The sequence below is a fragment of the Kaistia dalseonensis genome, from assembly GCF_030814715.1.
Classification (GTDB): domain Bacteria; phylum Pseudomonadota; class Alphaproteobacteria; order Rhizobiales; family Kaistiaceae; genus Kaistia; species Kaistia dalseonensis.
The window spans coordinates 1-55,041 of record NZ_JAUSVO010000003.1 but is presented as its reverse complement, the minus strand read 5'-3'; the positions used below and the strand labels follow the sequence as shown (position 1 = coordinate 55,041).

Below are 55,041 nucleotides of genomic sequence, written 5' to 3'. Positions count from 1 at the left end.
GCCGCCGGCCATCGTCGCCATACGCGTTCGGCGATGGCGCGCGACCTGTGGGCGGGGCGCATGCCGGCGAAGGGGTGCATGGCGCCGCTGCCGGTCGGGAGATGGCCGGTCGGCCGTCCCGTCCATCTTCCAATGCCCGGCGGATGACCGCCGCATCTATTCAGCGGCGACGGGGGTCGGCTCTTTTTCGCGCCTGGAGAGGCCCTGCGAGAAGATCGCGACGCCGAGGCCGACCAGTGCCAGCAGGCTGCCGAGCAGCGGGAGCTGGTCGAAGGTCATGCCGAGCGTGATCGCCGCGCCGCCGGCCCAGGCGCCGGTGGCATTGCCGAGATTGAAGGCGCCCTGATTGAGCGTGGAGGCGAGGTTGGGCGCCTCCGACGCGCATTCGATCACGCGCATCTGCAGCGGCGGCACGAGCGCGAACAGCAGCAAGCCCCAGACGAAGATCGTGAGGCAGGCGCCGATCAGCGAGTGGCTCGACAGCGTGAACTGCGCCAGCACGAAGGTCAGCAGCGTCAGCGCGCCGATGATCGTCGCCATCTGGTTCCAGTCGGCGAGGCGGCCGCCGACCAGATTGCCGATCGTGATGCCGAGGCCGAACAGCAGCAGGATCCAGGTGACGCCATGGGGCGAGACGCCGGTGATCGTCTGCAGGATCGGCGCGATATAGGTGAAGACCGAGAACATGCTCGCCGAGGCCGCGACGCTGATGAGCATGGCGAGCCAGACCTGCTTCTTCCGGAACACGCGGAATTCGCTGACGATGCTGACGGGCGCCATGACGCCCCGGGCGCGCGGAACCCAGGCGAGGATGGCAGCGACGGAGACGAGGCCGATGGCGACGACGACCCAGAAGGTCGACCGCCAGCCGAACGCTTGCCCCAGCGCGGTTCCGGCCGGGACGCCGAGGATGTTGGCGAGCGTCAACCCTGCGAACATCATGGAGAGCGCGCGGGCGCGCTGGTCGCGCGGCACGAGGTCGGCGGCGACGACGGCGCCAATGCCAAAGAAGGCGCCATGCCCGAGCGCCGTGACGATGCGGGCAGCCATCAGGAACCCGTAATTCGGCGCGATGGCGCAGAAGAGATTGCCGATGACGAAGAGGGCGGCGAGGCCGACGAGGGTTGTCTTGCGCGGCAGCTTGGCGGTGGCGATCGCGATGATCGGCCCGCCAACGACCACGCCCAGCGCATAGCCGGTGATCAGCAGGCCGGCGCTCGGGATCGACACGCCGAGATCGCGTGCCACATCCGGCAACAGGCCCATGATGACGAATTCGGTGGTCCCAATGCCGAAGGAGGCAATGGTCAGCGCAAAGAGTGCGATCGGCATGGATGGCGTCCGGGAATGAAGCGGCGAACCGCTATCATTAGTTAGACGTCAGCCTTATGAATTTTGCAATGCAGCATCCGTAGGATTTGCACTGTGCGATGCGAGAAAACCAGGCGCGCCGCGTGCCGCGCCTGAACCAGCGATCAGTTGATCGAGGTGAAGATGCGGTTCCAGCGCACCGTCCACGGCCAACGCCAGAATTCCCAGATCCGGGCGTCCTGATCGACCGAGAAGAAGATCACCTGCGCCTTGCCCTCGACGTTCTCGTAAGGCACGAAGCCCATCGAGTTCATGTCGCGGCTGTCGGCGGAATTGTCGCGATTGTCGCCCATCATGAACAGATGGCCCGGGGGCACTTCATATTTCGGCGTATTGTCGAAGCTGCCGCGATCACCCTCGATCTCGATGATCTGGTGCACGACGCCGTCCGGCAGCGTCTCTTCGTAGCGCGGCGCCTCGATCGTGTTGCCGAAGAAATCGCGCGTCTGGTAGGGGGCGATTTCCTTCCGCTCGACCAGCTTGTCGTTGATGTAGAGCCGGCCTTCGCTCACCTGCACCGTGTCGCCGGGCAGGCCGATCACGCGCTTGATGAAATCGGTCGAATTGTCCTTCGGGCCCTTGAAGACGACGATATCGCCCTGCTTGGGCATCGTGCCCCAGATGCGGCCTGAAAACGGCGCCGCGCCGAAGGGGAAGGAGTAGCGCGAATAGCCGTAGGAATATTTGGAGACGAACAGATAGTCGCCGATTTCGAGCGTCGGGATCAGGGAGCCCGATGGAATCTCGAAGGGCTGGAACAGGAATGTCCGCACGATCAGCGCGATGATCAGCGCCTCGGCGAAGACGCGGATCGTGCCGCCAAGCCCTTCCTTGGAAGGTTCCTTCTTGGCGGTTGTCTTGTCGATTTCGGACATTCAGGCAAATTCCGGCCTATTGGGGTGAACGTCATTTAGGGGAAGCGCAGGGGAACGGCAACCGGAGTCCGCGAGGCCGCGCGCATCGGCCGCTTGCGGGGCCGCGCGGAACCGCATTTGAACGGCTATCATGCCGTCGATTCGGCTCTGGAACGGGCCACGAGGCGAAACGTTGAAGCAGACCGGCGCCTTCTTGCAGCGCCTCGATGGGCGGTTGCGCCGGTGACGATCAGGGCTCTGTGCCCAAGGAGGTTGATGATGCGTATGTCCAGGCTGCTTGCCGGCGCGTTGATGGCTGCGGGCCTGTTCGCACCGCTCGCCGCCGCGCAGGCCCAGGACGCCTTCACGACCGGCAATGTGAATATCCGCACTGGCCCGGGCACCAATTATCCCAAGCTCGGCACGCTGCCGGCCGGTGTCGGCGTAGATATTCTCGGCTGCACGGGCGGCTGGTGCCAGGTGACGCAGGGCGGTCCGCCCGGCTGGGTTTCCGACAATTATCTCGAGGGCATGCGCGGCCCGCCGCCAGTCTATCGCGGCCCGCCCGTGATCGTGCCGCCGCCAGTCATCATCGAGCCCGGCTATCCGCCGCCCTATTACGGCCCCGGCTATCGGCCGCCGCCCTATTATGGGCCCGGTTACCGACCGCCTCCGCCGCCGCCTTATTACGGCCCAGGCAACCGGCCACCGCCACCACCCTATTACGGCCCGGGCAACCGACCGCCGCCACCGCCCGGCTATGGCGGGCCCGGCTATCGCCCGCCGCCTCCGGGTTATGGACGGCCCGGCAACGGACCACCGCCGCCCCAGCAGGGCGGACAGCGCCCGCCGCCAAACCAGGGCCAGGGTGGCAACCAGCCGCCGCCGAACCGGCCGCCGCCACCGCCGAACAACGGGCAGCAGCAGGTTCAGCCGCCACCGCCGGGCTTCCCGCCCGGGCCGGGCCAGCAGACGCGCCCGCCGCCGCCGCCCGGCCTGCCGCAGTCGCCGCAGCAGGAATGCACCTTCACGCATCCCTGCCTCTGAGGCCCAAGGATCAGCGTGCGCCGCTCACATAGACCGGCGCACCCTCATAGTCGCGCTTGCCGAGCGCGACGCCCGCATGGCGCAGGATCGCGTAGATCATTGCGACGTGGAAATAGAAGTTCGGCAGCGCGTAGTGCAGCAGGAAGGGCAGGCCCTCGAAACTCCGCGTTCTGCCACCCATCGCAAGGACGACCGGCCGCTCTTCCGAGCCGTCGATCTCATCCGGCCGCAGCGCGCGGAGATAGTCGAGGCTACGCTGGAGCCGCGCTCCAAGAGCCGCGAAGCTCTCCTCCGCCGCGCTGAACTGCCCCTCATCACCCCGATTGAAGACAGCGAAATCCAGCGCCTCGGCCGATGGCAACGGCCGTCCGGCCAGCCTTGCGGCGCTGCCGCGCGCCCCGTCCGTGATGATGTGGACCTGCAGCACCAGCGGCAGCATGTCGGGCGCGAGCCTCAGACGGAGCAGCCCCGCCGGGTCCAGTCCTTTTTCGACCGCAAACGCCTCGGCCTTGCCGAGGATGGCGGAACTGTTCTCGAGCATCGAAATAAAGACCGGCACCGAAGCGCCGTACATCGAAAGCGTCATCGCATGGGCTCGCCTGTTGGGCCGGTTTGCCGCCATCCCGATTGATGCCGGTGGACGGTCTGTCTTCGCAGGGTGGATAATAGAGGTTGTCGCTCAATGCCATATAGGGTGGAGCAGCAGGGCGATACCATTCGGGCAGGCGCCGCAAGCGAGGTGATCCATGGAACTCGGCATCTATACGTTCGGCGACGCCATTGCGGATCCCGTCACCGGCGCCGGCATCAGCCCGCAGCAGCGCATCAGCAATTTGCTGGAGGAAATCGAGCTCGCCGACCAACTCGGCCTCGACGTCTTCGGGCTCGGCGAACATCACCGTCCCGACTATGTGATCTCGGCGCCGGCCGTGCTGCTGGCCGCCGCAGCCGCCCGCACGCGCACCATTCGCCTGACGAGCGCGGTCACGGTGCTGAGCTCGGATGACCCGGTGCGCGTGTTCCAGCAATTCTCGACACTGGACCTGATTTCCAAGGGCCGCGCCGAAATCATGGCCGGGCGGGGTTCGTTCATCGAGTCCTTCCCGCTCTTCGGCTACGACCTCGCCGACTATGACGATCTCTTCGCGGAGAAGCTCGATCTTTTGCTGGCGCTGCGCGAGAGCGAGCGCGTGACATGGGAAGGCAAGCTGCGCGCCGCCATCCATGATCGCGGCGTCTATCCGCGTCCCGTGCAGGACCCGCTGCCGATCTGGATCGCGGTCGGCGGCACGCCGCAATCCGTGGCACGTGCCGGCGTCATGGGCCTGCCGCTCGCCATCGCGATCATCGGCGGCAATCCCGCCCATTTCCAGCCGCTGGTCGATCTCTATCACCGCGCGGCGCGGGAAGGGGGCACCGATCCTTCCACTCTACGTGTCGGCATCAATTCGCATGGCTTCATCGCCGAGAATTCGCAGGATGCGGCCGATATCGCCTTCCCGCCCTTTGCCGACCAGATGAGCCGCATCGGCCGCGAGCGCGGCTGGCCGCCGACGACGCGCGGGCAGTTCGAGGCGCAGCGCCGGTTGAATGGCGCGCTGTTCGTCGGCAGTCCGGCGGAAGTGACCGAGAAGATCCTCTACCAGCACGAGCTCTTCAACCATGACCGCTTCATGATCCAGTTCTCGGTCGGCACGCTGCCGCACGACAAGATGATGAAGTCGATCGAGCTTTACGGCACCAAGGTCGCCCCGGCGGTCCGCAAGGCCGTCGCCGCCAAGGCCGAGCCGGCGCAGAGCGCCATCGGCTAAGGCGCCTCGCACACGAGGGAGCCAAGGCGCAGCTGACCGCGCCGGGCACGGCAGGAGCCTGCCCGGTCGCCCACCGCGATTCGTCGGAGGGTTCCGTTAAGGCGTGGCGGTGACCCTGCGGCATGCCGCCACGGGAGCCTTTCCGGCGCCGGCTGGCCCGCGGGGGCGGGAAAAAAACTCCAACCCCCTCGGCATTGAAAAACCTCGCATTTCCGGGACTTCTCAACAGGGCTCATTGCGCGAATTAACGCTTCATTAACCACGCGGCCGCACAAATTGCTTAACAGAAGGCAAACAGCGACCGTGGCGAACAAAGCTCAACAAACCCGCGCAGCGATCCGTTTCAGAGGCCGGTCCTTCCTCGCGACCGTCCTTGCTCCCGAACTGCCGCTCGACGAATGGCTCGCCGAGCTCGACAAGCTAGCTGGCCGCTCGCAGGGCTATTTCGCGAGCCGGCCCGTCATTCTCGACGTCACTGGCCTCGCCATCACCAAGCGTGATTTCACGGACCTGATCGAGACGCTGTTCAAGCGCGAGATCAAGGTGATGGGGGTCGAGGGCGCCGATCCGTCCTGGCTCGGTTTCGGCATGCCGCCTTCGGTTTCGGGCGGCAAGCAGACGGAAATTCTGCACAAGCCTTCCGCCGAGCCACCCAAACAGCAGGGCTTCGTCGAACGGACGATCCCCTCGCTGCTGATCGAGCAACCGGTGCGTTCCGGCCAGTCGATCATCTTCCCGCAGGGCGATGTCACCGTGCTCGGCTCCGTCGCATCGGGCGCAGAGATCATCGCGGGGAACTCCGTCCACATCTACGGGACGCTGCGCGGGCGCGCTATCGCTGGCTCCACCGGCAATGCCGCGGCGCGGATCTTCTGCCAGAAGTTCGAGGCCGAGCTGATTGCGATCGACGGGCTCTACCAGACCGCGGACGAAATCGACCCGTCCTTCCGGGGGCGCGCGGTCCAGGCCTGGCTCGCAAACGACAAGATGAACATGGCGGCGCTGGCCTGAGCCAGCAAGGAGAGAGAAATGTCTCAGGTACTCGTGGTGACATCGGGCAAGGGCGGGGTCGGCAAGACCACGTCGACAGCTGCGATCGGCGCGGCGCTCGCTATGAACGGCAACAAGGTCGCTGTCGTCGATTTCGACGTCGGCCTGCGCAATCTGGATCTCGTCATGGGGGCCGAGCGGCGCGTCGTCTATGACCTGATCAATGTGGTCCAGGGCGAGGCGAAGCTGCAGCAGGCGCTGATCCGCGACAAGCGGCTCGACACGCTCTTCCTGCTGCCGGCCTCGCAGACCCGCGACAAGGATGCGCTGACGTCGGAGGGCGTTGCCCGCGTGATGGACGAATTGCGCGAGCATTTCGACTGGATCGTCTGCGATTCACCCGCCGGCATCGAACGCGGCGCTATGCTCGCCATGCGTCATGCGGATGTCGCTGTCGTGGTGACGAACCCCGAGGTTTCCTCGGTGCGCGATTCCGACCGGATCATCGGCATGCTCGACGCGAAGACGGCCAAGGCCGAGCGCGGCGAATATATGGAGAAGCACCTGCTGCTGACCCGCTATGACGCGGCGCGCGCCGAGCGCGGGCAGATGCTCAAGGTCGACGACGTCCTCGAAATCCTCTCGATCCCGCTGCTCGGCATCATTCCCGAGAGCGAGGCCGTGCTGAACGCCTCGAATGTCGGCTGCCCGGTCACCCTCGTCGATGGCGACAGTGCACCGGCCAAGGCCTATATCGACGCCGCCCGGCGCCTCGAAGGCGAGGAGATCCCGATGGTCGTGCCGATGGAACGTCGCGGCCTGATGAGCAAGCTGTTCGGCCGGAGGGCGGCATGACCATCTTCAACTTCTTCAAGCCACAGCGCTCCGCGCCCGTCGCGCGCGACCGGCTGCAGATCCTGCTGCAGCATGAGCGTGTCTCCGCAGGGGCGAGCGACCTGATCGGCGTGCTGCGCGAGGAGATCCTCGCGGTGATCGCGCGCCATGTCGACATCCCCAAGGACAATGTCCAGGTGAAGATGCAGCGCGGCGACGCGGTCTCGACGCTCGAAGTCGAGATCGAACTGCCGAACCCGATCCGCCGCCGGCAGACCGACACAAAGACGGCCGCGGCCTGAGGCCCGGCCTTTCGCGCTGACGATGAAGCGCTCCGTCCAGCCCTCTCTCCCGCAAAGCGGGGGAGAGATGGAGAGGGGGCGCTTCTTCTGTCGAAAAACGCCGTGGCCGACGGCTGCTCATGGCATGGCTCGGGGAGGAGAAGGTAGGTCCTCAGGCCCCGCCGCTTTCGATGACCCTCAGGATCTCGACCGAGAGCGACAGCACTTCGAGCGCCGCCTTGCTCTTCGGGGCGGCTTCCAGCACCGTGCCGCCAATACCCATCGATGTCGCAAAGGCGACGCGGTTACCGATCTGGGTTTGCGCCACCGTCGCGCCCAGCTTCTCGATCGCCTGCAGCATCTGGTCCGTCGTGCCGGCGCGGGCGAGCGCGCGGTTGATGACGAGAAGCGCGTCGCGCTCGCTCTTGGCGATCAGTTCCAGTGTCGCCGTCGTCGCCCAGAGGTCGACCGGCGTCGGCTGGACCGGCACGACCACCAGATCGGCGGCCTCGATCGCGTGCCGCGTTTCGAGATCGGAGCGGGGCGGCGTGTCGACCACGACGATCGCATGGTCGCGCGCGAGGCTGCGCGCTTCCCGCTTGGCGCCCCAGCCGCTCGCGGTTCGGAACTGGAGGTCTATGTCCTCTTCGCCCAGCCGCTGCTCGCGTCGCTCGAACCACTGGCCGAGACTGCCCTGCGGGTCCACGTCGAGCACGGCGACGGGCAGGCCTTTGGCGAGCGCGACGGCAAGATGAGCCGTCAGCGTCGTCTTGCCCGAACCGCCCTTCTGCTGCGAGACAACAAGCACTTTTCCGGCCATGAAAGCTCTTTACCTCGCCCTGATCGCGCCCTAGGGCGAGACAATGCATCATCCCGCCATGGCATCAAGACAATTGCGAGGAAAGGGTTGCTCGCTGGCAGCGTATCGGTCTAGCCGGCCACGGGCCGCGAGACCCTACGCGCCCATGAAAGCATCCTCGGAATCGTCGAGCGTCGCGGCATCGCTGCCGAGCGTACGGCCTATGCTTTCCCAGATCTGGCGCAGGCGCATCACATGCAGATCATCCATGATGACGCGCACCATATGCTTGATGGTCGCATCGTCATCATCCATTTCGAAGATGTCGTAGATCTGGCTCCTCTTGTCGTTCTGGATCTCGAAGGCCGCATAGTGGCGCGTGCCGGCTGGCTGTGCGTTCGGCCAGACATAATAGCCCGCTATGGGTCGGCCTCCCGTGGCCGCCGGCAGGATTGCCGGGTCACGGGCGAGCTTGAACCGATATTTGGTGGCGGTCGAGGCCTGCTGGATCGCCCAGCGCGTATATTCCTCGGCGGTCTTCTTGGCGCCGGAGGCCGGATTGTTCATGTCCGGGAAGGGCGATCCACTCAGGATCTCGATGTCGCGCATCGTGTTGGTGGTCATGAGCAGGATGCCGGCGATGATCTTGCGCAGTTGCGTGGTCGACTTGATGCTCAGCACCGCGCGTTCGAGATCGAAGACCGTGCGGATGTTGAACTGCCGCAGCATCAGGAAGCGCTCCGGCCCGACGACCGTGCAGAGCTGCGCCTGCCCGACCCAGTCTATGGTCTGGTAGATGCCATAGGGCGTCTCGACATAGAGCAGGATCGGGTTGGCGACGGCGAGGTTCTGCACCTCCTGCACGCCGGCCTCGCTCAGGCGGAAGCGGGTGAAGAAATCGACGCCATCGATCACGTCGAGCGGTATCGACTTGGTGGCGCGGGCAAACCGGCCATCGGTCAGTTTCAGGAAATTCAGCAGGCCGGCCGGAAAGACGAGCCGATTCTCGGCTTGCTCTTCGGTCGGCTGCTCGGTCTTGGTCTGCTTGATGGGCGCTTCCATGGCGCTGAGGATCGAGGACAGGACGAATTGCAGGCCGGCATCCGGCACGAAGCCGACGGCGAAGATGAAGGGATAGAACGCGCCCGACAGGCGCCCGCCGCAAATGTCGTTGCCGAAGATGGCCAGCAGCACGTTCCAGACGATAATGCCGGCGACGAAGGCGCCGACGACGTGGAGCAGCGCGCGAAAGAAGGTCGTCGGGCCGAGATCGAACAGGCTGACAGCGCGCACGAGCATCGTCAGAACGGAGACATAGGCGCCGAGAAAGGCCAGCGACAGGATCGTCGGATCGAAACGGCAGGGCTCTGTCTGCGTGGCGCCGGGCGTCGCCATCGTCTTGTCGAACAGGTCGAGAAATGGCGTCGGGGCGAGCGCGAGCGACCAGCCGACCGTGATCGCCGCCATGAAGGGCAGGGCGTAGAACAGCGTCCGACGATTGACGGGCATGCTGTAGCAGCGGATGCGGTTGACCAGATATTCGATTTCGCTGGAGCCATCGTCCTCGCGATCGAGCTTCTTCAGCCGATCGAAGTCATTCGGCTTCAGCACCTCGTCGAGATCGGTCACATATTTGGTGACGACGAACTCCAGCGAGGATGAATAGCGAATATCGCGGCGGCGTAGCCAGTCATCGTCAGACGTCGTGCCGTCGTCCTTGGCGGACCCTGCATCGGTGCGCGTATCCTCGGCAAACGGCCGCGGTGCGAAGTTCTGCGAGAAGCCATGGATGCGCTTGAAGCGGTTGAGCCGCGTGCTGTGGTTCACCAGTATGGTGAAGAACACCGTCGCAAAGCCGATCAGCAACGGTATCCAGGCGCCGAGAACGCCGTTGGTGCTCAGCAGCCATATCGATGCTTCGCACAGCGACTGGCCAAGGCCATCCGCCGTGCAGACCGTCACGAGCCCATCATCCATGATCGCCCCCGCATTGCGGCAGGCCGCTGCCTGGCCGCGCGGATCAGAATGCGCGAGTCAAGCGATCATTACAACTTATACGGATATTGCATTGTCGATATAATTAAAGGTTGCAAAACCGGCCTACACGTAGCGTGGGATCGGGCCGTCCTGCGGGGTCGTGTTGTCGCCGAGGTCGAGGAAGACCTCGTCGATGTAGCACCAGCCCCAGCCCTCGGGCGGGTCGTAGCCTTCGATGATCGGGTGGCCGGTCGCCTGGAAATGGCGCGTCGCGTGGCGGTTCGGAGATTGGTCGCAGCAGCCGACATGGCCGCAACTGCGGCAGAGGCGCAGATGCACCCACATGCTGCCGGTCTTCAGGCATTCCTCGCAACCGCGCGCGCTGGGCTTGACGACGCGGATGCTGGCCGTGTGCGAACATTCATCGCTCATGCGGATATCCTTTCAGGCGCGGGTTGTCCGGGGGCAGGGGCCACGGGGTGGGCGGCGAGATAGGCATGGATGGCGGCGACGACCTGCGCGCCCTCGCCAACGGCGGCCGCAACGCGCTTCACCGATCCGGAGCGCACGTCGCCGACGGCGAACACGCCCCGCCGGCTGGTCTCGAGCGGGAAGCGATCGATGCCGGCATTGTCGGCTCCGGTCAGCACGAAGCCCTTCTTGTCGAGCGCCACGCGGCAATCGGCGAGCCAGGCGGTGTTCGGATCGGCGCCGATGAAGAGAAACACATGGCGGATCGGCCGCGTGGTCACCACGCCGATGCTCCGGTTGGTCCAGCTCACGGCTTCGAGGATGCCGGCCTCGCCGTCCAGCGCCGTGATCTCGCTCTCCGTGACGAGTTCGACATTGGGCAGCGACGCGATCCGGTCGATCAGATAGCGCGACATGCTGGCTTCCAGGCTCGGCCCGCGGATCAGCAACCAGACCTTTTTGGCCTGGCCGGCGAGAAACACCGTGGCTTGTCCGGCCGAATTGCCGCCGCCGACGAGCACGACCTCCTGTTCGCTGCAGAGCTTCCGCTCGAGCGGCGAGGCCCAGTAATGGATGCTCGAGAGCTCGAAGCTCTCGATGTTCGGAATATCAGGGCGGCGATAGCGGGCGCCGCTGGCGACCACCACGGTGCGCGCATTCGCGTGCTCGTCTGGCCCGAGCGTCAGGCGGAAGCGCGCTTCGCCGTTGACCGGGGCATCTTCCAGGCAGGTGACTTCATCGGGGATGGCGAGATCGGCACCGAATTTCTGCGCCTGATTATAGGCGCGCGCCATCAGCGCCATGCCGGTGATGCCGGTGGGAAAGCCGAGATAGTTCTCGATCCGCGCCGAGGCGCCTGCCTGGCCGCCAAAGGCGCGCGTGTCGAGCACCAGCACCGACAGGCCCTCCGATGCCGCATACACGGCGGTGGCGAGGCCGGCCGGGCCGGCGCCAATCACGGCGACGTCATAGAGATGATCGGGATCAATCGGGCCGACGAGGCCGATGCAGCGAGCGAGTTCGGTCTCCGAAGGGTTGCGCAGGATCTGACCGGCGGGGCAGATGACGATCGGCATCTCCTCCTGGCTCAGATGGAAGCGTTCGATGATGGCCTGCGCGGCCGGATCGGCCACGGGATCGAGCCGCTGATAGGGCTGTCCGTTGCGCCGCAGGAAATTCTGCAGCCGGAGGACATCGCCGAGATCGGAACCGCCGACGATGACAGCGCCCGCTCCGGACTCGATCAGTCCGACACGGCGCAGGATCAGCGCGCGCATGATCCGCTCGCCGAGTTCCGCCTCGGCGATCATCAAGGCGCGCAGCTTGTCGGAGGGGATCACCAACGCCTCGACCTCGCCCCTGGCATAGGCGTCGACGAGGGCGGGACGCTCGGACAATTGGCCGAGCTCGGCAACGAAGCTACCAGGCCCCTGATTTGCGACCAGTTGCTCGGTGTCGGCCGCATCGCGCCGCGACACCTCGACATGGCCCGCCAGGATGACGAACATGCCACGCGCCACCGCGCCAGCCGCGATCATGTGCGCGCCGTCGGGATAGGTCACCGGCGTGCCAAATCGCGTCAGCCGCGCGATCTCGGCCGCCTCGAGTGTCGGAAACATCTGGTCGCGCCGGTTCTCAACACTCGAAGCCATGCCCGCTCTCCTTCACCGCTGCGTCGACCACCCTCTGGTTTCGATCTTGTCCGAAATGCCGGACAATTGGGATCATACGTTGGTTGCGATGATGTGGAAGATCAGTAATGGGGCGGCGGCGGTTCGGGTGCGTTCGGCTCGCGCGCATGCAGTGCAGCTTCCTTGACCTCTTCGGTCAACTTGGCGAGTTGGCGGCGCAGGAGATCGATATCCTTCCACTGCGCCGTCACGGCCGCGTTCAGGTCCTCGATCGTCTGGTCCTGATAGGCGAGCCGCGTCTCGAGCTGGATGATGCGGGCGGTGAGGATCGGGCTGTCCATCGGTTCGCTCCTTGCGCATGACGGCCATGCCGGCCACGCCCGTTGCGTAGGCGGCGCAGGCCCCAGAGGCAAGAGGGCGGGTTCGGCAAGGGCGGCGGAGCGGCGTCGACGCCGCCGCTCACGCGCTCATGCGGCGAGACGGATCGCCAGCTCCGTTTCCCAATCCTTCGGATCGGGCACGGTCACAGGGTCGGTGACATAGATTTCGAGCCGGCAGCCGAAGCGATCGCCCGATGGCGTCGTCTCGACATCCCAGCGCAGGCCCCTCTCCTTCGCCCAGCCGATCAGCACGGCATTGGCGTCATAGAGGCCGTCATAAGGTCCGCGATAGGTCACGGTTGCGAAACGGCCGGCGGGGAGCATGCCGCTCCTGACCGTCTCGTCCGCGGCGAGGAGGGCGGTCGTCGGAAAGCCGACTTCGATCTCCAGCCGGTCGGGCATGCGGATGAAATCATATTTGAAGAAGATCGGTCCGGCAGGATCGATGCCGCGCATGGCGGCATGTTCCATCAGCGCATCGATCGTCTTCGGCGCCAGGGTCGAGAGATCGTCCATCGTCGTCGTGACGGCGATGGCGAGATAGGGTTGGGCCGAGCGCTCGACGATCTCGGGCAAGGTCAGCATGGGCGTGCTCCGAGCGACATCATGGTGCCTTGGCGCCATCGAGCAGGCCGGGATAGGCGGAAATTTCCGCCTGGATCTCGCCGGGGAAGTCGTCGAACTCCTGGACCTGGCGGATCTCGATCACCTCATTGTCGCCGGCCGGGCAGCGCTTGGCCCAGTCGATCGCTTCCTGGCGCGAGTTGACGCGGATCATCCAGTAGCCGCCGAGCACTTCCTTCGCCTCCGCAAAGGGGCCATCGGTGACGATCGGCTTGCCGCCTTCGAAGGAGACCCGCGCGCCCATGGATGGCGGATGCAATCCATCGAGCGCGACCAGCACGCCGGCCTCCTTCAGCGCGTCGTTATATTTCATCATCGCGGCCACAGCCTCGACATCCGGCATGGTGCCGGGCGCGGCGTCCTCATAGCCCTTGGGGATCATCAGCATCATGAAACGCATGGTCTTCTCCTCATGAAGTCGGCGGCGCACGGCAATTGGAGCGTGCCGGCGAATGGCCACGAGATTAAGACGGGCGAAGCTCTCCCGAGCCGACATCTCGTCGAAGAATTCCGATCAGTTCCTGATATGCGCCCTATGGCGCCGTTTCGATCCCCATGGCGCGGCAGGCTTTGGCCAGGTCGCGGTCGAGTGTCGCCAGGGGTAGCCCGCTGCGAAGGGCGAGTTCCAGATAGGCGGCATCGTAGATCGTCAGGCGCTGCAATCGGGCAATAGCGAACGTCTCGCGCCATGTCCGGTCGCGATCGATATCGTCAATGACGATAGGCATCTGGCCGAGAAGGCGTAGACACTGCGCGGCTTCGCCGGCTCCGATACGGTTTCGGCGCTCCGCATGCAGCAAGACGTTGGCGATCTCCCATTGCCAGAGCGAAGGCACCAAGGCGCCCTCGCGCCGCACCACCGCCGCCAACGCATCCGTCGCCGGGGTGACCTCGTCCATGAAGCACCATGTTAGCGCGATCGAGCTATCGATGACGAACGCCGTCAACGCCGACCCTCATCGCGCAGTTCCTTCCATGACAGCCCGCCCAGCGTCTGTCCCTTCCGGAGCTCCACCAATTCGTTCCAGGCCGCTTCAATGCGCTCACGATCAGGCTGCTGCGCTCCAATGAGCCGGGCGATCGGCTTGCCATGCTTGGTGATAAGGACTTCCTCGCCAGCCGCGACGCGGTCGAGCAGAGATGACAGATGCGTCTTGGCCTCGAAGGCACCGACCGTAATCATGGCACCACTTTCTGGTTGGTTGTTTCAACTAGTTTATAGCTCAGACCAAAACTTTCAAGCATCCGACCCTTCAAATCCGGCCTGAGTCGTTCTACTTTCGTACCCATGGCCAGACCTCCTAAAAACACCGGCTTCGGCGAATCTCCGCAGGCTTCGTTCGAAGGCGCACCCACCGGCGAACCGCTGTCAGGCAACATTGCCGACTGGATGGACGAGATCGCGCGCGCAGCCGATGCAGAGCCGATCGCGCCGAAGCCGAAACGCGCGCCGCGCGCGCGGCCCGAGCGCATGCAGCTCGTCGACCTGCCGGTCGACGCGGAGAAGAAGGCCAAGGGTGCCAGGCAGGACAAGGGCGGCAAGGCGGCCTCGACCACCCACAAATCCGGGCGCGGGACCTCCATCGGCATTGCCGGCTCGGCCCGTGAGCGCGCCGCGAGCGGACTGATGCCTGTCTCGGGCCTGGATATCGGGCTGGAGGAGGCCGAGGCGATCGCCGGATCGAGCCTCGCCTCGTCCTCCGTGACGGCGACGGTCGCGGCGCTGAGCGCGCTGATCGAGAGCGGCCGTCCGGAAGTGCGCGACAAGACCTGGGTGCCGCACCGTCCGCCGCGGCCGGAAAAATCGGAAGGCGGCAAGCCGTTCCAGATCGTCTCGCCATTCGAGCCGCGCGGCGACCAGCCGAATGCGATCCGCGAACTCGTCGCCGGTGTCGCGGCGCATGAGCGCGACCAGGTCCTGCTCGGCGTGACGGGTTCCGGCAAGACCTTCACCATGGCGAAGATCATCGAGGAGACGCAGCGTCCGGCGCTGATCCTCGCGCCGAACAAGACGCTTGCCGCCCAGCTCTATGGCGAGTTCAAGTCGTTCTTCCCGGACAACGCGGTCGAATATTTCGTCTCTTATTACGACTACTACCAGCCCGAGGCCTATGTGCCGCGGACGGACACCTATATCGAGAAGGAATCCTCGGTCAACGAGCAGATCGACCGCATGCGTCACTCGGCGACGCGCTCGTTGCTCGAGCGTGACGACGTCATCATCGTCGCTTCGGTTTCCTGCATCTATGGTATCGGCTCGGTCGAGACCTACACCGCGATGACCTTCGGCATCGAGCTCGGCGAAAAGCTCGACCAGCGCCAGTTGCTCGCCGATCTCGTGGCGCTGCAATACAAGCGCTCCGACGTGAACTTCATTCGCGGCACGTTCCGCGTGCGCGGCGATACGGTCGAGATCTTCCCGGCCCACCTTGAAGATCGCGCCTGGCGGCTGTCGCTGTTCGGCGACGAGGTCGAGAGCATCACCGAGTTCGACCCGCTGACGGGGCAGAAGACGTCGGACCTGAAATTCGTCAAGGTCTACGCGAATTCGCACTATGTGACGCCGAAACCGACGCTCAACCAGGCCATCGCCTCGATCAAGGCGGAACTGCGCATGCGCCTCGCCGAACTCGAGGCCGCGGGTCGCCTGCTGGAGGCGCAGCGTCTGGAGCAGCGCTGCCGGTTCGACATCGAGATGATGGAGGCAACCGGCGCCTGCGCCGGCATCGAGAACTATTCGCGCTATCTGACCGGCCGCCTTCCCGGCGAGCCGCCGCCAACGCTGTTCGAATATCTGCCCGACAACGCGCTGGTCTTCGCGGATGAGAGCCATGTCACGATCCCGCAGATCGGCGGCATGTATCGCGGCGACTTCAGGCGCAAGGCGACGCTGGCCGAATATGGCTTCCGCCTGCCGTCCTGCATGGACAACCGGCCATTGCGCTTCGAGGAATGGGACGCGATGCGCCCGCAGACGGTCCACGTCTCGGCCACGCCCGGCACCTGGGAGATGGAGGCAACCGGCGGCGTGTTCACCGAACAGGTCATCCGCCCGACCGGGCTGATCGATCCGCCCGTCGAGATCCGCCCCGCAAAGAGCCAGGTCGACGATCTGCTTGGCGAGGTTCGCGAGGTGGCGAAGAAGGGCTATCGCACGCTGGTCACGACGCTGACCAAGCGCATGGCCGAAGACCTGACGGAATATCTGCACGAAAATGGCGTGCGCGTCCGCTATATGCATTCCGACGTCGATACGCTGGAGCGGATCGAGATCATCCGCGATCTGCGTCTCGGCGCCTTCGACGTGCTGATCGGCATCAACCTGCTGCGCGAAGGCCTCGACATCCCCGAATGCGCGCTGGTCGCGATCCTCGATGCCGACAAGGAAGGCTTCCTGCGCTCCGAGACCTCGCTGATCCAGACCATCGGGCGCGCGGCTCGAAACGTCGACGGCAAGGTCGTGCTCTATGCCGATCACATCACCGGCTCGATGGAGCGGGCGATGGCGGAGACGGCGCGCCGGCGCGAGAAGCAGACGGCTTATAATATCGAGCACGGCATCACGCCGGAATCGATCAAGAAGTCGATCGGCGACATCATGGCGTCGGTCTATGAGCAGGACCATGTCACCGTCGATGCGGGCATGGCCGATACGGCGCTCGTCGGCAACAATCTCAAGGCGCATCTCGACGATCTCGAAAAGCGGATGCGCGAGGCGGCGATGAACCTCGAATTCGAGACGGCCGCGCGTCTGCGCGACGAGATCAAGCGCCTCAAGGAAACCGAACTCGCCATTGCCGACGATCCGCTGGCGCGCCAGACGGCGATCGACGATCGCACGGGCGGCTATCAGGGCGACAAGAAATATGGCCGCGCCGCCAACCTGCCGCCCGAGCCGGCGACACGCGCGCGCAAGAACGATCTGGACGAGATGACGGTCAAGCGTACCGAAGTCCCGGCGGGGAAGGCACGCAAGCCGACGCTCGACGAGATGGGCGCCAGCTCGAACCTGACCTCGCTCGCCGCCGACGAGCGCGAGACGCCGAAGCGCCCCGATCCGATGACGACCAACCACCGCCCGGGCGGGCGGTCATTCGGCGGACGAGCGGGCAGCCATGCCGGCAAGAAAGGTCCGAGGCGTTCATAGCTTCTGTGATCAGGCCCTGATGACTGTGCTCCGGAACGGGCTCAAGTGGCGGAGACTTGGTGGCTGTCGCTGCACGTCGAGGAAAGGTCCATATCTGTCGTGATGCCGATTCTTGATCGGACCGGCTGGAGGTTGGTGTGTCGATGCTCGACGATTACTTGCCGGATTACGATTTCAGCGAACGCCACTGTCGGAATGTAGCTGCCCGACCGGACACGATCATCGAAGCCGCTTCGGCCTATCGGGCGGAATCGGACCCGTTCTTCCGCGCGATGATCGGAGTGCGGGAAATCCCTATGCGGCTTGCAGGCTGGCTTGGCGGCCGGCGAGCGGGTTTGCCGCCGACCTTCAGCTTGGACAATTTCACGCTTCTCGATCGGCGCGATGGCAGCGAGCTGGTCTATGGCCTCGTTGGTCAGTTCTGGCGCTCCGATTTCGGGCTGGTGTCCATAGCGGACGGAACGGCATTCCGCGCCTTCGACAGGCCTGGCATCGCGAAGCTGGTCCTCGGCTTCTCCACCGAGCCCGGTGCCGGCGGACTGACGAAACTGACCACGGAGACTCGGATATTCTGCCCCGATCCTGTCTCGCGTAGAAAATTCGCGCCCTATTGGTATCTCATCCGCCCGGTCAGCGGGCTGATCCGCGGCCGCGTGCTGACCTCGATACGGAGGGCCAGCGAGAAGCGGGAGGCGGCGCGACGCTGAAGCGCTTCAGTGTCAGGCTTTCTTCGGTTCCGCGCTCAGATGTTCGTGGATGATCCGCCATATGCCATCGGTGCATCGCATGATGGTGGTGCCGCGTCCGCTGCCTGAGGCCGGGCGACCGTCAATGGTCGCATTCCAGCGGAAGCGGTAGAGGCAACTCGCCGCATCGCTCGAGCGGGCAATCCAGCTGACATCCTCCAGCCAGTATCGTTCCTCGGGATAGCGCGCCCATGTTGTCTCGAAAGCCGTCCTGATGGAGTCGAGGCCGCTGAATGAGCCATCGTTGAACCAGAAGATCGCATCGGCGTCGATCAGTGGCGCCAGAACCTCAAACCGGTGCTGATTGATCAGCGTCCCGTAGCGCTCCAACAAGTCAATCGGGTCAGTTGCAGGCTGCATGCGGTTGTCCTTCCAGTATGGCGGATGCGGATCGGCTTCCGCTCAGACGGTCAGATGCCGGTCGAAAAACGCTGCGATCTCGGTGAAGGCTTCTTCGGTTTCCGGGACGAAGGGCGTCAGGAACTGGGCGTGGCTTTCGCCCTCGAACACCTGCAGGGCCGCTTCGACGCCGGCGCGGCGCAGCTTGCGGTGGGCGCGGATGGTGTCGCTGAGCAGGAGGTCACGCGTGCCGGAGGTGAGGATCGCCGGCGGCAATCCGGCGAAATCGCCATAGATCGGCGAGATCAGCGGCGTGTCGAGTGGCTGCCCGCCGGCATAGAGCTCTGCCGCCGCCCCGAGCCAGCCTGTCTCCGAGACGAGGACATTATCGACAAAGGCGTTGGTGGCGAGGGAATCGCTCTTGCCGGCGAGATCGACCCAGGGACTGCCGGGCGCGATGGCGGCGGGAAGCGGCAGGCCGGCGGCGTTTGCCTTCAGCATCAGCGAGAGCGTCAGTCCGCCGCCGGCCGACGTGCCGAATACCGCCATCCGCTTCGGGTCATTGCTGGCCGTGAGCGCTTTCCAGACGGCGGTCGCATCGTCGAGCCCGGCGGGAAAGGGGAAGTCGGGCGCCATGCGGTAATCGACCGAGACGACGCGAAACCGGCCATAGCCCGCCATCATCATGCCTTCGCCGGCCCCGATCTCGCCGGGGAAGAACACATAGCCCCCGCCATGCAGATGCAGGAGGAGGCGATTGCGGTTGGCCACCGGCAGATCGCGCGGTGTCGAGATGAAGACCGGGATGCCGCCGATCTTGTCCGCCGTCACGTCGACGCGAAGCTTCTGCCTGATTTCGGCGAGGATGGGGTGCGGCCCCGCGCCGCTCAGGCGTTGCAGGCTGCGCCAGCCATCCGCATCGGCCGGAATGTCCTGCCATCCCGCCGGCAACGGCGCGCCGACAACGGCCTGCAACTCCGGACTGACCGTGCTCGGCACCGGCAGCAGGCGAGCGGGGACTTCGCGCGCCATGGGCATGGCGGCGCCGGCCTCGGCCGCGGCGCGCGTTGGCATCAGCAGCCCGGCGAACGGCACCGAGAGCACGGGCGCCAGCGCGGCGCCGAACGCGCCCGCGAGCATGGTCCGGCGCGTCGGCTCGCCCTTGCCGTTCCTTCTGTCAGCCACCGTCAGTCGCCCTTCTTGGTCACCAGCACATAACCGCGTGTCTTGTTCGCATTGTCCTTGTCCGGCGTATTCATCGCGGCGAACAGCTCATCGGCCTTGACCCAGACGGGCGGGTATTTGTAGCGGGCGACGTCGAGGATCAGGAAGCGGTCCTCCTCCGCGTCATAGGCGGCGAGCGGCGAGATATGGCCGCCGGTTTCCTGACCGAGCGCCTTGCGGAGATAGTTGATCACGACGAACTGGCCGGGGGACGCGAGATGGTCCCGCGCCTCGTTCCGGAAGGCGTCGAGCGTCGTATCGCCGGCATGGCGGACGGTGACACTGAGCGGCTGCGTTGCGAGCACGCCGCCGAGCTGGTCGAGCGTCATGCCCTGCTTCAGGATCGTCTCGCGCGGGACGATCGCATCGGTGCGTGCGTCGAGCAGATTATCCTGCGTGAAGGTGCGGTAGGGCTCATATTCCGGCACGGCGGGCGCTGGCACACCCGATGCGTTCAGCACCATGACCATGGAGGCGACGCCGCAGAAGGACTGGGTTTTCTGCGTGACGAAATTGTCGGCGAGTGGGAAATAGGCCGTGCGGGCCTCGGCGCCGATCAGCAGCGCCGCGCCGGGTTCGCTCGCCGCCCCGATCAGATTGGCCGGCAGAGGCAGCGTCTCGGCCGATGCGGCGGTCGCGATCAGGCCGGAGACGAGAATGGAGAAGAACGAGCCGCGGATAGTCATGGCACCCTCCCTGGCAGGAGCCGCTACTATGGCGCGCCCTCGCTTCTCCCGCCATAGCCCCTGCGTCAGGCGACCGCCATGACGCGGTCGCGGCCCTGGCGCTTGGCGTTGTAGAGCGCACTGTCGCTGCGCACCATCAGTGTGCGCAGCGTATCGTCCGGAGTCGATTCCGTGATGCCGCAGCTCACTGTCACCGCCAGCCGCGGGTCGATCTCCGGAAAGGTCTGCAGCGCCATGGCCTCGCGCACGCGCTCGGCCGCGTGTTCCGCACCGTCGGCGATCGGCAGCGCGACAGAGAATTCCTCGCCGCCCGTCCGCCCGATAATGGCGTTGCTCGGCAGTTGGGCGTGCAGATGCCGGGCGAAAGCCTGGATCACCGCGTCGCCCGCGGGATGGCCGAAGGTGTCGTTCACGGCCTTGAAGTGGTCGAGGTCGAACATCAGTGCCGCGATCCGGCTCTTGCGCGCGATGGCGCTCGCGAGAAGCTTCGCCGCCTCGCGGTCGAAGGCGCGCCGGTTGAGAAGGCCGGAAAGCATGTCGCGATCGGCATGTGTCTCCGCCATATCCAGCATGTCGCGGACCACCACGAGCAGCAGCGACAGCGCCGTGCCGACCAGCAGGATGCCGGTGATGGATTGCGAGATCAGCGCGTAGACGCTGCCGATATAGTCGCGCGCGGTCGGGCCGGAGCCGAAGGTGACGGCCGCGAAGGGCTTGATCAGGAAATGCAGCGCCACGAGGAAGAACATGGCGGCGAGCAGGAGATCGAGCGGTCGATGCCGCGACGCCTTCAGGATGACACCGCCGCCGAGCGCGAGGGTTAGCGCGAAGGGAAACTGATAGAGCAGTTCATAGGGCAGGCTGTTGCGCGGCCCCGGCCACATGACCGCGCGTCCGCCGAGCGAGGCCGTCAGCATGCCCGGCAACAGCCAGCGCGGCAGTTTCGTGCCGTAATAGACGGCGAGGCCATGGGCCATGAGCAGGAAGGCGAGGCAGAACGTGCCGAAGCTGGTCGCGACGAAAAAGCCGGGGAAAGGTGTGGCGCGCACCAGGATCTCGCTCAGCGGCGTGAGCGCGCCGACGGCGAAGCTCAAGGCGAACCACTGCACGCCCGGGGATACGTTGCGCGTGCGCGAAAAGATCAGGAACGTCAGGGCGACGAGCAGCGCCACGGTCACGTTGACGGTCAGGGCGAAGATGGCGCCGCTCATGAATGCCTATTGGATCTCTCGGGACCGGGGGTTCCCTCGACGGTGACGCACGCGCCATGGCAAGCCGGTCCCGAACCGCCATGGATCATTGCGGCGCACAGAATGACATCGCGATGCAATATTCGCTAGGGGAGCCCGACTGTGCCCGCGTCGCGGCAGCAACCGGGCCCTTTGCCTAGCCTTTCAGGAAGGCCTTGAACGCGTCGCCATAGTCCTTGTGCCAGCGCGAGAGGGGCGGGCGGTTTTCGACGATGTCGCCGGCGGCCCAGAGGATGCGCTTCTCGTCGGTGGCGCGATCGACCTCATTGTCAGGGCAGAGGATGTAGAAATCGCCGCGATCGAGCGATTCCAGCATGAAGTCGATGGTCTGTTCGGGCGTCCATGCGCCGGCGGGCTTGTCGGTCTTCGCGCCCGAGGTGAGGCCGGTCCAGACGAAGCCGGGAATGAGCAGATGGACGCTGATCCGCGCGCCATCCTTGTTGCGCAGTTCGTGCTGCAGCGCCTCGGTCAACACCTTCACGCCAGCCTTCGAGACGTTATAGGCGGTATCCCCGGGTGGGGTCGTGATGCCCTGCTTGGAGCCGGTGTTGATGACGAGGGCGGGGGTGGCGTTGTTCAGCATTTCCGGCACGAAGACCTGCACGCCATTGACCACGCCCCAGAGATTGGTGCCGATCACGCGCTGCCAATCGGGCAGGTCGCCCAGCGCCGGGCCGCCATTGCCCGTGCCGGCATTGTTCATCAGCACATGGACCGCGCCGAAGCGCTGGTAGACGGCGTCCTTCAGCGCCTCGACATCGGCGCGGTTCGCGACGTCGACCCGCATGGCGAGCACATCCGGCCCGAGCGTGGCAGCGGCCGCATCGAGCGCTTCTTGCCGGCAATCGGCGATGGCGACCTTGAGGCCGAGCGAGACGAATTTGCGCGCTGCGGCGAGGCCGATGCCCGCGGCGCCGCCGGTGACGACAGCGACATGGTTCGGGGCGAGAACAGGATGGGTCATGGCGGCTTCCTCCGAGGTCCAGACGATCGAGCGGCACGATAGGGAAGCCATCCGCGCGACGCCAGTATTCTCGTTGGAGTAGTGTTCGGCCTTGAGCCCGCCTGAATGTCGCGGCAAGCAGAGGTGCAACTTATCGCGCAACCTTCTATATCGAATCGGGGACTGGCTTTGAGACGAGGATTTCAGCCGATGCGCCGGACATTATTGGCTCTTTCGCTTCTTTTCGCCGCGAGCCCCGCGGCTTTCGCCTGCACGGCAGACGAATTGCAGGCCAAGTCGATCGAATATGCGAGCCTGGTCAAGGCGATCGTGGCGAAGAATCCTTCGCAGGAACTCGTCTGGAAGCAGAAGCAGATCAATGTCGCCCGCGTCGCAGAGAATACGACGGATCTCGACCAGATCTGCGCGGCCTATGATGGCGGCATTGCAGAGGCCAAGGCCGCCACGAAATAAGGCCGCCACGTACAGGGCGGCAGCGCCTCTCCTGGAGGGGGCCTCATGATCCGCATCACCGACGATATCGCGCTGGACGAGAGCGAGATCCAGGAGACCTTCATCCGCGCTTCAGGACCCGGCGGTCAGAACGTCAACAAGGTCTCGAGCGCGGTGCAACTGCGCTTTGATGCGCGGCGGTCGCCGGCGCTCTCCGATCCCGTCGCTGTGCGGCTGATGCGGCTCGCCGGCTCCAAGCTGACGCAGGACGGCGTCATCGTCATCACCGCCCAGCGCTTTCGCGATCAGGCCCGCAACCGCGCCGATGCGCTGGAGCGGCTGGTCGCCCTGATCCAGGAAGCCCTGCCGCCACCGACGCCGCGGCGCGCGACGCGGCCAACGCTCGCCTCGAAGAAGAAGCGGCTCGAAGGCAAGGCCAAGCGCTCGGGCGTCAAGGCGCTGCGCGGTGGCGTAAAGCTGGACTAGCCCTCGCCAAATCACTGGACTCCGTGCAACATCGCCTTGCTACCGCTCGGGGGGAACGAACGGCATCACAAGCGAGGAGCGCTTTATGGGCGGCATCATCTGGACGATTATCATCGGTTTCGTGGCGGGCGTGATCGCCAAATTCATCATGCCTGGCGACAATGAACCCAAGGGGTTCATCCTGACGATCATCCTCGGCATTGCCGGCGCGTTCGTCGCGACCTGGATCGGCCAGAAGGTCGGCTGGTATGGACCGGATCAGCGGGCCGGTTTCATCGGCGCCATTGTCGGCGCAATCATCGTGCTGCTCATCTGGGGCGCGATCGTCAAGCGCCGCGCCCGAGGTGACGGCGAGCGCCGCACCTGAGAAATAGGCGCGCAGGGCAACGCTGCGCGCCATAGGAAAAGCCGCCGTCAGCGGTGGCTCTTCTCCGAGCAGTGCACCCGGTCCTCGATCGCTTCGCTCAGCGGGCAGGTGCCCGTCGCGCCGCGATAGGCGAGGTAGGAGCCGGTCGCCAGCGCCAGCACGGACAACAGCCTGTTGGGCCGTGGCCGCACCGCGACGGCGGCGAGGAAGAGGCCGGCGAGAACCGACGCCGTGCGTTCGCCCGTCGACATGGCGGGTGCGATAACGGGTGGCTTGGAACGAAAAATCATCTTAGGTCTCCTGTAGCCTGGCGATAGAACGCTGGAAGGTGCTTTCGCGTTCCCATTCGCGTTCCGGGGAGAGTGACATGATCAGGGTCGGCATTGGTGGTTGGGTCTTCGAACCTTGGCGCGGCGGCTTCTATCCCGCCGGATTGCCTCAGAAGCGCGAACTTTCGCATGCGAGCAGCAAGCTTACATCGATCGAGATCAATGGAACCTATTACGGCTCGCAAAAACCGGAGAGTTTCCGCAAATGGGCCGATGAGACGCCGGACGGCTTCGTCTTCGCGCTGAAGGGCTCGCGCTTCACGACCAACCGGCGCGTCCTCGCCGAGGCGGGGGAGTCCATCGAGCGCTTTGTCACCAGCGGGATCACGGAACTCGGCGACAAGCTCGGGCCGATCAACTGGCAGTTCATGGACACCAAGAAGTTCGATCCCGCGGATTTCGAGGCCTTCCTGGCGCTGCTGCCGAAGTCGGTCGACGGCCGGCGGCTTCGCCACGCCGTCGAGGTTCGGCACGAGAGTTTCCAGGTGCCGGAATTCGTGGCCCTGGCCCGCCAATATGGCGTCGCGATCATCACGGCCGATTCCGCGAAGTTCCCCCAGATTGCCGATCAGACGGCGGATTTCGTCTATGCCCGGCTGATGGATGCGGGCGAAGAGCACGAGAACGGCTATTCGGAAGACGCGCTCGACCTCTGGCACGAGCGTGCCCAGGCCTGGCGCAGGGGTGGCGTTGCGGACAACCTGCCGTTGCTTACTGAGGCGCCGAAGGCTGAAGTGCCGCGTGACGTGTTCGTCTATATGATCAATGGCTTCAAGCCCAAGGCGCCCTTCGCCGCAATGGCGCTGATCGAGAGAATCAAAGCCGCCTAATTTTCGCGGTGTGCGGGAGGCCTTTCCGCCTCCCGAATTCGTTGCGAAATAGTGAACAATCCTCCGCCCAAATCTCGCCCCTTTTCACCCTAACGATTAACAACGAAGCCAAGGTTGTTTCATGAATGGGTGTGGTCCGCGCCAGCGAGCGCGATAACGGAGAGATCCGGGGTGAGTTCCAAGTTTCGTTATGCGGCCCTCGCGGTCGCGTTCACGGCCGCCGGCGCGGTCTATTCCGTGGGTACGAAGCCGGCCGAGGCCGGCACGCAATGCGGGAGGGCATCGTGGTACAAGCTCGGCGGACGGACCGCGAGCGGCGAGCGCAACAATCCGGGCGCCCTCACGGCAGCCCATCGTTCTCTTCCCTTCGGGACCCGCGTCCGGGTCGAAAATCTCAAGAATGGCAAGTATGTCGTGGTCCGCATCAATGATCGCGGACCGTTTGTCGGCGGTCGCGTGATCGATGTCTCCCGGGCTGCGGCGCAGCAGCTGGGCATGATGAGCAGCGGCACGGCCAAGGTTCGCATCGTCGCCGACGGCAAGGAACTGCGCGGCGCCTGTCCGGCCTGATCCGATCAGCGGCCGTCCAGCGCGACGGCCTTGATCAGCGCGGTCACCGGAAGGCCGGATCTGAGACCCAGCTCATCAGCCGCCTCGCGCGTCACGCGGGCGATCATCGGCGCCCCGGCGAGATCCAGCCGCACGGCGACGTCATGGCCGGGCTTCTCGTCCAGCGCCACGATTGTTCCGGCGAGGCGGTTGCGGACCGAAAGGCGGCCAGGTTCGCCGATGGCGAGCGTCACGTCGCGGTCGCGGATCCTGACCCGCACCGCGTCGCCGATCTGCCCCGTGATCTTCTGGACGGTGAGGCGGCCCGCCGGATGATCGAGCCGCGTCACGCCGCCGGCCTCGTCCTGTTCCACGATCCGCGCCGTGAGCACCGCGCCGACATCCCAGTCGCCCGCACCATCGAGATGCGCGAAGACCTGCCCGACGGGGCCGATCGCCGCGACGCGGCCGCCATCAATCAGCACGACCGTGTCGGCCAGCCGCGCGACCTCCTCGACCGCATGGCTCACATAGACGATCGGGAGCTTCATTTCATCGCGCAGCCGCTCGATGAAGGGCAGGATCTCCGCCTTGCGCTCGCGGTCGAGTGCTGCGAGCGGTTCGTCCATCAGCAGACATTGCGGGCTTGCGAGCAGGGCGCGGCCGATCGCGACGCGCTGCTTCTCGCCGCCGGAGAGATCGCGCGGCCGACGCCCCAGCAGAGAGCCGATCGCGAGCAGCTCGACGACATCCTCGAGCCTGCCCCAGCGCGCGGCGCGCGGCGTCAGCCAGCGGCCGTAGAGCAGGTTGGAGCGGACGGAGAGGTGCGGAAAGAGCCGGCCTTCCTGGAAGACATAGCCGATGCGGCGGGCAGGGGGCGGCAGGAAGATGCCGCGCTCGGTATCGACCAGCACATGATCGCCGATCGCGATGCGGCCATGATCCGGCCGTGCCAGCCCTGCGATCAGATTGACCAGCGTCGTCTTGCCGGAACCGGAGCGACCGAAGAGCACGGTGATGCCGTCGCCCGCCTCGAAGGAGACATCGAGCGCGAAATTGCCGAGCCGGCGCCGGACTGCGATTGACAGCGTCACAGCGCCGCCTCCCTGGAGAAGCGGCGCGCGATCAATTCCGAGACGATCAGCGCGGCGAGCGCGATCAGGATCGAGATCGCCGTCAATCGCAATGCTGCCGCATCGCCGTCGGGCGTCTGGATCAGCGCATAGATGGCGGAGGGGATGGTCTGGGTCTCGCCCGGAATATTGGAGACGAATGTGATCGTCGCGCCGAATTCGCCGAGCGCGCGGGCAAAGGAGAGCACGAACCCCGCCAATATGCCCGGCAGGATCAGCGGCAGCGTGATGGTCAGGAAAACGACGGCGTGGCCCGCCCCGAGCGTCTCGGCTGCCTGCTCGAGCCGGCGATCGACTGCTTCGATCGAGAGGCGGACGGCGCGCACCATCAGCGGAAAGCCCATCACCGCGCAGGCGAGCGCCGCGCCGGTCCAGCGAAAGGCGAAGACGATGCCGAAATTCTGGTCGAGAAAGGCACCGATCGGTCCCTTGCGGCCGAAGGTCAGCAGCAGCAGATAGCCGGTCACGACTGGCGGCATGACGAGCGGCAGATGCACGATGCCGTCGAGCAGCGTGCGGCCCCAGAAGCGGCCACGCGCGAGCAGCAGCGCCATCGCAACGCCGAAGGGCAGGCTCGCCAGTGTCGCGACGATCGAAACCTTCAGGCTCAAGCTGATCGCGTTCAACTCGTCGGGCGTGAAATCGAGATTCATGCGATCCGATTCGTTCGGGTGGCGGCGGGTCATGTTAGGGCGTGGCCCTAGCGCACGTCGATGCGCGCAATGTCCTTGACGCTCCGGCCGCCATGAGCGTCGCCCGGCACGACGAGCTGGAGGTTCCGGAACGAGGCAGGCGGCGTGCCGCCCTCATAGGCGAGGATGACGGACTTGCCTTCGAAATGCGGATCGAGTTCGCCGAAGGCGAGGGCAACGACATAGCCGTCGCGGCCCGTGATCATCAGCGTGTGGCGGAGGCCCGGGTTCTTGCCGCTCGCATCGGCGAGACCGGCGCTCTGCAGCAGCGGCCAGAGCAGCGCGCCGGCATAGCGGGCGCTCTCTCGACCCTTGCTCGTCTCGAACGCGATGTCGATCTCGGTTCGCGGGAGGCCGCGCAGGGCGGCCTCCGTGAGCTCGATCGGCTTGGCGACGGCACCGCCGAGCACCACGACATCCGCCGCGACGGCGTCCTGAGCGGCCGTGGCGGCTTCGCCGGCGAACGCGCGAACAAGGCCGCCAAAGGCGAGCGTGAGCGCCAGCGCGGCGACGCGGAGGTGTGCGCGGGTCATTTGCCCACGATCACATCGGAGGCCTTGATGATCGCGGTCGCGGTATCGCCAACCGCGAGGCCGAGATCGTCGACCGCCTCATTGGTGATCGAGGAGGTGATGATGATGCCGTGGCCGACATCGATCTTCACGCCGGCCGTGGTCTGGCCTTTTTCGACCGCGACGATCGTGCCGGGGATCTGGTTGCGTGCGCTGAGCTTCACGGCCTCAGCCCTTGGCGCCGAGGATCGTGAAACCCTGGGCCTCAAAGCTCGGCCTGGCCTCCGGCGAAAGCAGGAAATCGAGGAACGCCTTGGCATCCGGATTGGCCGAGGCGGCAACCTTGGCGATCGGATAGACGATCGGCGGATGGCTGTCTTCGGGGAAGGTGCCCACGACCTTCACGCCCTTCTCCGACTTCGCGTCGGTGCCGTAGACGATGCCGAACGGCGCCTCGCCCTTGGCGACGAAGGCGAGCGCGGCGCGGACATTATCGGCCTGCGCGACATGCGATTCGACCGCGGGCCACACGCCGAGCGCGGTCAACGCCGCCTTGCCATACTTGCCGGCGGGGACCGAGGCGACGCTGCCCATGGCAAGCTTGCCGTCGGTACCGAGGGCGGCGGCGAGCGGGAAGTCCTTGGCGATGGTGAGCGAGGCGGTCGAATCGACCGGCGCGACCAGCACGAGCGTATTGCCGAGCAGCGTGACGCGGGTCGCCGGATCGATCAGGTCCTTCTTGGCGAGATAGTCCATCCAGTCGAGATCGGCGGAGAAGAAGATGTCGGCCGGTGCGCCGGCCTCGATCTGCTTGGCGAGGTTGGAGGAGGCCGCATAGCTGATCGCGACGCCCTTGCCGGTCTTCTCCTTGTAGAGGCCGGCGGCATTGTCGAGTGCATTCTTGAGGCTCGCCGCGGCAAAGACGGTGACGTCGGCCGCGTGTGCCAGCGTCGCGCCGAGCGGCGTCGTCAGGAAGGCGAGGCTGCCGAGCAGCACGAGGCCGCGACGAAGGCGGTTGATCGACATGGAATTCTCCTTGGCTCTGTCATCGATATTTCTGCATGGAAATATCGAGATGATCAATTGCCGCCGGTCATTCATTGCCGAGATTGATCGATACAGAACGTTTTGGAATTGGACGTGGGCGCCGCGCGTCGGCTAGCCTGCAGGTTGCAGGGGAACATGATCATGGCCGCCATCCACACGCTCTATTCGATGCAGTTCTCGGGCAATTGCTACAAGCCCCGCTTGGCGATGCACGAACTCGGCATTCCCTTCGAGATCGTCGATTTCCGGAAGGGCAGCGGCCAGACGACGTCGCCGGATTTCCTGGCGCTCAATCCCAATGCGCAGGTGCCGCTGCTCATCCTGCCGGATGGCCGCCCGCTCTCCGAATCGAACGCCATGCTCCTGCATCTGGCCGAGGGCAGCGATCTCATTCCGGTCGACCGCTATGAGCGTGCGCTCTGCTATCAGTGGCTGTTCTTCGAGCAGTACAGCCACGAGCCGGTGATCGCGGTCGCCCGCAACTGGCTGCATTATATTCCCGGCGGGCGCGAGACCATGGCGCACCGGATCGAGGAATGGCGCGAGAAAGGCAATCGCGTCCTCTCGATCATGGAGGATCGGCTCAAGGCGAGCGATTTCTTCGCCGGCCCGTCCTTCTCGATCGCCGATATCGCGCTCTATGCCTATACGCATGTGGCCGGGGAGGCGGATTACGATCTCGCCCGCTATCCCGCCGTCAGCGCCTGGCTCGCCCGCGTCGCGGCCCGTCCGCGCCATGTCGGGCTCGACTGGCGCCCCTGATCGGCGGCTATCCACCGAGGCCTGTTGCAGCCGGGAAGGTGCGTCTTCGCCGGCGGCGTTCCGCTGTCGCCGGCCAAGTGACCGGCATCACAGACCGCTTCAGCTTTTCTGGCTAAGGTTAAGCTCCGGCAAGGCTTTTTAACCTCTGCTTAACTGCCTTAATTTGAACACGATATCTGTCGTCGACGGTCACAATGCCTCCGAATGGAGGCCTCACTTGGCGCTCTGAATGGCGTGGTCGAACAGACGAGATGGGGAACGAACAGATGACCAACGATACATTCCACCGCGCTAGCCCACGCCGAGAGACCGCCGCCCGCCGACTGTTTTATGTCTGGATGGCGGCCTATGCGGCGGTGATCGTCGCGATCGCCGTGGTCCATACATTTGGCGGCATTGCCGGCGGCACCGTGATCGATGCGGACGGCATTCGCACCCAGCAGGCCAAGATGACCGGCGAGCCGCAGAGCTCGCTGGCCGACCGGATGCTGCCGCGCATCACGCTGGTCGACGTGAACGGCTGATCGTTCACGCCGCCCGGCTCTCGGCCGCCGCGCCGCGGTCGATCAGAACTTGTGGAAGATGAAGGCCGCCCCGCCCGCGATCAGCGTGAACCCGACCAGGTGGTTCCAGCCGAGCGGTTCCTTCAGATAGAGCGCCGAGAAAATGGCGAAGACGACGAGGGTGATCACCTCCTGCATCGTCTTGAGCTGGGCCGCCGAATAGACCTGATGCCCGATCCGGTTCGCCGGCACCGCAAGGCAATATTCAAACAGCGCGATCACCCAGCTGATCAGGATGACCTTCCAGAGCGAGGTCGTCGCGAATTTCAGGTGCCAGTACCACGCCGTCGTCATGAAGACGTTCGAGGCGATGAGGAGCAGCACCGGCGCGATTACCGGGGAAAGCAGATTGGGCATTCGGGAAGGCCTCTTTCGGAATAACTGCCGCCAATGTGCAGCGCCGCCGGCCGCGGTCAAGCGCGGCCATGTTTCGGTCCGGCTTAAAGAGGCGTGCGCGTCGCTTCGTTCCTTCAAAGGTTGGTGACCGGCCAAAGAAAAGGGGCGCCGAAGCGCCCCGAGGTCTGCAACCCGGATTTGTGGTTGTTATTTTGCCAGGCAGCTATCGGCATTGTCGGGCAGGCAGGTGTCGAGGCCCGTGAACTGGATCTCGTCGACCTTCTCGCCATTGATCAGCTTGATCATGATGTCGGGCGCCTTGTAGCCCATCTCGAACGGCCGCTGGCCGATCTGGGCGTGGCTGCGGCCGGCCTTCAGCGCGTCCATCTGCGGCGGCAGCGTGTCGCCGGCGATGATCACGAGGTCCTTGCTCTTCAGGCGGTCCATGACCTGGTCGGTGACCTGGGCATAGGCCTGCGGGGCGAACTGCGCCCAGCCGCCGACGAGCACGAAGGCGTCGAGCTTCGGATTGGCGGTGAAGGTGTCCGTCATCTGCTGGTTCGCCAGATCGATCTGGTCATTGGTGAAGAGCGGGCAACCGGCCGGCTCCGTCCAGCCATTCTGGCCGGTCAGCGATGCGACATCCTTGGCGCCGGCGAGCGTATCGCGGACACCGGCGGCGCGTGCGGCGATGTTGGCCGCCGCCACATTGCCGAGCTGGAGGCAGACCGTGCCGCCCTTCGGCTTCAGCTTCTGGAGCTGCTCGCCCATCTGGACGCCCATCAGGTAATTGTCGGTGCCGAGATAGGCCTTGCGCAGAGCGGCGTCTTCCTTGTTCAGGTCGGCGTCGGTCGTCATGATCGGAATGGTGGGCTTGCGCGTCTTGAGCAAGTTCGCCATGGCCGGAGCATTGGACGGCGAGATTGCCATCGCGGCCACGCCCTTCGTCAGAAGGTCGTCCACGATCTGGACTTCGCCGGCTTCGTCATTGCTGGAGGCGGGGCCGGTATAAAGGCAGGTATAGCCCTTGCCCTTGTTCTCGGCGTTCCACTTCTCGCAACCCTTGTGGATCTCCTCGAAGAAGGGATTGTCGAGGCCCTTCACGACGATTGCGAGCACCTTGTCTTCAGCGGAAGCGGCGCCGATCGACAGCGTGAGCGCGGTCGCGGCGAACGACAGTATCGCGAGTGCTTTCTTCATGGTCTCCTCCCGAGACATTGTACGAAATGCGATGGACCATGCCCTCTGGATGAAGCTGGCCCATTCATTGCGCTCGTCGCACCCCGGGTTGGGTCCCGAATTTCGCGATCAAGCGTTTTCGTGCTCGCGCCCCGCATCCCGGCCAGTCCGGGCCTCCCCTCCCTGACCTACGCGCGATGCGGGTCGCGAACGGCCAACACCTAAAAACCGAAACAGGTGAAAGTCAATCGCATTGGTCCGATGAAAACGATGTTGTTGCATTGCGTTTTCATTATGTTGCGCCGCAATATTTCTAGAACAACGGTATTTTTGGTGGAACTAAAATACACAATTGCCGAAATAGATATGGCGCGCTGAAACTTGATGCCGCCGAGCGTTGTTTCGATTCAAATCATCGATTCGTGCCGGGCCCAGACGTTCGCGTTGACGAAGCCAATACGTCCGACTAATGGGTGAAACGAGGTGTCGGCGCCGCAAGGTGCTGGCGGAGGGGAAAACGCACCGGAAAACCGGGCGACGCAGGGAGGAGAGCCGGGTGCCAGTCCTGGAACTCAGCGGCATATCCAAGCATTTCGGCGCCATCCAGGCGTTGAACGACGTTTCGCTGGAACTGGAGGCCGGCGGTGTCGTCGGCCTGATGGGCGATAACGGCGCCGGCAAGTCGACGCTGGTCAAGATCATGGCCGGTAATTTCCGGCCCTCGCATGGAACGATCCGGATCGACAATCGCGAGGTGCATTTCCACAAGCCGATCGAGGCGCGGGACAATGGCATCGAGGTCGTCTACCAGGACCTCGCGCTCTGCAACAATCTGACGGCGGCGGCCAACGTCTTCCTCGGCCGAGAAATCCGCAAGGGCTTCGGCCCGATCAGCATTCTCGACTATGCGGCGATGTACAAGCGCGCCGGCGAACTGTTCAAGGAGCTGAAGTCGGAGACGCGCCCGCGCGATCTAGTCAAGCAGATGTCGGGCGGCCAGCGGCAGGCCGTCGCGATCGCGCGCACGCGGCTCTCCGACGCCAAGATCGTGCTGATGGACGAGCCGACCGCCGCGATCTCGGTGCGCCAGGTCGCCGAGGTGCTGAACCTCATCCACCGGCTCAAGGACCAGGGCATCGCCGTCGTGCTGATCAGCCACCGCATGCCCGACGTCTTCGCGGTCTGCGACCGTCTGGTGGTGCTGCGGCGTGGCACCAAGGTGGCGGACAAGCGCGTCGCCGACAGCTCGCCGGAGGAAGTTACGGGCCTGATTACCGGCGCGATCGAACGCGCCTGAGAGCGGAACGAGGGGAGGAATTCAGCTAATGACCGTTTCGCTCGACGACACGATCAACCGACAGACGCACAGCAGCCTTTCCTGGCTGTTCTCACGGCAGACCTTCTGGGTCTTCATGGCCGTGGTGCTCGCCTGTCTCGTTCTTTCGGTCATGACCGACACCTTTGCGACGCAGAAGAACCTCTTCAACGTCACGCGCAATTTCGCCTTTGTCGGCATCATCGCGCTCGGCATGACCGTGGTCATCGTGACGGGCGGTATCGACCTTTCGGTCGGCTCGACGCTCTGCCTCGCGGCGATCATCTGCGGCATGACGATGAGCGCGGGCTATCCGATCTGGGTCGGCGCGGGGGCGGCCATCGCCGCCTCGCTCGCCGTCGGCCTCGTGAACGGATTGCTCATCGCCTATATGGGCATGCCGCCCTTTGTGGTGACGCTCGGCATGCTGTCGATCGCGCGCAGCCTCGCCATGGTCACCTCCAACAACAAGATGGTCTACCAGTTCGGGCCCGATCAGGACATTCTGCTTTGGCTCGGCGGCGGCACGACGCTCGGCATCGCCAATCCGGTGATCGTCCTCGTGGTCCTGGCGCTGATCACGGGCTTCGTCTTCCGCTGGACACGCTTCGGCCGCCACATCTTCGCGATCGGCGGCAATGAGCACGCGGCGACGCTGACCGGCGTTCCCGTCAAGCGCATCAAGGTGATCGTCTACATCATCTCGGCGCTGACCGCCGGCATCGCCGGCATTCTCGAAGTCGGCTGGCTCGGCGGCGTCACCACCAATCTCGGGCAGGGCATGGAGCTCTCGGTCATCGCGGCGGTCGTCATCGGCGGCGCCAATCTGGCCGGTGGCGTGGGCACGGCCTTCGGCGCCGTCGTCGGCTCCGCGCTGATCGAGGTCATCCGCAACAGCCTGATCCTGCTCGGCATCTCGACCTTCTGGCAACTCGCCTTCGTCGGAACCTTCATCATCATCGCGGTGATGTTCGACCGCATCCGCAGCCTGCGCCAGCAGGAATAGCGAAACGGCATCGACGGACGGGCCGGCTTTTCGCAATATGGCGGCCCGTCGATTCCGCGAGCCGTCATCATCATGCGCGTCCCCAACCAGACCGAAGGCCTGCGCTTCCGCATCGTGCTGAAACCGGGCTTCGCCTTTGGCCCCGGCAAGGCGGATCTGCTCGAGGCGATCGTCGCGACCGGATCGCTCGTGGCCGCCGGAACGAAGCTCGGCATGAGCGGCAAGCGCGTATGGACGCTGGTGCGGGAAATGAACCAGGCCTTTCGCGCGCCGCTCGTCGAAACCGAGAAGGGCGGCTCCGGCGGCGGCGGTTCGGCGCGCCTGACCGAGACTGGTCGGCAGGTGCTGGCGCGGTATCGCGCGATGGAGGCGGAGGCCAATGCCGCGATCGCATCCGGCCTCGCGGAACTGCATGGATATCTCGCGACCGGGCCAGCGAGCGCGGACGAGGCCTGAGCCTCGCTCTGCTCCATTGACAGGCATGCCTCTCTCCTGCTCTCAATAAGCTGCTCGTGCTGGTGAATGCCGCGCGACACGGAAATGACCCGTTCGGCCGATGGCCGATGACGATCCGGACTTCGCAACTCCTGGGACAGGGATCATGGCGCGACGAGGCCGATACGCGGCTTCGCCGGGTTTCATGACGACCATCAGGAGGGTTTCGAATGCTCGTCGATCTGCTTGTCAGCAATGCCTATGTCTATGTCGATCGCGGTTGGGAGATCCCTGCCGGCTGGGTCGCCATCAAGGACCGCCGGGTCCATTCCGTCGGCAAGGCCGGCGAGGAACCTTCGGCCGCGCGCACCGTCGATGCCGGCGGCAAGCTGGTGACGCCGGGGCTGATCAACGCCCATCATCACATGTACCAGAATCTCACCCGCGCCTATGCGCCGGTGACCAATGGCTCGCTGTTCCAGTGGCTGACCGGGCTCTATCCGCTCTGGGCCGGGCTCACGGAGGACTCCGTCTATGCCTCGACCTATGTCGCCATGGTCGAATTGCTGCTGGGCGGCTGCACCACCTCGATGGACCACATGTATGTCCATCCGAAGCCGCGCCTGATTGACGCCCAGATCCGCGCCGGCCGCGACCTCGGCTTCCGCTTTCTGGCGACGCGCGGTTCCATGACGCGCTCGGTGGAGGATGGCGGCCTGCCGCCCGCTTCTGTCGTGCAGAGCGAGGATGCGATCCTCGAGGACAGCGTTCGACTGGTCGAGGCCTATCATGACGCTGCGGCTGGCGCGATGACGCGCGTGGCGCTGGCGCCTTGCTCACTGTTCTCGGTCACGGAACGCATCATGTCGGAATCGGCCAGGCTGGCCGAGCAATATGATCTGCGGCTGCACACGCACCTTGCCGAGGATCATGACGAGGACGTCTACAGCGCCGAAGTCTATGGCTGTACGCCGACCGAATATCTCGAGCGCGTCGGATGGGCCGGCAAGCGCGCCTGGGTCGCGCATTACATCTATCCGAGCGAGGCGGAAATCGGTCGGCTCGCCCATGCCGGCGTCTGCGCCGTGCAATGTCCCTGCTCGAACATGATGATCGGCGGCGGTTCCGCCGATGCGATGCATCTGCGGGCGCGCGGCATGCAGGTCGGGCTCGGCTGCGACGGATCGGCCTCGACGGACCATGCCTCCATGTGGCTGGAGGCGCGCATGGCCATGTTGCTCGGCCGCTATCGGAACGGCCCGCAATCGATGTCGGCGCGCGACGCGCTCGATATCGCCACGCGCGGTGGCGCGGCCTGTCTCGGCTGGGACGACGAAATCGGCCATTTGCGGCCGGGCGCCTGCGCCGATCTGGTCGTCTGGTCGATGACGGATGTCGCGCTCGCGGGGGCGCATAGCGATCCCGTCGAAGCCTGGCTGCGCTGCGGCCCGGCGGTCGCCGGCACGACGATCGTCAATGGCGCGGTGCTCGTCGAGGACAGTCGCCCGGTCGCGGCGGCGCTTGGCGACGTGCTGCGCGAGCATGCCGTCCATGCAAGGCGCATGCAGGGTCTTTCCGCCTAAGGCGGCTCATGTCCCGATGCTGGCGCAGGCCCGGCCTTCCCTCTCTCCCGCGAGAGCGGGGGAGAGCCGGAGAGGGGGCTCGTCTTCACCGGTCTCGGCGCTTGGGCCCCCTCCCTGACCCTCCCCCGCAAGCGGGAGAGGGAAAGAACGAAGTGCCTTTCGCCTGATGGGGGATTTAGGCTGCAACCGATCTGAAGAACCGCTCCGTCATCCCGGGCGAAGCGCAGCGGAGACCCGGGACCCATCCAGCCGTGAAAATGATTGGTTCGCACGTCCGGCGGATCAGGCTGAATGGGTCCCCGCTTTCGCGGGGATGACGGCCTGAGTGGGCCGATGGTTCAATCAACAGATGAGGTGCTTCAGCGCGGCGTGGCCGGCATTTCCGCGCCCAGCCATGCCGCGATCCCCTCGGCCGCTGCCACGCCGGTGGCGAAGCTTGCCTGCAGCAGATAGCCGCCGGTGGGCGCTTCCCAGTCGATCATTTCGCCGGCGACGAACACGCCGGGCAGCGCCTTCAGCATCATGTGCTCGTCCAGCGCATCCCATGAGACGCCGCCCGCCGTCGAGATCGCCCGCTCCAGGCCCTCAATGCCGGTCAGGACCAATGGGGCGGCCTTGATCAGGCCGGCGAGGGAGTCCGCGTCGCGCGGCAAGGGCTGGCCTGCGGTTTCGCGCAGCAGGTTGATCGCGACCGGGGGCAGGGCGGCCGCCTTGCGCAGGAGATTGGCGAGCGATTGGCCAGGTTTCTGGGCCGCGATCCGCTGCGCCAGTTCGGCTTGCGAGCGTTGCGGACAGAGATCGATGACGAGGCGCGCCGAGCCCGCGCGCGCGATCGCCTCGCGCAGTGGCGCCGACAGCGCATAGATCGCGCCGCCCTCGATGCCATATTGCGTGATCAGCGCTTCGCCCCGAATGGTCTGTCCCTCGAAGCCGAGCGTGATCGTCTTCAGCGGCGTCCCGGCAAAGCGCTCGCGGAACATGGGCGACCAGGCCGCGCGAAAGCCGACATTAGCCGGCCGCAGCGGCGTGATCGCCACGCCGCGATCGGAGAGGATCGACGCCCATGCGCCGTTCGAGCCAAGGCGCGGCCAGCTCGCGCCGCCCAGAGCCAGCAAGGTCGCACCGGATTTCACGGCGGTCATCTCGCCATCGGGGAGCGCAAAGACGTTGGCGCCATAGGCATCGAAGCCGCGCCAGTCCTGGCGGAGCGCGAATCGGACGCCGACGGTATCCAGCCGGCGCAGCCAGGCGCGGAGGAGGGGAGAGGCCTTGAGCGAGCGCGGAAAGACGCGGCCGCTCGATCCGACAAAGGTCGGCTCGCCGAGCGCCTCGGACCATTGCCGCAACGCCTCAGGCGGAAAGGCTGCGATGAGCGACGCCAGACGCGCGGCGCTCTCGCCATAGCGCGCCAGGAACGTCTCGATCGGCTCGCTATGGGTCAGGTTCAGGCCGCCGCGACCCGCCATGAGCAGCTTGCGCCCGACGGAAGGCATGCGGTCATGGACCGTCACGGCAAAGCCGGCCATGGCCAGCCGCTCGGCGGCGATCAACCCGGCCGGGCCGGCGCCGATGATGGTGACGCTTTTCAGCGCGGGGGGAATATCCGTGTTCATCGCCGCGGTTTGTCGGTCGAAACCGCGGCGACCGCAAGGCCTGCCGGATTATTGCTTGCCGACGAGCTTGTCGGCGAAGAGCGCCGCGCTCTTGGCGTAGACTTCGGCCTTGTTCCACTGCCGCAGCACGTTGAAATTGGCCGAGCCTTCTTCCCAGCTGCCGCCGCGCTGCCAGCCATAGCCCTTGAGATAATTGGCGGTCGAGGCCAGCACGTCGACGGGGCTGTGGCGCAGGTCTGCATGGCCGTCGCCATCGAAATCAACCGCGAAGCGGACATAGGACGAGGCCATGAACTGGGTCTGGCCGATTTCGCCGGCCCAGGCGCCGCGCATGTCGCCGGGCTGCAGGTCGCCGCGCTCGACGATCTTGAGCGCGTCCAGCAGCTGTTCCTGGAAGAAATCCGTGCGGCGGCAATCGAAAGCCAGCGTCGCGAGCGAGCGGAATGTCGACATGTTGCCGCTGCCGGCGCCGAAATCCGTCTCCATGCCCCAGATCGCGATCAGGATCGGGCCGGGAACGCCATAGGCCTTCTCGATGCGAGCGAGCGCATTGGAATATTGCTTCAGGAGCTGCTTGCCGCGCGCTACACGACCGGAAGAGACGACACGCTTCGAATAGACTTCGAAGGGCTGCTTGAAGTGTTTCTGGTTGCGGTCGAGCCGAATGACTTGCGAATCATAAGTCACGCCGTTGAGCGCTGCATTGACCGTGCGCTGCGAGATTCCGCTCGCGACCGCCTCGGCCTTGAAGTCCTGCAGCCAGGCGGGGAACTCGGACGGGTTCTTGCCACAAGTTGCGGCACTCGCTTGGCCGAGCCCTGCAGCGAGGGCCAGGCCGAGCGCAAGAGCCGGAAGGCGGAGTATCGACAGTCTCATGATCAGCCCTTGTCTCTGCGGGAGGCGCGTTTCACTACGCCGGGGGGCGCGTTGCCCGCAAGCCGATCATGACGCCTCAAGTGTTACTGTGAGGTTGAGGCAGACTTCATGTGACATTCTTGTCATGGCCGAAGCCGGCCCGCTTGAGCCGCACGATGGCGAGATCGAGCGCCGACAGGAAGGCGGAGCGGTCACGCGGCGAGAAGGGGCGCGGGCCGCCCGTGATCGCGCCGGCGGAGCGCAGATCTTCCAGGAGATTGCGCGTTGCGAGCGCCATGCCGATCGATGATTCGGTGAAGGCCTTGCCCGTGGGGCCGATGACATCGGCGCCCGTCTTGACGCAGCGATCCGCGAGCGGGACATCTGCGGTGATGACGATGTCGCCGCGCACCGCGCGCTCGGCGATCCAGTCATCGGCGATGTTCATGCCGCCGGGGACCGTGACACGCTCGATCAGTGGATCACGCGGTACCGCAATCGGACTGTTTGCGACAACGAAGACGCGCAGGCGATGGCGCTCGGCAACCTTGTAGACCTCGGCCTTGACCGGGCAGGCATCGGCATCGACGTAGATCTGGATCGGACGGGACATATCGGAACTCTGGAAATGAGAAGGGCCGCCCTCTCGGACGACCCTTCCATTGTCAGATCGCGACCAGACACAAGGCCTGGCAAAGGCCGGTCACGCGGCGCAAATCCCTACAAAAGCAGAGACCTGGACCATTGGACCCGACAGACGCGGCGAACGACAATGAGACACAGGATCACCTCCTTTCGATTGTTGACGACGCACTCAGGATAGGACAATCACACCTGATTCGTAAGGGGGATGCTTAGTCGGCCATGTCGAGCGCCGTGTTGAGTGCCGGCCCGGCCGGTCCATGCTCGACCGACTTCATCTCCGCCACCATGAAATCGAGAAACACGCGCAGCTTCGGTGCAAGGTGGCGGCCCGTTGGGTAGACCGCCTGAACCGGAAATGCGGGAATCGGATAATCGGTCAGGAGCGGCACCAGCCTTCCCGCTGCGATGTCGTCGGACACATCCCAGAAGGTCTTGCGCACGATGCCGAGGCCAGCCAGTGCCGCGGCATGGGCGACCTCGCCATCATTCGTGCTCAGCACGCCGTCGATCCGCACGCTGACGGGATCGTTCGTCGCGCTCATGAAGGTCCACTCCGAGACGGGCGGATCGCCGAAGATGATGCAATCATGCCGGACGAGATCGGCGGGGACGACGGGCGCGCCGCGCGCCGCGATATAGGCCGGTGCGGCGGAGATGACGCGGCAGGTCGGCGCGAGGCGGCGGACCATCAGGCTCGAATCGGCGAGCGCCGCCTGGCGGATCGCCACGTCGATGCCTTCCTTGACCAGGTCGAGCAGCGTGTCGGTCACGATCATCTGGACGCGAATATCGGGATAGAGCGCGTGAAAACGGCCGAGCCGCGGGGCGAGCTGCCGGCGGGCGAAGGCGGCCGAGGCGGTGACACGCAGCAGCCCCGTCGCGTGGCGGCTGCGATTGGCGACCATCTCCTGCGCCTCCTCGATCTCGGCGAGGATGCGCACGCAACGCTCATGGAAGGCGAGGCCTTCCTCGGTGAGGCTGAGGCGGCGCGTGGTGCGATGGATCAGCCGCACGCCCAGCCTGTCTTCCAGCCGCGCCAGCCGCTTGGAGATCACGGCGAGCGACATGGAGAGGCTGCGCGCCGCGCCCGAGAGGCTGCCTTCGGCGACGATGCGCACGAAGACCGTGAAATCCATGATGCTGTCGATATTGTTCATGCGCTGCCGCGTTCATTCTTGCCGAAGATGAAAGAATGGATTGATCGATCGCATTATTATCAACAGCGGGCCAGAGTGCCACTCTCTTCGGATCACGCAGCAAGGAGCGAGACGATGAAGAGCCTGAATGGAAGGAAAGTCCTGGTCGTGGGCGGCAGCTCGGGCATAGGGCTCGCGGCCGCGCGGCATGCGCTGGCCGAGGGCGCAGACGTGACGATCGCCGGTCGTTCCGCCGAGAAGCTGGCCGCCGCCAAAGCGAGCCTCGGCGGCGCCGTCGATGCGCGTTCGCTCGACACGACCGACGCCGCAGCCGTGGCCGCCTTCTTCGAAGCGCTGCCGGCCTTCGACCACATCGTGGTTTCGGCCGCGGCCACCAAGTCGGCACCGATCAAGGCCTTCGACCTCGACGACGCCTATGGCTCGATGCTGTCGAAGTTCTGGGGCGCCTTCCACGTCGCCCGCGCCGCGAAGATCGCGCCGGGCGGCTCGCTGACCCTCGTCTCGGGCTTTCTCAGCATTCGGCCGAAGAAGGGCGCGGTGCTGCAGGGCGCGATCAACGCCGCCGTCGAGGCGCTGGCCAAGGGACTGGCGCTGGAGCTGGCGCCGATCCGCGTCAACGCGGTGTCGCCCGGCTTCGTGGATACGCCGCTCTGGGGCACCAAGACCGAGGCCGAGCACAGCGCGCTGCTGGAGCGGATCGCGGCCGGCTTGCCGGCGGGCGTCGCCGGCACGGGCGACCACATCGCGATCCAGATCGCGGCCTTCATGACCAATCCCTACATCACCGGCAGCGTCGTCTATGTCGATGGCGGCGGCGCGCTGGTCTGACCCGCTCAGCGGATCGCCTTCAGCAGCGCGGCATCCGGGAAACAGGTTGCCGCGCGGCCATTGGCCGTCTGCCATTCGCCGATCGCGATCCGCGTCTTGAAGCCGACCAGCCCGTCGGCCGTGCCGACATCGACGCCGCGCGCTTCCAGCCGCTCCTGCATGCGCCCGACATCCGAGCGCTTGAAGGTGCCGATATCGGCCCAGCTCTGCGCCATCGGACCAGCGCCGCGCATGCGATCGGCGAGGTGGCCGATGAAGAGCGCATAGAGGTCGGACTCGTTGTAGGTCTTCAGGATGTAGAAGTTCTTCGAGACGATGAAGGCTGGACCTAGTCGCCCGGCGGGCATCATGAGATGGCCGATCTGCTTCGGATTGCGGCCTGTGACCGGGCCGCCGCTGACCGTGCGCACGCCCATGGCCTGCCATTCGGCGAGCGGCCGGCCCTTTTCAGGCCCTTCGAGGCTGCAGGAGACGTTGGGCGGCAGCACCACCTCGACGCCCCAGCCGACGCCCGGCTGCCACCCATTCTCCCTGAGATAGTTGGCGATCGAGCCGAGCACGTCCGGCACCGAGTTCCAGATGTCACGCTTGCCGTCGCGGTCGAAGTCGACGGCGGTGGTGAGGTATTTCGAAGGCAGGAACTGCGGCTGTCCGAGCGCCCCGGCCCATGAGCTCTTCATCTCGGACTGGGAAATATGATCGCCCTGGAGGATCTCCAGCGCGGCGAGCAGTTCGCCATAGAAGCTCTGCTTGCGCGCGCCCATGAAGGCTTCGGTCGCGAGCGCCGACAGGGCGGAGTAGGGCAGCTTGGCGGCGCCATAGCCGGATTCGCGACCCCAGATCGCGACCACGATCGAAGCGGGCACGCCATAGGTCTTCTCGATCGCGGCGAGCGTCTTCGACCATTGCTGCATGCGCGCCTGTCCGGCCTTGGCGAGCTGCGCGACCTTGGGCTCGTTGAAATAGCGCGCCGGGCCGGAGAATTCCGCCTGGCGCTGCGGCGCCTCATGCTTCTCGGGCTCGCCGGGCGGGGCGAGGTCGGGCAGCGACCAGTCGAGCTTCAACCCGTCAAAGGCCCGCGTCAGCGTGGCCCTGGAGACACCGCGCCTGGTGGCATCCGCCGCAACGGTCGTTGCAAGCCACTTTTGGAACTGCTGCTCGACGGCGTCGCGCGAGGCCGCGCCGGCGCTGGTCGAGTGCATCAGGAAAACCGCGAGGCAGAGGCTGAAGAGAAGGCGCACGGTGCGGGCTCGCTTATGTCGGAGGCGTCGGATTCGCCCGCGAGCTTGGCGAAGGCGACCGCCCGACGCAACCATTGGCGGGCGATTATCGCTGCATCGAGCGCCCGCGCAGGTTCTCGCCGACCATGCAGTCAATGTCGCTGCGCGTCGGCGCATCGGCGGCGGCCGGGATCAGGCGTGGCCGGGCCTGCGAGATTTCGAGCACCAGCTTGCGGCGGATCGCGATCTCGAATTGCTCGGTCGCGGTGACCGCAATGGTGAAGGCGCCGAAGCCGCCCACTACGCAGCCCTGATAATAGTGGTCTAGATCGGCAATATCGAAGCCGTTGAAGCGGCTCGGCCGCAGCACGATTGGGAGCCCGTTGATGGTGATGCCGCGCGCGACCACGGCATCGCGCGCGACAACCACTGGCCCGCCCATATTGTTGGGGCCGTCGCCCGAGACGTCTATGGTGAGATGCTGGCCGGCAAAGCCATTATGGTCGAACAGCGTCGCCGCATAGGCGAGGCTCGACGAGATCGACGTGCCATAGCGTCCGAACGAGGAGGAGGGCGCGATGCGCGATGCCACGGCATCGGCGCTTTCGGGATCTTCGATCAACATCCAGGGGACGATCACTTCCTGCGCGTCCGGGCCGGACCACTCGAAATAGGTGACCGCGATCCGCCCATAGGGCCCGGACCTGATGGCGTTGATGACCTCCGCATGGCGCAGCGCATTGATATAACCCTGCCGCTGCAGCGCCTGTTCGTCGGGATCCATCGAGCGCGAGACATCGACGGCGAGAACGAGCTCGAGATCGACGGGAATATCGTCGGCCTGCGCCGGGCGTGCGAGCGCGAGGGCAAGCACCAATGTCATCAGCCATGGAGAACATCGCATCATCGACCGCCAGCCTGCTTCGGCCAATCGTCGCGACCAGCGTCGTCTCGACAAAGACCACATGCGCTCCCCAGAGAATGCTAGGGTTGCCGGAGCATTCCTCAAGGCTTGCGGTGCGATTGATTGATCGCAACTGCACAATCGATGTGTTGCGGGAGACGAAACATGGACCAAGAGGCCGTCCGACCCGCCGCATCGGCCAATTCCGCCACCACGCGAACCTTCGTCATGCTGGCGACGATCCTCGCCTCCAGCATGGCCTTCATGGATGGGTCCGTTGTCACGGTGGCCCTGCCGGCGATCCGCTCGGGCCTCGGCGCCGGTTTCGGCGAGGCGCAATGGGCCTCGAATGCCTATACGCTGACGCTCGCCGCCTTCACCCTGCTCGGCGGCGCAGCCGGTGACGCCTTTGGCCTTCGCCGCGTCTTCATGATCGGCATTGCGCTGTTCGGCTTTGCCTCGGCCGCTTGCGGCCTCGCCTGGTCGCCGGAGGCGTTGATCTTCGCCCGCGCCATTCAGGGCGTCGGCGGCGCGCTGATGGTGCCGGGCTCGCTCGCGCTGATCTCGGCGCATTATCCGCCGGAGAGCCGTGGCCGGGCGATCGGCACCTGGGCCGCAGCGTCGTCGATCGCGCCCGCCATCGGCCCGGTCATCGGCGGCGCGCTCGTCGATATCGGCTCGTGGCGCTGGATCTTCCTGATCAACCTGCCGATCGCGATCATCGCCTGGTGGCTCTGCCGCAGCCGCGTGCCGGCCGATCGTGCCCGTGCCGCCGTCGCCATGGACTGGATCGGTGGCGCCTTCGCCGTTGTCGGTCTCGGCCTGCTCGCCTTCGGGCTGACGCGGCTCGGGGAGCCGGCACCGGACGGGACGGCCACGCCCTATGCGCTGATCGCGCTCCTCGGCGCGGCGGTGCTGGCCGGCTTCGTCGTCTGGGAGATGCGCGCCCGCAATCCGATGATGCCGCTCGGCCTCTTTGCCGACCGGACATTCGCAGGCGTCAATATATTGACGCTGCTGCTTTATTTCGCCCTGTCCGGTGCGCTCTTCTTCCTGCCGACGGCGCTCATTCAGGCGCATGGCTATCCGGCGACGCTGGCGGGCTCCGTCTTTCTCCCCTTCGTCATCGTCATGGGCCTGCTGTCGCGTTTTGGCGGCGGTCTTGCCGACAAGATCGGTGTCAGGCCGAGCCTCACCTTCGGGCCGATCCTGACCGGCATCGCCTTCTGCCTGCTGGCGCTCGCCGTGGCCGATGGCGGCTTCTGGCGCGCGATCGTGCCGACGATGCTGCTGATGGGGGCGGGCATGGGCATCACCGTCGCACCGCTCTCGACCGCCGTCATGAATTCGGCGCCTGAGGAGCGCCACGGCGCCGCGTCCGGCATCAACAATGCCGTGGCTCGGGTGGCGAGCCTGCTGGCCGTCGCGAGCCTCGGCATTGCGGTCGGCATCGGATTTCACGTGGTGCTCGGCGACAATGCGGGCGAGGCGGGGCGGCTGGTGCGCACGGCCGGTTTCGGCGGCATGCTCGGCATGATCACGGACGGGACCGACCAGGCCGCCGTCACGGCGCTCTGGTCGAAAGCGACGATCGCCGGCTTTGCCGCCACCTCGCTGATCTGCGGCGCGTTGGCGATCCTCGCCGGCATCGTCGGCTGGATCTTCATCCGGACGCCGGCCAAGGGCTGAGCGAGGGGGGAGGGAACGCGCGGTTCCACTCGTCCCCTCGCTCCGCATCAGGCCGCGCGCACGCCGCTGCGCTCGGCGATCTGCTCCGCCAGTCGGCCCGTCACTTCGGCGAGATGGTCGAAATGGCTCTCATACGAGCCGACCCCCGCTGTCGCTGACCGGAGTTCGACGATCAGCCCGGACATTTCCGCCTCGGGAATGATCGCCTCGACAATGTCCCATCCCGGCCAACCCGGCCGCGCGTCGAAGCCGAGCAACTGTCCGCGGCGCTGCGTCACCATCATGTTGACGCGCGGGCTCGCCTCGGAGGGCACTGTCGCCGTCACCCGCAGCATGGGTTCGAGCATCACCGGTCGGCATCGCTCCAACCCTTCGCGCATTCCGACCTGTGCCGCCGTGCGAAACGCCTGATCGGAGGAATCGACGCTGTGATAGGAGCCGTCGACCAGACGCACCGCCACATCGACGACGGGGAAGCCGAGCGCGCCCTTCCGGAGTACATCGCGAATACCATCCTCGATCGCCGGAATGTAGTTTCGCGGTACCACGCCGCCGGTGATCGCATCCTGGAACAGGAAGCCGGCGCCGCGTTCGGTCGGGCGGATCTCCAGCACGCAATCGCCGAACTGGCCATGGCCGCCGGACTGCTTCTTGTGGCGGCCGCGCACCGAGGTCTCGCCCCGGATCGTCTCCCGATAGGGAATGGCCGGCGGCTTCGTCTCGACGGCGAGGCCGTAGCGTCCGGCGAGGCGTTCGAGCGCGACGCGCAAATGCATCTCGCCCTGGCCGCCGATCCGGATTTCACCCACCTCCTCGTCCTGGCTCACCTGCAAGGTCGGCGTTTCGTCGCCGAGCTTGGCGAGTGCGGTGGAGAGCTTCGCATCATCGCGCCGTTCGATCGGGCTGATGGCGAGCGTGATCACGGGCTCGGGCAAAGCGAGCGGGGCGAGTTGTGGCGGGGCCGCCTTGCCTGTGCCGAGCGTCATGCCCGTGCGGGCGCCATCGACCTTGCCGAGCCCGACGATTTCGCCGGCCATGGCCGGCTCGCGCTTGGCCATCTGCTGCCCGATCACGCGAAGCAGTCCGGATACACGCCCGACGGCTCCATCGGGACCGTTCAGTTCGGCGCCGTCGGAGAGGTTTCCGCGCAGCACGCGGGCGATGGAGAGCTTGCCAGCATGGCCGGTATGGACCGTCTTGATGACCTGCGCGACAGCGTCGGCGCCCGAGGGCAGGCCGAGCCGTTCGGCCGTATCGGCGACGTCGGGCGCCTCGTGGCGGATCGCCTTCAGCAGCCGGCCGACACCGTGGCCGTGCAGCGCCGAGCCGATCATGACCGGGCAGAGCAGGCCGGCGCGCATGTCCGCGACGAGATCGGAAAAGACCCGCTCCCGCGACGGCTGCACGTCTTCCAGCAATTCCTCCATCAGCGCGTCGTCATAATCGGCGAGCCTTTCCAGCATCGCATAGCGGGCCTCCGCCTCGCGCACCCGTTCCGGTCCGCTCAAATCAACGATCTCGCTCGGCGCCTGCTCGCGATAGAGAAACGCGCGTTCGAGCGCGAGGTCGACGAAGCCGGTGACGATATCGTGCTGGCGGATCGGAATGTGGCGCAGCAGCAGCGGCACGCGGCTCGCCGGCTGCAGAAAGGCTAGCGTCTCCTGGACGCCCTTTGCGGTCTTGTCGATCTTGTTGAGGAACAGGATGCGCGGAATGCCGTGATCTTCCAGATGGCGCAGGATCACCTGCAGCGCCGGCACCTTCTTCTCGTCCGCCTCGGCGACGACGATTGCGCAATCGGCGATCGCGAGCGCCGCGTCGCCCTCATGCTGGAATTCCACCGATCCGGGGCAGTCGAGCAGCGCGATGCGCTCGCCCATGAAGCCCGTCTCGGCGACGTTCAGCTCGACGCTCATGTGATGCGACCGCGCCTCGGGCGCGCCATCACCGACCGATGTGCCGTCGTCGACCGAGCCTTGTCGTGCGATGGCGCCGGTGCGCGCCAGCATGGCCTCCATCAGCGTGGTCTTGCCGCTGCCGAGCGGGCCGATCAACGCCACCGTCTTGGGGCCGGTTTTTCTGGGGCCGGCTTGAGCGCCGGCCTCGCCTCCATCCCTGATTGCCATGGCTTCCTCCGTTCATGAAATGTTCTCGGGTCATTATCATGCTGGATGCGCCGGCCGGAGCCGAAGCCCGGCCCGCATGTCATGGTCTCAGGGATTGCCCGTCGTGACAAGCCGGTCCGCCTGCGCCCCCTTCACCTCTTCTTGATAGAGGTGGAGGTGCGAAGAGAAGCAAGCCGGCAACGAAAAAGGCCCGCGCGGGGCGCGGGCCTTTCGATCTTCAGAGCGCCTCGAGGGCGATCAGAGCGTCGGCGTCAGCGTCAGGGCGGCGCCGCCGGCTGCGACGTTCAGGCCGAGCTGGCCGGTGCCGCTGATCGGCTGCAGGGCGATCGCGCCGCCGGTGCCGCCGAACAGGACGTTGGCGCCGAGACCGGCCACGACGGTAGCCTCAGCGGTCGCGCCGAGATAGAGACCGGAGAGAGCGCCACGGTGATAGCCGGCGACCGGGGCGAACACCGCCCAGACCAGCGTGCCCTGGCTGGTGTAGCCGAGGTCGACGCCGAGCTTCTTGATGTTGCCGGTGTACTGCTCGACGCGGCCCTTGCCGGCCGGCTTGAAGGTGCAGCCGACTTCCTTGGCCGAACCGATGACGTAGCCGAGGCCGGCACCGATATCGCACTGGAGAATGCCGACCTTCACGCCGCCGCGCACATCGTCCTCGACGCTGGCATTGACGTCGGCAGCGTGAGCCGCGCCGGCGAAGGCCAGAGCCGCGGCCGTTGCGGCGATCTTGAGCGAGTAATTCTTCATAATCCCGTTTTCCTCTTCTGCTAGCCCCGCGACGCTTTCACCTCGGGAGGGCCGATGGTGAGCGAGCCTGGGTCATGATAACGGATTTCGCGGGCATCGGATGCGCTGCCGCAAAAGTCGTTGTCGTCATGACAAACGAATGGTGCATGTGCAAGTGGCTGTCGTCACACGTGGTAAACTGCCTCTCGATAAGGAAGCTGGCATGATTGATCTTGGCATCCGGGACGTGCGGCCGTGCTGACCGCTTACACGATCGGTCCGAACGGACCGGCAGATCTTCCTGTCGTGTCCGATACGATCGGGCCTGAAGCGAGCTGGGTCGATCTGTTTTCTCCGACGGCGGGGGAGGAGGCGTTGGCCGAGGCTTTCCTCGGCACGGAAATTCCGACACGCGAGGAGACGCAGGAGATCGAGTTCTCCAGCCGCTTCTATGTCGAGGACGGCGTCGTCGTGATGACGGCGAGCCTGCTCTCCGGCGTCGATGATGGCGAGCCGGCCCTGACGCCCTTTTCCTTTGCCATCGGCAAGCGCAAGATCGTGACGCTTCGCTACGCCAATCCGGTCGCATTCCGCCAGTTCATGGCTCGTGCCGCCAAGCCGGACATGGCCTGCACCTCGCCGAACGGCGTCTTCGTCGGCCTGCTCGAAGCCTTCATCGATCGCACCGCCGATGTGCTGGAGCGCATCACGCAGGCGGTCGATAAGCTCAACGGCGAAATCTTCATGCGCCGTGCCAACACACGTCCGAACGGACGGCGGCTCTCCGTGCTGATCAGCGGCATCGGCTTCCAGGGTGATCTCGCCTCGAAGGTGCGGGAGAGCCTCGCTTCGATGGAGCGGCTGATCCAGTTTGCCGCGACGATGGTGCCCGATCCCAATCCGAAGAGCAGCGGTCAGAGCGCGCGGCTGAAGCTCGCCCTGCGCGATACGCGGTCGCTCGAGGATCATGTCAACTTCGTGCTGAACAAGATCACCTTCCTGCTCGATGCGACACTTGGCCTCGTCACCAATGAGCAGAACCAGGTGCTCGGCGTCCTGACGATCGTATCGACCATCCTGCTGCCGCCCATGCTGATCGGCACGATCTACGGCATGAACTTTCGCGACATGCCGGAGCTCAACTGGCAATGGGCCTATCCGGTCGCGCTCGGCGCGATGGTGATCTCGGCGGTGATCCCGTTCGTCTATTTCAAATGGCGCCGCTGGCTCTAATGCTCTTGCTCTGGCGGTTGTTTCGCCGTTGCGACACCGCCGCAGGTAGGCTACGCGTTGATCCCGATCGGGAGCAAGATCGCCCCATTGCTCGCCAATGTGATGCGGCAGCCACAGAGGTTTGAGCTGCTCGGAAGCGGATCGGGCGGCGCCTCGCGGCTCTCTTCGGTGCGATTGTCGCGGGACTGAAGTCCTGGGGGCCAAGCGGCAAGCTTGGTACCCTTTCCAAGGCGAAGACCACATTGGGGAGGGGTTCGTGAAAGCACTTGTCGTGGTTGGCCATCCGGCTGCCGAGAGTTTCAATCACGCGCTGGCGGAAGCGGTCCGGGCGGCTTGGATATCCGTTGGGTGTGATGTCGCCTTTCATGATCTTTACGCAGAGGGCTTTGATCCGCTTCTGACCGCGTCCGAAGCTCGGGGCGCGTCGACTGCGGACGAGACAGTCGCAGCGCATATTGCCGAGCTGCGTGCCTGCGATCTGCTCGCTGTCATTCACCCCAATTGCTGGGGCGCACCGCCGGCAATGATGAAGGGCTGGATCGATCGCGTGTTTGCCGAGGAGGCCGCGTTCACATTCGCCAAAGGTGTGGACGGCGGGGACGAGGCGGTCGGCCTGTTGCGGGCGCGCGGGGCTTTGATCCTGAACACCGGCAATACACCAGCCAAACGCGAGAAGGATCACTTCGGCGACCCGCTCGATCAAATCTGGCGGCGGTGCATTCTCGAATTCTGCGGCGTGAAGCATGTGAACCGCGCGCTATTTGGTGTCGTCGCGACAAGCTCCCGCGACGAGCGACGAGCGTGGCTGGAGCAGGCTGGAAAGATGGCACGGGAAACGTGGGAGCAAGCGTCGTGACGCTCGCGCCTGTTTCGCCCTTGTGACCTTCTCGAGGATTGTTGAGCCTGAAAACGCTCCGAACGCTCAGAGGTAGGGCGTTGCGAGGCGCGCCGCGGCGTCGCGAAGCCGCGTTGTGATCAGCCGCGAGCGGAGCGCCTTGAGCGTGACCTCCTCGGACGTGGCGCATTTGCCGTCGATGATGGCATCGGCCGTCGTGGCGAAGTCCTTGGAATAGGCTTCGACGTTGAACTCGAAATTCAGCCTGAGGCTGCGCGCATCCCAATTGGCACTGCCGAACAGCACCCAGGCGCCATCGACCGTCATGAGCTTGGAATGGTCGAAGGGCGGGGCGGTGCGGCGCACCACGCAGCCGGCCCGCAGCAGCGGCGCCAGCGAGGCGTTCATCGCCCAATCCATGTAGAAATGGTTGGACTGGCCCGGAATGATCAGTTCGACCGTGACGCCGCGCAGCGCCGCCAGGATCAGTTGCGAGTTGATGCGATCGTCCGGCAGGAAATAGGGCGTCAGGATGCGGATGCGGCTCTCGGCGCGGGCGATCGCCGCGGCCATGGTCCACATGAGCTTCTCATTGTCTTCGTCCGGGCCGCTGGCGATGCCGCGCGCCGGTACGGAGCCGGGCGCCTCGACGGCGGGAAACCAGTCGGGGCCGCCGAGCACTTCCTTGGTGGTGAAGGCCCAATCCTCGGCGAATGTCTCCATCAGGTGTGCGACGACCGGACCCTCGATGCGGAAATGCACATCCTGCACCGCCTCCCGGGCCGGGACGGCGATCTGGCGGAACAGGTTGACCGCGGCGATGTTCATGCCGCCGGTGAAGCCGTGCCGTCCGTCGATGACGAGCACCTTCTTGTGGCTCCGCAAATTGACGAAGGACATCTTCCACGGCGCCACTTCATGCATGAAGCGGGCGGCCGGCACGCCGGCGGCGCGCAGCCGCTCATAGGCTGGGCTCCTCACATAGCCGGAGCCGAGCCCGTCGACGAGCACGCGCACCGCGATCCCGCGCCCATGCGCGGCAATCAGCGCGTCGATGATCGGTCCGCCACCTTCGTCATCATGGAAGATGAAACTGCAGAGCGCCACGCTCGTCTGCGCCGCGTCAATGGCGCGGACCATTTCGGGATAGGCGCTGTCGCCATCGACCAGCGGCGTCAGCACGTTGCCGGAGAGGAGGGGGCGTCCGGTGATGCGCAGGCCGAATTTCGCCAGCGGCTCCAGATGCTCGTCATGGCCGTCGCCGATCTGCTCGGCCGGCACGATGAAGCGCGACGGCGGCGCGTCGACATCCTCGCCCGGGCCGGTCAGCTTGATCGCCTTGCGCCGCACGCGATTGACGCCGAACAGGAAATAGAGAAGCGGCCCGATATAGGGCGAGAGCCAGGCGAGGCCGATCCAGCCGATCTGGGAGGGCGGCGTGATCCGCGTTAGCAAGGCGTGCACCGTCACCGCCGAGGCGAGCGCGAAATGCAGCACCGACAGAAATAGCGTGAAATTGCTCGCCGTCATTGCCTGCCCCCATGCAACAAGGCACCCGCGACTGCAATAGACCATGTGAAGGAGTGGATCAAAGCGCCGATCATCCTGCTGTTTTCGCGACTTTCCCTTGCGCGGCCAGCACCAATCGGCTCCCCGCGCGCGGGCCGATGATTAGCAGGCAATCTTTAACAGGCTGAATGTGTCGTGTCGGCCAGAGCCGCAGGATCAGGGCCAGGTGACTGGCGCGCCGTTCACCTCGACGATGTTGCGGTCTGGATCAAGCAGATAAAGCTGCGGGAAGCCTGCCTTGCCATGCCGGTTGACGAAGACCCGTTTCGGATCGCTTTCGGCCGCGTCCTCGCGATAGCCATTGGCAGCGAGGCGCTCCACCACCTTCTCGAAATCGTCGGTGCGAAAGGCGAAATGACCGTCATTCACGTCGATCGCGGCGTTCGATCTATAGGTCCCGGCCGCATTGTGGACGATATGGATCTGCAGGTCGCCACAACCGAGCCATGCGCCGGGAATCGCAAAAGGCGGCCGGGGCAGTCGCTCGAGTTCGAACAGGGTCTGGTAGAACGCCACCGATCGATCGAGGTCCGTCGCGACGATCGAGACATGGTGCAGCATCACGTCGGGCATCGCGGTTCCTCCCAACCAGTCCCAAGCTCTATCAGGATAGAGCCAAGTTGAAGTGATGTCTGCAAGGTTCCGGTGATGCCGCCTCGCGCGTTGGGATTTCACGGCTGGATGGCCCGGACAAGCTTCTCGCCGTGGGGGGCTTTGGCTGCGGCCCCCTCTCCAACTCTCCCCCGCAAGCGGGAGAGAGGGCTCGGCTGAGTACTTCATCCGGACTGCGGCAGGCCGTCGGGCGGCTCCGGTCCATCCCCTCTCCCGCTTGCGGGGGAGGGCTAGGGAGGGGGCCCGCCAGGCGCGGACAGTGCCGGATGATACGACTGTCGATTGCCGCGAAAGCGCTGGGCCGCGGATGCGGCGCCCTCTCCAACTCTCCCTCGCTGCGCGGGAGAGAGGGCCCGGCTGAGCACTTCATCAGGATTGGGGCAGGCCATCGGGCGACTCAGTCCATCCCCTCTCCCGCTTGCGGGGGAGGGCTAGGGAGGGGGCCCGCTGAAGCGCGCCACTTGCTTTTGCAGTCACCGTCACTTGGTTTTGCACCACGCGAAAGCCCCATTTTAGGGGCCGCTAATGATCAATTCAGAGGCCCTTGTTGGGCTCTTGGCCGACACCGAATAAGTCGTCGAGACAGCATCCATCTGGAACCCCTTGAACACGCCCCGCACCATCGGCGTGTCGTTGATGGACAGAATGAAACGGCCGGCGATGGAACGCAATTGGTCGGCGAGCAGCGCGAAGTCGGCAGAGACGAACGCGCCCGCCCCGTAGTCGCCCTCCGAGCCCGCATAGGGCGGGTCGAGATAGAACAGGGTCTCGGGCCGATCATAGCGCCGGATGACGTCGGCATAAGGCAGGCACTCGATCACGACGCCGCTCAACCGCTCATGCACGGCCTCCAGCATGGGCGCCAACGTGGTGACATCGAAACGACCAGGGCGATCCGGGGATACGCCGAAGCTTCGCCCGACGACCTTCCCGCCGAACGCGGTGCGCTGAAGGTAGAGGAAGCGCGCAGCGCGCTCGATATCGGTCAATGTGGTCGGATCGGTCAGGCTCAGGCGTTCGAATTCGCGGCGGCTGGTGAGCTGAAATCGCAGGAAGTCGAGAAACGCCACATAGTGCCGCTGAAGGATGCGGAAGAAGCCGATTACGTCGCCGGAACGATCGTTGATCACCTCGGATCGCGGCGCCCGTGTCCGCCGCAGGAATACGCCACCCATCCCCACGAAGGGCTCGCAATAGGTCAGATGATGGACGCGGTCGATCCGCTCAACCAGCCTGCCGGCCAGATTGCGCTTGCCACCGATATAGCCAGCCAGAGGCCTCGTTGCCTCGACTGTGCGAAACTCACTCGTCTCCATACCTTCGATCGTCCGAATCATGTCACCTCGGCGTGCTGTCGACAGCAGCGGCGGGCGTGACGTTAAGCTTATTGGCGTCGTGCGGGTTTGTGGTTGGCGCCTGATCCCGCAGTCCGGACGGCCCCCGCTTTCCGGGCCGCCCGCTCCTTCAGCCCTAAGCCGCCTCGCTCTACCCGAGGATCGCCGCACGCACTGCTTGGGCAATCAGCACATGGGCAGCGGCAACCCAATGAAGGCCATCGGTATGCACCATGCCGCTGGCGAATTTGCGCCGGTCGCTCGCGTCGCAAATGTAGTCGCGCGCATCGAGCAACACGTCCAGGTGCTGCGAGCCCACGTCCGGCGCGACGGCGGCGCGGAACTGATCCATCAGCCCGCCAGTGTCCCAATTGGCGTCGTAGACGACCTGGTCGGCCGGGGCGAGTGTAGCCGTGGCGGCCGTGACGCGGGTCGCCGGCAGGAGTTGGATGATGCGTTTGACGCCGCCGGCGGCCAACTGCGCGCGGACTTGGCGGGCGTAGTCGCGCATGTTCTCCGGTGTCGACGCAACATCGGAGACGTCATTGGTGCCCAGGCACAGCACGGCCGTGTCGACGTTTTGATAGACCAGCGAACGCAAGGAGGTATTGGTCGCGAATGCCTTGAGCGTCGATCCGCCGATGCCATGCACCACGTTGCCGAGTGGATTGAGGCCGCTGGCGTCGAGCGCGGCCCGCTGCGCAAATCCACGGCCGGCCTTGTCCGTCGTGTTGGCATCGTTGGTCTCGTCCGTCAGGCTGTCCCCCAACGCGACATAGGCGCGGACGCGCCCCGACGTCCTGCCGAAAACCGCCTGTGGCGTCACGCTGTGGGTCGAGACGATGCCGGTTCCAGTTGTGACAGCGCCAGTGCCATAAGCGGTTGGCGCGCCGGAAGTGCCGACCGCATACACGACATTGCCTTCGCCCGGCTGCTGCAGGCGATTGTTGACGGGGTATTTGCTATTGGTCGCCCCGCAATTCGCCTGCGTCCGGATAAAGTACTCCTCCCCGCGCGAGAACTTGGACAATCCAAGAGCCGTCGCCGGAAGATAGTCGGTATCCATGAATTTGTCGGTCGACGTCGGATCGAGCAGCGCGGTCGCGGCGCCCGCAAACAACATCGGCACTGTCAGGCTGCCATCGGCCTTTTCGAGGCCCACTGCCTGTATAGTCACCGCGTTTGTGATCGGTCGCTCGCCCGGATCGGCGGCAAGCTGTATCCAGGCCAGATAGCGAACCTTGATGGCTGCGCAGTCTTCTCCGATGATGATGCGTTCACGCCCGACGGCGATGGACCGGGAGGAGAACACAGTCTGCTCGCCTTGCGCGGTGCGGCCACGGGTCGCGACGATGCGTTCGGCCAACGGCGCCCCGGCCTTATGACGGGCGGGCGTCCCGATCTGGCCGATACGACCGAGCGACACCAGCATCAGATGGTCCTCGCCAGGATCTTCTGACCCTTGGGCACGCGGTAGACGACGAGCGTGTTCGCGGGGAGCGGCGTGACGGCGCCGCCCGCGCCGGTCGCGTTACCCGCGCCGATCAGCATGTCGGCATCGGCGTAGAGCGCCGCGAAAACCGATTGGAATGCGCCGTTTGCGGTGAGGTCCAACGCTGAGATCGTCTCGGCGGCCGTGACCGCCAGCGTCTCGGAGGCGAGCGCCGGCAGGTCGAGCACCGGCTGTGCGCCGCCCTCAATGCCGGCCGAGCC

60 protein-coding genes are annotated in these 55,041 nt (G+C 65.4%); 22 read left to right on the top strand and 38 right to left on the bottom strand.

What is annotated here, in order from left to right:
• Positions 1-156: 156 nt before the first annotated feature.
• Both QO014_RS10640 and lepB read right to left on the bottom strand, forming a co-directional pair.
• Positions 157-1,332 (bottom strand): MFS transporter, encoded by a 1,176-nt coding sequence (locus tag QO014_RS10640; RefSeq protein ID WP_266348689.1) that lies wholly within the window; start codon positions 1,330-1,332, stop codon positions 157-159.
• 143 nt (positions 1,333-1,475) lie between these two features.
• On the bottom strand, positions 1,476-2,246 hold the full coding sequence (gene lepB / locus QO014_RS10635; RefSeq protein WP_266348688.1) for a signal peptidase I: 771 nt from the start codon (positions 2,244-2,246) through the stop codon (positions 1,476-1,478).
• A gap of 255 nt (positions 2,247-2,501) precedes the next feature.
• Between lepB and QO014_RS10630 the strand changes: the two genes are divergently transcribed.
• Complete coding sequence (locus tag QO014_RS10630) at positions 2,502-3,272, top strand: SH3 domain-containing protein (protein WP_266348687.1); 771 nt, start codon at positions 2,502-2,504, stop codon at positions 3,270-3,272.
• 10 nt (positions 3,273-3,282) lie between these two features.
• Here QO014_RS10630 and QO014_RS10625 read toward each other — a convergent pair whose 3' ends face one another.
• Positions 3,283-3,858: a DUF1993 domain-containing protein gene (locus QO014_RS10625; RefSeq protein ID WP_266348686.1), complete on the bottom strand. Its 576-nt coding sequence runs from the start codon at positions 3,856-3,858 to the stop codon at positions 3,283-3,285.
• 160 nt (positions 3,859-4,018) lie between these two features.
• On the opposite strand from QO014_RS10625, the gene QO014_RS10620 reads away from it, so the two are divergent.
• The 4 genes from QO014_RS10620 (at position 4,019) to minE (ending at position 7,209) form a co-directional block, all read left to right on the top strand.
• A complete protein-coding gene (locus QO014_RS10620) occupies positions 4,019-5,083 on the top strand; it encodes an LLM class flavin-dependent oxidoreductase (RefSeq protein WP_266348685.1) in 1,065 nt (354 codons plus the stop codon).
• Between the two features lie 303 nt (positions 5,084-5,386).
• Positions 5,387-6,094, top strand: a complete 708-nt coding sequence (gene minC, locus QO014_RS10615) for a septum site-determining protein MinC (RefSeq protein WP_266348684.1) — start codon at positions 5,387-5,389, stop codon at positions 6,092-6,094.
• A gap of 18 nt (positions 6,095-6,112) precedes the next feature.
• Positions 6,113-6,928, top strand: a complete 816-nt coding sequence (gene minD / locus QO014_RS10610) for a septum site-determining protein MinD (protein ID WP_266348683.1) — start codon at positions 6,113-6,115, stop codon at positions 6,926-6,928.
• The gene (gene minE, locus QO014_RS10605; RefSeq protein WP_266348682.1) at positions 6,925-7,209 is read left to right on the top strand and encodes a cell division topological specificity factor MinE; all 285 of its coding nucleotides are present in this window, start codon (positions 6,925-6,927) and stop codon (positions 7,207-7,209) included. Before minD ends, minE begins: the two co-directional genes overlap by 4 nt.
• 151 nt (positions 7,210-7,360) lie before the next feature.
• Here minE and parA read toward each other — a convergent pair whose 3' ends face one another.
• The 9 genes from parA to QO014_RS10560 all read right to left on the bottom strand — a co-directional run bounded on the left by parA (position 7,361) and on the right by QO014_RS10560 (position 14,253).
• The gene (gene parA, locus QO014_RS10600; RefSeq protein ID WP_266348681.1) at positions 7,361-8,008 is read right to left on the bottom strand and encodes a ParA family partition ATPase; all 648 of its coding nucleotides are present in this window, start codon (positions 8,006-8,008) and stop codon (positions 7,361-7,363) included.
• Between the two features lie 135 nt (positions 8,009-8,143).
• Complete coding sequence (locus QO014_RS10595; protein ID WP_266348680.1) at positions 8,144-9,964, bottom strand: hypothetical protein; 1,821 nt, start codon at positions 9,962-9,964, stop codon at positions 8,144-8,146.
• Between the two features lie 123 nt (positions 9,965-10,087).
• On the bottom strand, positions 10,088-10,396 hold the full coding sequence (locus QO014_RS10590; protein WP_266348679.1) for a UBP-type zinc finger domain-containing protein: 309 nt from the start codon (positions 10,394-10,396) through the stop codon (positions 10,088-10,090).
• Positions 10,393-12,087, bottom strand: coding sequence for an FAD-dependent oxidoreductase (locus QO014_RS10585; RefSeq protein WP_266348678.1), 1,695 nt, complete (start codon positions 12,085-12,087; stop codon positions 10,393-10,395). The genes QO014_RS10590 and QO014_RS10585 overlap by 4 nt, the downstream gene beginning before the upstream one ends.
• Before the next feature lie 101 nt (positions 12,088-12,188).
• Positions 12,189-12,407: a SlyX family protein gene (locus tag QO014_RS10580; protein WP_266348677.1), complete on the bottom strand. Its 219-nt coding sequence runs from the start codon at positions 12,405-12,407 to the stop codon at positions 12,189-12,191.
• Between the two features lie 126 nt (positions 12,408-12,533).
• Complete coding sequence (locus QO014_RS10575; protein WP_266348676.1) at positions 12,534-13,031, bottom strand: GyrI-like domain-containing protein; 498 nt, start codon at positions 13,029-13,031, stop codon at positions 12,534-12,536.
• Between the two features lie 19 nt (positions 13,032-13,050).
• Positions 13,051-13,470 carry a YciI family protein gene (locus QO014_RS10570; RefSeq protein ID WP_266348675.1) on the bottom strand — a complete coding sequence of 140 codons (420 nt, stop codon included), beginning with the start codon at positions 13,468-13,470 and terminating at the stop codon, positions 13,051-13,053.
• A 133-nt stretch (positions 13,471-13,603) separates the two neighbouring features.
• Positions 13,604-14,017 carry a type II toxin-antitoxin system VapC family toxin gene (locus QO014_RS10565; RefSeq protein WP_266348674.1) on the bottom strand — a complete coding sequence of 138 codons (414 nt, stop codon included), beginning with the start codon at positions 14,015-14,017 and terminating at the stop codon, positions 13,604-13,606.
• On the bottom strand, positions 14,014-14,253 hold the full coding sequence (locus QO014_RS10560; RefSeq protein ID WP_266348673.1) for a type II toxin-antitoxin system Phd/YefM family antitoxin: 240 nt from the start codon (positions 14,251-14,253) through the stop codon (positions 14,014-14,016). The genes QO014_RS10565 and QO014_RS10560 overlap by 4 nt, the downstream gene beginning before the upstream one ends.
• Positions 14,254-14,358: 105 nt before the next feature.
• Here QO014_RS10560 and uvrB point away from each other — a divergent pair, with 105 nt between their 5' ends.
• Positions 14,359-17,217: an excinuclease ABC subunit UvrB gene (gene uvrB / locus QO014_RS10555; RefSeq protein WP_266348672.1), complete on the top strand. Its 2,859-nt coding sequence runs from the start codon at positions 14,359-14,361 to the stop codon at positions 17,215-17,217.
• 143 nt (positions 17,218-17,360) lie between these two features.
• A complete protein-coding gene (locus QO014_RS10550; RefSeq protein ID WP_307258000.1) occupies positions 17,361-17,924 on the top strand; it encodes a hypothetical protein in 564 nt (187 codons plus the stop codon).
• A gap of 12 nt (positions 17,925-17,936) precedes the next feature.
• Here the strand turns inward: QO014_RS10550 and QO014_RS10545 are convergent, their stop codons facing one another.
• From QO014_RS10545 to QO014_RS10525, 5 genes are all read right to left on the bottom strand, one after another.
• Positions 17,937-18,323 (bottom strand): YybH family protein, encoded by a 387-nt coding sequence (locus QO014_RS10545; RefSeq protein ID WP_266348670.1) that lies wholly within the window; start codon positions 18,321-18,323, stop codon positions 17,937-17,939.
• Positions 18,324-18,365: 42 nt separating this feature from the next.
• Positions 18,366-19,487 carry an alpha/beta hydrolase gene (locus QO014_RS10540; protein ID WP_266348669.1) on the bottom strand — a complete coding sequence of 374 codons (1,122 nt, stop codon included), beginning with the start codon at positions 19,485-19,487 and terminating at the stop codon, positions 18,366-18,368.
• A 2-nt stretch (positions 19,488-19,489) separates the two neighbouring features.
• Entirely contained in the window at positions 19,490-20,212 is a 723-nt protein-coding gene (locus QO014_RS10535; protein WP_266348668.1) for a phytochelatin synthase family protein, read from the bottom strand.
• A gap of 65 nt (positions 20,213-20,277) precedes the next feature.
• Positions 20,278-21,423 carry a GGDEF domain-containing protein gene (locus QO014_RS10530; RefSeq protein ID WP_266348667.1) on the bottom strand — a complete coding sequence of 382 codons (1,146 nt, stop codon included), beginning with the start codon at positions 21,421-21,423 and terminating at the stop codon, positions 20,278-20,280.
• Between the two features lie 175 nt (positions 21,424-21,598).
• The gene (locus tag QO014_RS10525; RefSeq protein ID WP_266348666.1) at positions 21,599-22,426 is read right to left on the bottom strand and encodes an SDR family NAD(P)-dependent oxidoreductase; all 828 of its coding nucleotides are present in this window, start codon (positions 22,424-22,426) and stop codon (positions 21,599-21,601) included.
• A 189-nt stretch (positions 22,427-22,615) separates the two neighbouring features.
• On the opposite strand from QO014_RS10525, the gene QO014_RS10520 reads away from it, so the two are divergent.
• The 3 genes from QO014_RS10520 to QO014_RS10510 all read left to right on the top strand — a co-directional run bounded on the left by QO014_RS10520 (position 22,616) and on the right by QO014_RS10510 (position 23,711).
• Positions 22,616-22,879: a hypothetical protein gene (locus QO014_RS10520; protein WP_266348665.1), complete on the top strand. Its 264-nt coding sequence runs from the start codon at positions 22,616-22,618 to the stop codon at positions 22,877-22,879.
• A gap of 45 nt (positions 22,880-22,924) precedes the next feature.
• Positions 22,925-23,344 (top strand): alternative ribosome rescue aminoacyl-tRNA hydrolase ArfB, encoded by a 420-nt coding sequence (gene arfB / locus QO014_RS10515; RefSeq protein ID WP_266348664.1) that lies wholly within the window; start codon positions 22,925-22,927, stop codon positions 23,342-23,344.
• Positions 23,345-23,429: 85 nt separating this feature from the next.
• Positions 23,430-23,711, top strand: coding sequence for a GlsB/YeaQ/YmgE family stress response membrane protein (locus QO014_RS10510; RefSeq protein WP_266348663.1), 282 nt, complete (start codon positions 23,430-23,432; stop codon positions 23,709-23,711).
• A 47-nt stretch (positions 23,712-23,758) separates the two neighbouring features.
• Here the strand turns inward: QO014_RS10510 and QO014_RS10505 are convergent, their stop codons facing one another.
• Positions 23,759-24,001, bottom strand: coding sequence for a YgaP family membrane protein (locus QO014_RS10505; protein ID WP_266348662.1), 243 nt, complete (start codon positions 23,999-24,001; stop codon positions 23,759-23,761).
• A gap of 77 nt (positions 24,002-24,078) precedes the next feature.
• Between QO014_RS10505 and QO014_RS10500 the strand changes: the two genes are divergently transcribed.
• Positions 24,079-24,870 carry a DUF72 domain-containing protein gene (locus QO014_RS10500; protein ID WP_266348661.1) on the top strand — a complete coding sequence of 264 codons (792 nt, stop codon included), beginning with the start codon at positions 24,079-24,081 and terminating at the stop codon, positions 24,868-24,870.
• A 237-nt stretch (positions 24,871-25,107) separates the two neighbouring features.
• A complete protein-coding gene (locus QO014_RS10495) occupies positions 25,108-25,440 on the top strand; it encodes a septal ring lytic transglycosylase RlpA family protein (protein WP_266349297.1) in 333 nt (110 codons plus the stop codon).
• A gap of 5 nt (positions 25,441-25,445) precedes the next feature.
• On the opposite strand, the gene modC is transcribed toward QO014_RS10495, so the two are convergent.
• The 5 genes from modC to modA are packed head-to-tail and all read right to left on the bottom strand — an operon-like array spanning position 25,446 to position 28,782.
• The gene (gene modC, locus QO014_RS10490) at positions 25,446-26,513 is read right to left on the bottom strand and encodes a molybdenum ABC transporter ATP-binding protein (protein ID WP_266348660.1); all 1,068 of its coding nucleotides are present in this window, start codon (positions 26,511-26,513) and stop codon (positions 25,446-25,448) included.
• Positions 26,510-27,205: a molybdate ABC transporter permease subunit gene (gene modB, locus QO014_RS10485; RefSeq protein ID WP_266348659.1), complete on the bottom strand. Its 696-nt coding sequence runs from the start codon at positions 27,203-27,205 to the stop codon at positions 26,510-26,512. Before modB ends, modC begins: the two co-directional genes overlap by 4 nt.
• Positions 27,206-27,252: 47 nt before the next feature.
• Positions 27,253-27,777: a molybdopterin-binding protein gene (locus QO014_RS10480; RefSeq protein ID WP_266348658.1), complete on the bottom strand. Its 525-nt coding sequence runs from the start codon at positions 27,775-27,777 to the stop codon at positions 27,253-27,255.
• Positions 27,774-27,980, bottom strand: coding sequence for a TOBE domain-containing protein (locus QO014_RS10475; protein WP_266348657.1), 207 nt, complete (start codon positions 27,978-27,980; stop codon positions 27,774-27,776). The genes QO014_RS10480 and QO014_RS10475 overlap by 4 nt, the downstream gene beginning before the upstream one ends.
• A 4-nt stretch (positions 27,981-27,984) precedes the next feature.
• Complete coding sequence (gene modA, locus QO014_RS10470; RefSeq protein ID WP_266348656.1) at positions 27,985-28,782, bottom strand: molybdate ABC transporter substrate-binding protein; 798 nt, start codon at positions 28,780-28,782, stop codon at positions 27,985-27,987.
• A 162-nt stretch (positions 28,783-28,944) separates the two neighbouring features.
• Between modA and QO014_RS10465 the strand changes: the two genes are divergently transcribed.
• Positions 28,945-29,565, top strand: a complete 621-nt coding sequence (locus QO014_RS10465; RefSeq protein WP_266348655.1) for a glutathione S-transferase family protein — start codon at positions 28,945-28,947, stop codon at positions 29,563-29,565.
• Between the two features lie 266 nt (positions 29,566-29,831).
• Positions 29,832-30,089: a hypothetical protein gene (locus QO014_RS10460; protein WP_266348654.1), complete on the top strand. Its 258-nt coding sequence runs from the start codon at positions 29,832-29,834 to the stop codon at positions 30,087-30,089.
• Between the two features lie 42 nt (positions 30,090-30,131).
• Here the strand turns inward: QO014_RS10460 and QO014_RS10455 are convergent, their stop codons facing one another.
• Both QO014_RS10455 and QO014_RS10450 read right to left on the bottom strand, forming a co-directional pair.
• Complete coding sequence (locus tag QO014_RS10455; protein WP_266348653.1) at positions 30,132-30,485, bottom strand: DMT family protein; 354 nt, start codon at positions 30,483-30,485, stop codon at positions 30,132-30,134.
• Between the two features lie 186 nt (positions 30,486-30,671).
• The gene (locus tag QO014_RS10450; protein WP_266348652.1) at positions 30,672-31,664 is read right to left on the bottom strand and encodes a substrate-binding domain-containing protein; all 993 of its coding nucleotides are present in this window, start codon (positions 31,662-31,664) and stop codon (positions 30,672-30,674) included.
• A 448-nt stretch (positions 31,665-32,112) separates the two neighbouring features.
• Between QO014_RS10450 and QO014_RS10445 the strand changes: the two genes are divergently transcribed.
• The 4 genes from QO014_RS10445 to QO014_RS10430 all read left to right on the top strand — a co-directional run bounded on the left by QO014_RS10445 (position 32,113) and on the right by QO014_RS10430 (position 35,982).
• Positions 32,113-32,940 (top strand): ATP-binding cassette domain-containing protein, encoded by an 828-nt coding sequence (locus QO014_RS10445; RefSeq protein WP_370877123.1) that lies wholly within the window; start codon positions 32,113-32,115, stop codon positions 32,938-32,940.
• Positions 32,941-32,968: 28 nt separating this feature from the next.
• Positions 32,969-33,964, top strand: a complete 996-nt coding sequence (locus QO014_RS10440; protein WP_266348650.1) for an ABC transporter permease — start codon at positions 32,969-32,971, stop codon at positions 33,962-33,964.
• Between the two features lie 72 nt (positions 33,965-34,036).
• Positions 34,037-34,420, top strand: coding sequence for a winged helix-turn-helix domain-containing protein (locus QO014_RS10435; RefSeq protein ID WP_266348649.1), 384 nt, complete (start codon positions 34,037-34,039; stop codon positions 34,418-34,420).
• Between the two features lie 209 nt (positions 34,421-34,629).
• A complete protein-coding gene (locus QO014_RS10430) occupies positions 34,630-35,982 on the top strand; it encodes an 8-oxoguanine deaminase (RefSeq protein ID WP_266348648.1) in 1,353 nt (450 codons plus the stop codon).
• A 359-nt stretch (positions 35,983-36,341) separates the two neighbouring features.
• Here QO014_RS10430 and QO014_RS10425 read toward each other — a convergent pair whose 3' ends face one another.
• The 4 genes from QO014_RS10425 to QO014_RS10410 form a co-directional block, all read right to left on the bottom strand.
• The gene (locus QO014_RS10425; RefSeq protein WP_266348647.1) at positions 36,342-37,595 is read right to left on the bottom strand and encodes a BaiN/RdsA family NAD(P)/FAD-dependent oxidoreductase; all 1,254 of its coding nucleotides are present in this window, start codon (positions 37,593-37,595) and stop codon (positions 36,342-36,344) included.
• Positions 37,596-37,643: 48 nt separating this feature from the next.
• Positions 37,644-38,471, bottom strand: a complete 828-nt coding sequence (locus QO014_RS10420) for a lytic murein transglycosylase (RefSeq protein ID WP_266348646.1) — start codon at positions 38,469-38,471, stop codon at positions 37,644-37,646.
• 106 nt (positions 38,472-38,577) lie between these two features.
• Positions 38,578-39,063, bottom strand: a complete 486-nt coding sequence (locus QO014_RS10415; protein ID WP_266348645.1) for a YaiI/YqxD family protein — start codon at positions 39,061-39,063, stop codon at positions 38,578-38,580.
• 241 nt (positions 39,064-39,304) lie between these two features.
• Positions 39,305-40,252 (bottom strand): LysR family transcriptional regulator, encoded by a 948-nt coding sequence (locus QO014_RS10410; protein ID WP_266348644.1) that lies wholly within the window; start codon positions 40,250-40,252, stop codon positions 39,305-39,307.
• A gap of 114 nt (positions 40,253-40,366) precedes the next feature.
• Here QO014_RS10410 and QO014_RS10405 point away from each other — a divergent pair, with 114 nt between their 5' ends.
• Positions 40,367-41,080, top strand: a complete 714-nt coding sequence (locus tag QO014_RS10405) for an SDR family oxidoreductase (RefSeq protein WP_266348643.1) — start codon at positions 40,367-40,369, stop codon at positions 41,078-41,080.
• A gap of 5 nt (positions 41,081-41,085) precedes the next feature.
• Here QO014_RS10405 and QO014_RS10400 read toward each other — a convergent pair whose 3' ends face one another.
• Positions 41,086-42,282, bottom strand: coding sequence for a lytic murein transglycosylase (locus QO014_RS10400; RefSeq protein ID WP_266349296.1), 1,197 nt, complete (start codon positions 42,280-42,282; stop codon positions 41,086-41,088).
• A gap of 124 nt (positions 42,283-42,406) precedes the next feature.
• Positions 42,407-43,183, bottom strand: a complete 777-nt coding sequence (locus QO014_RS10395) for a DUF1194 domain-containing protein (protein WP_266348642.1) — start codon at positions 43,181-43,183, stop codon at positions 42,407-42,409.
• 186 nt (positions 43,184-43,369) lie between these two features.
• On the opposite strand from QO014_RS10395, the gene QO014_RS10390 reads away from it, so the two are divergent.
• Positions 43,370-44,893 carry a DHA2 family efflux MFS transporter permease subunit gene (locus tag QO014_RS10390; protein ID WP_266348641.1) on the top strand — a complete coding sequence of 508 codons (1,524 nt, stop codon included), beginning with the start codon at positions 43,370-43,372 and terminating at the stop codon, positions 44,891-44,893.
• Positions 44,894-44,940: 47 nt separating this feature from the next.
• Here QO014_RS10390 and QO014_RS10385 read toward each other — a convergent pair whose 3' ends face one another.
• Positions 44,941-47,019 carry an elongation factor G gene (locus tag QO014_RS10385; protein WP_266348640.1) on the bottom strand — a complete coding sequence of 693 codons (2,079 nt, stop codon included), beginning with the start codon at positions 47,017-47,019 and terminating at the stop codon, positions 44,941-44,943.
• Between the two features lie 237 nt (positions 47,020-47,256).
• Positions 47,257-47,766 carry a DUF992 domain-containing protein gene (locus tag QO014_RS10380; protein ID WP_266348639.1) on the bottom strand — a complete coding sequence of 170 codons (510 nt, stop codon included), beginning with the start codon at positions 47,764-47,766 and terminating at the stop codon, positions 47,257-47,259.
• 234 nt (positions 47,767-48,000) lie between these two features.
• Here QO014_RS10380 and QO014_RS10375 point away from each other — a divergent pair, with 234 nt between their 5' ends.
• The gene (locus tag QO014_RS10375) at positions 48,001-48,978 is read left to right on the top strand and encodes a magnesium transporter CorA family protein (RefSeq protein WP_266348638.1); all 978 of its coding nucleotides are present in this window, start codon (positions 48,001-48,003) and stop codon (positions 48,976-48,978) included.
• Positions 48,979-49,234: 256 nt separating this feature from the next.
• Positions 49,235-49,834 (top strand): NAD(P)H-dependent oxidoreductase, encoded by a 600-nt coding sequence (locus QO014_RS10370; RefSeq protein ID WP_266348637.1) that lies wholly within the window; start codon positions 49,235-49,237, stop codon positions 49,832-49,834.
• Positions 49,835-49,900: 66 nt separating this feature from the next.
• Here the strand turns inward: QO014_RS10370 and QO014_RS10365 are convergent, their stop codons facing one another.
• From QO014_RS10365 to QO014_RS10345, 5 genes are all read right to left on the bottom strand, one after another.
• On the bottom strand, positions 49,901-51,343 hold the full coding sequence (locus QO014_RS10365) for a phospholipase D-like domain-containing protein (protein ID WP_266348636.1): 1,443 nt from the start codon (positions 51,341-51,343) through the stop codon (positions 49,901-49,903).
• A gap of 195 nt (positions 51,344-51,538) precedes the next feature.
• Positions 51,539-51,955, bottom strand: a complete 417-nt coding sequence (locus QO014_RS10360; protein WP_307257987.1) for a VOC family protein — start codon at positions 51,953-51,955, stop codon at positions 51,539-51,541.
• A gap of 551 nt (positions 51,956-52,506) precedes the next feature.
• Positions 52,507-53,310: a DNA adenine methylase gene (locus QO014_RS10355; protein ID WP_266349294.1), complete on the bottom strand. Its 804-nt coding sequence runs from the start codon at positions 53,308-53,310 to the stop codon at positions 52,507-52,509.
• Positions 53,311-53,479: 169 nt separating this feature from the next.
• Positions 53,480-54,760: an SGNH/GDSL hydrolase family protein gene (locus tag QO014_RS10350; RefSeq protein WP_266348635.1), complete on the bottom strand. Its 1,281-nt coding sequence runs from the start codon at positions 54,758-54,760 to the stop codon at positions 53,480-53,482.
• Positions 54,760-55,041: hypothetical protein (locus QO014_RS10345; protein WP_266348634.1), on the bottom strand; the 282-nt coding region annotated here is incomplete at its 5' end. The genes QO014_RS10350 and QO014_RS10345, both read right to left, overlap by 1 nt.

Coding starts and splice junctions, on each gene's coding strand:
- QO014_RS10425 (WP_266348647.1), bottom strand. CDS start 37,595: ATGAACACGGATATTCCCCCCGCGCTGAAAAGCGTCACCATCATCGGC.
- QO014_RS10525 (WP_266348666.1), bottom strand. CDS start 22,426: ATGACCCATCCTGTTCTCGCCCCGAACCATGTCGCTGTCGTCACCGGC.
- modA (WP_266348656.1), bottom strand. CDS start 28,782: ATGTCGATCAACCGCCTTCGTCGCGGCCTCGTGCTGCTCGGCAGCCTC.
- minD (WP_266348683.1), top strand. CDS start 6,113: ATGTCTCAGGTACTCGTGGTGACATCGGGCAAGGGCGGGGTCGGCAAG.
- QO014_RS10420 (WP_266348646.1), bottom strand. CDS start 38,471: ATGAGACTGTCGATACTCCGCCTTCCGGCTCTTGCGCTCGGCCTGGCC.
- QO014_RS10550 (WP_307258000.1), top strand. CDS start 17,361: ATGCTCGACGATTACTTGCCGGATTACGATTTCAGCGAACGCCACTGT.
- QO014_RS10530 (WP_266348667.1), bottom strand. CDS start 21,423: ATGAGCGGCGCCATCTTCGCCCTGACCGTCAACGTGACCGTGGCGCTG.
- QO014_RS10410 (WP_266348644.1), bottom strand. CDS start 40,252: ATGAACAATATCGACAGCATCATGGATTTCACGGTCTTCGTGCGCATC.
- QO014_RS10360 (WP_307257987.1), bottom strand. CDS start 51,955: ATGCCCGACGTGATGCTGCACCATGTCTCGATCGTCGCGACGGACCTC.
- QO014_RS10585 (WP_266348678.1), bottom strand. CDS start 12,087: ATGGCTTCGAGTGTTGAGAACCGGCGCGACCAGATGTTTCCGACACTC.
- parA (WP_266348681.1), bottom strand. CDS start 8,008: ATGGCCGGAAAAGTGCTTGTTGTCTCGCAGCAGAAGGGCGGTTCGGGC.
- QO014_RS10415 (WP_266348645.1), bottom strand. CDS start 39,063: ATGTCCCGTCCGATCCAGATCTACGTCGATGCCGATGCCTGCCCGGTC.
- modB (WP_266348659.1), bottom strand. CDS start 27,205: ATGAATCTCGATTTCACGCCCGACGAGTTGAACGCGATCAGCTTGAGC.
- QO014_RS10545 (WP_266348670.1), bottom strand. CDS start 18,323: ATGCAGCCTGCAACTGACCCGATTGACTTGTTGGAGCGCTACGGGACG.
- QO014_RS10395 (WP_266348642.1), bottom strand. CDS start 43,183: ATGACATTGGTGCTTGCCCTCGCGCTCGCACGCCCGGCGCAGGCCGAC.
- QO014_RS10640 (WP_266348689.1), bottom strand. CDS start 1,332: ATGCCGATCGCACTCTTTGCGCTGACCATTGCCTCCTTCGGCATTGGG.
- QO014_RS10400 (WP_266349296.1), bottom strand. CDS start 42,282: ATGCACTCGACCAGCGCCGGCGCGGCCTCGCGCGACGCCGTCGAGCAG.
- QO014_RS10405 (WP_266348643.1), top strand. CDS start 40,367: ATGAAGAGCCTGAATGGAAGGAAAGTCCTGGTCGTGGGCGGCAGCTCG.
- QO014_RS10620 (WP_266348685.1), top strand. CDS start 4,019: ATGGAACTCGGCATCTATACGTTCGGCGACGCCATTGCGGATCCCGTC.
- arfB (WP_266348664.1), top strand. CDS start 22,925: ATGATCCGCATCACCGACGATATCGCGCTGGACGAGAGCGAGATCCAG.
- QO014_RS10580 (WP_266348677.1), bottom strand. CDS start 12,407: ATGGACAGCCCGATCCTCACCGCCCGCATCATCCAGCTCGAGACGCGG.
- QO014_RS10625 (WP_266348686.1), bottom strand. CDS start 3,858: ATGACGCTTTCGATGTACGGCGCTTCGGTGCCGGTCTTTATTTCGATG.
- QO014_RS10505 (WP_266348662.1), bottom strand. CDS start 24,001: ATGATTTTTCGTTCCAAGCCACCCGTTATCGCACCCGCCATGTCGACG.
- QO014_RS10520 (WP_266348665.1), top strand. CDS start 22,616: ATGCGCCGGACATTATTGGCTCTTTCGCTTCTTTTCGCCGCGAGCCCC.
- QO014_RS10570 (WP_266348675.1), bottom strand. CDS start 13,470: ATGCGTTTCATGATGCTGATGATCCCCAAGGGCTATGAGGACGCCGCG.
- QO014_RS10455 (WP_266348653.1), bottom strand. CDS start 30,485: ATGCCCAATCTGCTTTCCCCGGTAATCGCGCCGGTGCTGCTCCTCATC.
- QO014_RS10365 (WP_266348636.1), bottom strand. CDS start 51,343: ATGACGGCGAGCAATTTCACGCTATTTCTGTCGGTGCTGCATTTCGCG.
- uvrB (WP_266348672.1), top strand. CDS start 14,359: ATGGCCAGACCTCCTAAAAACACCGGCTTCGGCGAATCTCCGCAGGCT.
- QO014_RS10450 (WP_266348652.1), bottom strand. CDS start 31,664: ATGAAGAAAGCACTCGCGATACTGTCGTTCGCCGCGACCGCGCTCACG.
- QO014_RS10390 (WP_266348641.1), top strand. CDS start 43,370: ATGGACCAAGAGGCCGTCCGACCCGCCGCATCGGCCAATTCCGCCACC.
- lepB (WP_266348688.1), bottom strand. CDS start 2,246: ATGTCCGAAATCGACAAGACAACCGCCAAGAAGGAACCTTCCAAGGAA.
- QO014_RS10460 (WP_266348654.1), top strand. CDS start 29,832: ATGACCAACGATACATTCCACCGCGCTAGCCCACGCCGAGAGACCGCC.
- QO014_RS10575 (WP_266348676.1), bottom strand. CDS start 13,031: ATGCTGACCTTGCCCGAGATCGTCGAGCGCTCGGCCCAACCCTATCTC.
- QO014_RS10385 (WP_266348640.1), bottom strand. CDS start 47,019: ATGGCAATCAGGGATGGAGGCGAGGCCGGCGCTCAAGCCGGCCCCAGA.
- QO014_RS10630 (WP_266348687.1), top strand. CDS start 2,502: ATGATGCGTATGTCCAGGCTGCTTGCCGGCGCGTTGATGGCTGCGGGC.
- QO014_RS10560 (WP_266348673.1), bottom strand. CDS start 14,253: ATGATTACGGTCGGTGCCTTCGAGGCCAAGACGCATCTGTCATCTCTG.
- QO014_RS10440 (WP_266348650.1), top strand. CDS start 32,969: ATGACCGTTTCGCTCGACGACACGATCAACCGACAGACGCACAGCAGC.
- QO014_RS10430 (WP_266348648.1), top strand. CDS start 34,630: ATGCTCGTCGATCTGCTTGTCAGCAATGCCTATGTCTATGTCGATCGC.
- QO014_RS10595 (WP_266348680.1), bottom strand. CDS start 9,964: ATGGATGATGGGCTCGTGACGGTCTGCACGGCGGATGGCCTTGGCCAG.
- QO014_RS10510 (WP_266348663.1), top strand. CDS start 23,430: ATGGGCGGCATCATCTGGACGATTATCATCGGTTTCGTGGCGGGCGTG.
- QO014_RS10350 (WP_266348635.1), bottom strand. CDS start 54,760: ATGCTGGTGTCGCTCGGTCGTATCGGCCAGATCGGGACGCCCGCCCGT.
- QO014_RS10465 (WP_266348655.1), top strand. CDS start 28,945: ATGGCCGCCATCCACACGCTCTATTCGATGCAGTTCTCGGGCAATTGC.
- minE (WP_266348682.1), top strand. CDS start 6,925: ATGACCATCTTCAACTTCTTCAAGCCACAGCGCTCCGCGCCCGTCGCG.
- QO014_RS10380 (WP_266348639.1), bottom strand. CDS start 47,766: ATGAAGAATTACTCGCTCAAGATCGCCGCAACGGCCGCGGCTCTGGCC.
- QO014_RS10435 (WP_266348649.1), top strand. CDS start 34,037: ATGCGCGTCCCCAACCAGACCGAAGGCCTGCGCTTCCGCATCGTGCTG.
- QO014_RS10480 (WP_266348658.1), bottom strand. CDS start 27,777: ATGACCCGCGCACACCTCCGCGTCGCCGCGCTGGCGCTCACGCTCGCC.
- QO014_RS10535 (WP_266348668.1), bottom strand. CDS start 20,212: ATGACTATCCGCGGCTCGTTCTTCTCCATTCTCGTCTCCGGCCTGATC.
- QO014_RS10500 (WP_266348661.1), top strand. CDS start 24,079: ATGATCAGGGTCGGCATTGGTGGTTGGGTCTTCGAACCTTGGCGCGGC.
- QO014_RS10590 (WP_266348679.1), bottom strand. CDS start 10,396: ATGAGCGATGAATGTTCGCACACGGCCAGCATCCGCGTCGTCAAGCCC.
- QO014_RS10445 (WP_370877123.1), top strand. CDS start 32,113: ATGGGTGAAACGAGGTGTCGGCGCCGCAAGGTGCTGGCGGAGGGGAAA.
- QO014_RS10355 (WP_266349294.1), bottom strand. CDS start 53,310: ATGGAGACGAGTGAGTTTCGCACAGTCGAGGCAACGAGGCCTCTGGCT.